We start from the raw sequence: 57,671 nt of genomic DNA, 5'->3' as shown, positions 1-57,671 counted from the left end.
AACTCCTGGCCAAATTCTTCAGCCGTATCGTCTTCTTCATGATGTTTCCAGTTTACGGTAACACTGTTAAATTCAGTAATCTCTTCAAGAAGAGCAAAAAGGTTAAAAAAAACTTTGGTGCTGGCGCTGTTGAAATAGGTCAAAAAGAAATCAAACTGAATATCGGCATCTTGCAGATTTTTCAAATGGGTTTTCAGAGGAGCTATAATGGGATCAAAAAACGCATTAACATCTTCGGGATAGGACTCCCCTTCGAAACTGAAGAGATTATTTTGGGTGTCCAAAACGATTTTTGGTGTGGTTACTGTTGCTGGGATGGTTGTCATCGGTTTTTCCTTTATATATTAAATTACGACTTTGAGTGTAAAATTGTCGTATGTCTCATCGTCTTCAAGAAAATCAAATTCGATAGGTTCGCTTGATTTTCGTGCCATTTCTATAAATCCTACACTTGCCCCTTTGCTCCCCTCTTCAGCCTCTGATCGCATTTTCTCTTTGTACAGAGCTTTCAGTTCGTCGGGACTCATGGAGGAAATCAGATCAAGCTTTTCTTTAAGTGCGGCAACTTTGGTTTTTTCGATTCGGTTGGAACACATGATGTAAAATTTATCATCTTCTGTTCCGATAGCAACCGATCCGTAACTCATACTGGCTTGGTCCGGATTTTGTATTTGATCGGGAGAATAGCGGGTAATGTTTTGGGCCTGTTCAACAAACATGTACAAAACTTTTTGGCTTATCCCCATTTTTGTTTCGTCGGAACTCAATTTTCCTTTAATCATCGAGCTGACCGCAACAATGATCTCTTGTGATAAATATCCGTTATAACAAAAAATAACGTTTTTGGCTTCAATCATATCTTTCAATGCTCGAAAGTCGTTCAAAGTCATCTCTTTTTCCTTGTAATTTAAATTTAAATTTGAAAAGCAATCATCGTATTGTCATCGCGCTGTGATTCGTCTCCCTTGTAATGGTTGTATTTTTCTAAAATGATGGCTTGTTGTTCGTGCATCGGTTTTTGATGGTTGTCAAAGATGATTTCCATGAGCCGTTTTTTACCGAACGCAATTCGTTTACTGCCGCCGATTTGGTCAATGATTCCATCGGTTGTGAGATAAAAACGCATCCCCTCTTTGAGTTTTAACGTCTGATTGGTAAAGGTCAGATCCAGATTACTGTGAACATAGCCGATACTGTGTTTATCGGGTTTGACATGATGCATGTGATTGTCTTCAACATACAGGAGCGGGGTATTGGCTCCGGCGAATGTCAATTGTTTATTTTCAAGATCGACGTAACAAAATGCTCCGTCCATCCCATCATTGGATTCGCTTGTTTCATCGTATTGTCCCAAGGTCTCTTTCACCAGACGGTTCATTTGGCTCAAAAGTGCGGCAGGATCATCCAGATGTCGTTGTTGAGACAGTAAACGGTCCAGAATCGAAATCACGACAAAGGTCATTAAGGCACCCGGAACACCGTGCCCCGTACAATCGATGATGGCAACAAAGAACCCTTTGTCGGTTTTATCGATCCAATAGCAGTCTCCGCCGATAACGTCTTTCGGTTTCCAAATAACAAAAGCGTCATCGGTAAAACGATCGAGCATATCCGGCTCCGGCAAAAAGGAACGCTGAATACGGCTGGCGTAATTAATGCTGCTGCGGACCAATGTATTGATCTGCTCTAATTCTTTATTATTATCTTGGATCAGTTGAAAGGAGTGATGGAGTGCCTGACGGGAGAGTTCAAAACTTTTCCCGACTTGTCCTATCTCATCGGTACGTTTCCACACAAACGGTTCGTCAAATTTTTGGTTTGCCAACGCTTTGGATTGGGACAAGAGTTCGCCAAAAGGGTGTGTAATGTCGGAAACCACCCTTTTAACCATCTTTGCCACATAAATGGCACCGGCAATACTGATAAGAATGACGAGTGCCAAAATGGCAAAAAACTGGATTTGAGTGGTGGAATAAATGTTTTGAGCGTTGAGAATCTGTACTTGCATAAGCTTGTTGAGCAATGGTGTCAACTCGATAATGGTGTAGGGGGCATCATCCGTCGTCCAGGCGATGACATCCATTAACTTTTTCTCTTTAACAAGAAGAATCAAATTATCCAGACTTCGGAGAGATAAATTAAAATATTTTTCGGTATCGGGTAATAATGCCGTTTCCGCTTCGGTTAAATGGCCGTTTTTATAGGCGTTCCACTCGGTCACGATTTTCGCTTTTTCACTATTGAGCGTGGTGTACGCCTGTGCGTAATCCGTGACTTCACCGTGGGCAATATTCTGGGCCGTAACCAGTACTTTTTGTTCGTATGATTCTTTGATTAATCTCAGGTGCCCCAGAGGTTCAAGCGCGTTTTCATTCAGCGCCCGAATGGAAAAATTGGAGATAAGCATCCCGATGATGCCGGCAATAATAGCGCTTATAGCAAGCAGTTGCGTCAGCTTGACTAAATAGTTTACCTTATCGTTTACGCTTGTATTTTCGAGTACATCAGGCATAAATTTTGTCATTAATCCCATTGTTTTCCTTTTTGAAATCGGTATGAAAGGTGCGATTTTGCAGAAGTATATAGACGTTTTATTACGAATACGAAACGAAATAACGGCTATTTTTATGCACAACAAAAGGTTCACCATTCTCTCAAATGAAGCGATTTACCTTCCCCTAAACCACTTTTTGTTACAATCCTGACAATAATTTATGGGTATGTAACCCACTCAAAGGAACTGCATGAAGCGTGCATTGCTAAGCGTCAGCGACAAAAGCAACATCGTTGAATTCGCCAAATCTCTGATCGGTTTGGATTATGAGATCGTCTCGACGGGCGGAACATATAAAATGCTCAAAGAGGCAGGCGTATCTGCGATTGAGATCGATGAGGTAACCAAATTTCCCGAATGTTTTGAAGGGCGTGTTAAAACCCTCAATCCGTATATCCACGGCGGGATTTTGCACCGACGTGACAAACAATCGCACCTCGACCAAGCGGCAGAGCTCGGTGTCGAAGCGATCGATTTGGTGTGTGTCAACCTCTATCCGTTCAAAGCGACGATAGAGAAAACCGACGATTTCGAAGAGATTATCGAAAACATCGACATCGGCGGACCGGCGATGGTACGTTCTGCAGCGAAAAATTTCGACAGCGTTATCATCCTCACCGATCCGTCCGATTATTCGTTGGTTCTCAATGCAATCGCAAACGGTGAAAACACGGTGGAGTTTCGCCGCGATTTGATGATCAAAGCATACGAACACACGGCGGCGTATGATTCGATGATCGCCAACTACATGAACAAACGCTTCAATAACGGTATGGGCTCAAAACAGTTCATCGTCGGAAACAAAGTAATGGATACTCGTTACGGCGAAAACCCGCACCAAAAGGGCGGTTTGTACGAGTTCGATACGTTCTTCAGCCAAAACTTCAAAACTCTCAAAGGGGAAGCGAGCTTCAATAACCTTACCGACATTAGCGGTGCGGTGAAAATCGCGGCGGCATTCGGAGATGAAAATGCGATCTGTATCGTCAAGCACGGTAACCCGTGCGGTTTTGCAATCCGTGAAAATCTCCTTGATGCGTACACCGAAGCGCTCAAATGTGACCCGATTTCCGCGTTCGGCGGTGTCGTTGCGGTCAACGGTGTTGTGACGAAAGAGCTGGCAGAGAAGATGAACGAGATGTTCCTCGAAGTGATTATCGCAGGGTCTATCGATGAGGAGGCGCGCGCGGTGTTCGAGCCGAAAAAACGTCTCAAGCTTTTCGAATACGGAAGCGAACGTATCGCTCTGAGCAACGACGCAATCGATTTCAAACACATCGACGGCGGATTTGTATTCCAAGATGCTGACCGCGTAACCGCGGATGAAGTTAAAAATGCAAAATTGGTAACAAAACATGTGGCCGATGAAGCGGCGATGAAAGATGCGGAGATCGCGTATAAAGTCGCATCACTGACCAAATCAAACTGCGTTGTTTATGTCAAAGACGCGGCGATGGTCGCCGTCGGTATGGGGATGACCTCTCGTGTCGATGCGGCGCGTTGTGCATTGCGCAAAGCCGAAGAGATGGGTCTCGATGTGAGCGGTTCGGCGTTAGCCTCTGAAGCGTTCTTCCCGTTCCGTGATTCGATCGATGCTGCGGCGGGTGCGGGTGTTAAAACCGTTATCCAGCCTGGCGGCTCTGTGCGGGATGAGGAGGTCATCGCGGCGGCGGATGAACACGGTATGGCTTTGTATTTTACCGGTATCCGCCACTTCCTTCACTAAGCATAGTTGCGTCCTATTGGCGCAATTATAAAAACCCTCTTCTTCCCTATATAGCGAGCTTCTCTTTTTAACCTTGATTGACTTTGACTCAACTGTAATGCTATAATATCTACTATAATAATTAATAGAGTCAAAATAGGATTTAAAAATGTCTAAAAGTTTATACACTACCCTCGAAGTTGCTCCCGGTGCAAGCGAAGCCGAGATTAAAAAAGCGTACCGCAAACTCGCCCGCCAGTATCACCCTGACGTGAATAAAGATCCCAAAGCCGAAGAGAAATTCAAAGAGATTAATGCGGCTTATGAGGTTCTTAGTGACAAAGAGAAGCGTGCCAAATACGATCAGTTCGGCGATTCGATGTTCGGCGGACAAAATTTCCATGACTTTGCCCGAGGGCAGGGGGGAAATGTAGATTTAGACGACATTCTCCGTAATATCTTCGGCCAGGGTGGCGGTGGATTCAGCGGAGGCGGTTTCGGTGGATTTGGCGGACATGCGGGATTCGGAGGCGGCTTCGGCGGAGGGGTGAACCTCGATATCGATGCCAATGTCACGGTTCCCTTTGCCGTTGCGGTACTCGGCGGTAAGCACTCCATCAGCCTCTCGGGAGAGAGCTTCGATATTAAAATCCCTGCAGGGATCAAAAGCGGTGAAAAACTCCGTGTCCGCGGTAAAGGTAAAAAAGCGGGAGCTCAAGCAGGTGATCTCTATCTACGGATCGATGTTGCCGCCAATCCTGAGTATGAGCGGGAAGGGGATAATCTCGTAAAAACCTTCAATGTTCCCCTCTATGCAGCCCTTTTCGGCGGCAAAGTGAGTATTCAGACGCTGGAAAAAGAGGTGACACTCAAGGTTCCCGAAAACACGAAAAACGGCCAGCGGTTCCGTCTCAAAGAGATGGGGGTGATGAACCGAGGGACAAACGTACGCGGCGATTTGTATTTAAAAGCGAACATCGTGTTACCGGCCGTTGACAAGATCGATCCTTCTTTGGTCGAGCAGATGAAAAAATCTCTGCCGCAAGGAGACTAGAAGATGCACCATTTTGACGAACCGGTATACATGATCAGTATCGTAGCGAAGATTTTGGATATCCATCCTCAAACGCTTCGTCAGTATGAGCGGGAAAATCTGATTGCTCCCTCGCGCTCCGATGGGCGCATCCGCCTCTACTCTCAACGGGATATCGAAAAGATTAAAACGATTCTCCGTCTGACCCGTGAACTGGGGGTCAACCTCGCGGGGGTGGATGTGGTGATGCGACTGAAAGATAAAATGGAGATGATGGAAAATGAACTTGCCGAACTTCGTGTAGAGGTAGCACGTATCCGTAACAGCTCCAATGTTCCCCCTGAAAAATCGCTGGTAACGAAACGGAGCATTTATGAGATGGTTATTTTCGAAGACGATATTCTAAAGTAATGGGGCTGCATCCGATACTCCATGAGAGCTGGAAAGAGGCATTGTATACCGAATTTTCCCATCCCTATATGGAAGAACTCAAAGCCTTTTTAGTCGAAGAGAAAAAAAAGTATACGATTTTCCCGCAGGGAAGCCATATTTTCAATGCGTTTAACTCCACCCCCTTTGATGCCGTCAAAGTGGTAATTTTGGGGCAAGACCCGTATCACGGAACAGGGCAGGCCCATGGACTCTCCTTTTCGGTTCAGCACGGTGTCGCTCTTCCCCCCTCCTTACAAAATATTTTTAAAGAACTGGTGAGCGATATGGGATGCCCTTATCCCAAAAGCGGGGATCTGAGCCATTGGGCGAGCGAGGGGGTATTGCTTCTCAATACCCTCCTAACCGTTCGTGCAGGAGAGCCGTTTTCACACAAAGATCGGGGATGGGAACGTTTCACCGATCAGGTGATCCGAGCGTTGAGTGAACAGCGCGAGCACATTGTCTTTATTCTGTGGGGTGCTCCGGCAGGGAAAAAAGCTTCGCTGATCGACGCGCATAAACATCTGATTCTGAGGGCGCCGCACCCCTCACCCCTCTCCTCATACCGGGGATTTTTCGGTTCCCAACCGTTTAGCCGAACCAATAGGTATCTTACGTCGATGGGGATAGAACCTGTTGCGTGGTGTCTTTGAGCCGTTGAAGGGCTTTTTTTCGTTTTCGTAGAATCTCTTTTACTTCAGACGAGGGAAATTCGCGAGAGAGTTTTTTTAGCCATTTGACTTGATTGGCCGCATCTTGAACCGCCCCCAATTGATTTTGCCGTTGTTTGCAGAGTAAGATGAGTTCTCGGCATGGATGTAGGTTGGAAATCTCCAAAAATTCAAAACCGTATCGCGCATCTTTGTAGTCGATTCGCAGACGATGAAGTGCTTTGGATTTCGTACCGGGTTGCAGTGTGTGATAGGTATCCAAGCAGTGCTGATACTGGGTTAAAACCCTTTGTATCATTATTTCCGGTATGAAATGGGGATCGCTCTGATGAAGGAGCGTCGCATACTCCTCTAAGAGTAAAAAGGTCTGCGCGATAAATTGGGGGGTGAAGAGAGTTTTCAAGCTCTCTTGACGCAGTTTCGTGAGCTGTTTGAAAAGTTTAGGAGAGTGTGATGGGGAGAGGGAATCCAAAAGTACGTCAAGCTCGCGGATCGGATTGGTCACTTTCATCACCCCTTTTAACGGTTCCGGAAACGGTACTGTATCCTTCGTAAAAAGTTTCACCAAAGAACGGATATGCCGCAGTGCTATCCGAAAGTCGTGAATCTGTTCCCCTTTTCCCTCGTCTTGAAGGGAGTGGAGAATGACACGGGCATGATAGAGCTGATAAAGGAGGTATTGGGTTAATGTACTTGCTTCCATCGGGCTATTATAGCCAATGAATATTACATCCGAAAGAGAGCATAAATAGGGAGGTGGTCGGAATACCCCTCCCCCAGATGGTGCTTTGGATGTTTGCGGCTTTGCTGCCAGCGATATACTTTTCCTTTGTAAAACAGATACTCGGGATCGTATCGCTTAAAACTTCCCCGTACATACTCTATCCCTTGTCCATCGGCGAGGGCTGGGGAGATGATGATATTGTCCAACCCCTCGCCGCGCCCTTTGTATTGGTGACTCCACCGTTTCTCTTCGCTGATCTCATACCAGAGGTTGTACAGATAGCCGCCATTGTTTTTGAGGGATGCATAGGTGATGGGATTTCCGTCATTGTCGATAGTCCGCAGAATATGATTGATTCCTGTGATCCCTTCGGTATCGTTGTGACGGCGGCTTTTTAGAAAGGTTCGGTACTCTTCATAATGGGAGTTAAAATCGCCAACCAATACGAACGGTTCATCGGAAGTGAGTTCATTGAGACGGAGCAAGAGACGCTTTGCCGATAGAATCCGCATACTTTCCGGTCCGCTTTTGGATTTCCAGTGGTTGACGAATACATGCAAAGGTTTGCCGTCAATGTTGATTTTGGCTTCTAAAATATCGCGGTATTCGCGGCTATAGCTGACCGGGTGTTTGTAGGCGCTTTGGATAGGATAACGGCTCAGCAGTGCGGTGTTGACGCTGGAGTTTTTCCCGCGTGCAAATACGTAATAACGGTAGTAAAGTCCTTGCCGTTTGAGCTGAGCTTTGAGCGCCTTTAGGGCCGTTTCGGATTCAATCTCCTGCAATCCGATGATGTCCGCACCGATACCTTGTATGACGGTTGCGGTATTGCGCAGTTTCGTCCGGTATATCTCATCCGTCCACCCCCAGCTGCCGTTAGGGATGTACTCTTCATACTCGTTGCCGTCATGATTCATATCGAACAGATTCTCGACGTTATAGCTCGCTATTTTCACCTCGACCCCTTCCAGAAATGACATCAGCAGTGCCAACAGCCATAGTAAACGCATTTATTCGATTCCGCTGAGGCGAAGGAGGTTTTTAGACTCGCACTCGCGCCCCATCATCTCGAAAAACAGCTCCTGCATACTCTGAGATCCCCCTTTAGCGAGGACAATCTCTTTGTATTTTCGGGCGAGTTCAGAACCGAAAACCCCCTCATCCACAATGGCATAGTAGGCATCGGCGCTCAGTACTTCTGCCCATTTATAGCTGTAATACCCGGCACTGTAGCCGCCGCTGAAGATATGGCTGAACCCGTTTTGGAATTTGTTATAGGCCGGGGGTTTTATCAAAGCTGTACGTTCTCGTATGGAGTCTAAAAGAGCTTGAATCTCCTCTCCTTGGTAGAGTTTGGAGTGCAGCTCGAAATCAAACAAGGAAAATTCGATTTGACGAAGCATGAACATCCCGCTCTGGAAATTTTTGGCACGAATCAATTTCGCGATCATCGCATCGCTCAGGACCTCTCCGCTCTCATGATGTTTTGCAAAGAGTTTCAGCACTTTGGGTTCATAAGCGAAGTTTTCCAAAAACTGGGAGGGGAACTCCACTGCATCCCATTCGACTCCATTGACTCCGCTCACTCCGTGTTCTTTGACTTTACTCAAAAGATGGTGGATTGTATGTCCCATTTCATGAAAGAGGGTGACAACATCATCATGTCGAAGCAATGACGGAGATGTGTCGGAGGATGGAGGAAAATTACAGACAACAAAAGCGCTGGAGAGATGAGTGCATCCCGCCGTATCTTCACAATGGGTTTGAAAATTATGCATCCATGCACCGCCCCGTTTGTCTTGACGCGCTTCGAGATCGAAATAAACCCGTGCGGTAAGTTTTTCCCCCTCATAGATATCGTAAACGCTCGCTTTCTCATCCCACAATTCGATCTCTTGAGGGACAAAACGGAGCCCGAAAAGTTCATCTAAAAAACTAAACATACCCTCCATGACGCTGTTCTGTTCAAAGTAGGGACGGTACTCCTCTTCGTCGATGTCGTATTGGGCTTTTTTGAGGATTTCGCCGTAGTAGGCGGTGTCGTAGCTTTGCAGATCGACTCCCGGAGCGATAGCACGGAGCTCTTCGAGTTCGCGCATCCCCTGCTTACGGGAGGCCTCTATGAGTTCACCCAAAAATTTCAGAACACTTGCTGTACTGGGGGCCATTTTGGAAGCGAGAGAGTACTCAGCGTAATTTTCAAACCCCAACAGCTTGGCACTCTCTTGGCGCAGAGCCATCAGCTCATCGATAATGGCCCCGTTTTGAGGGGCACGGGTCGTATAGGCACGGTAAAGCTCTTCCCGAACAGCGCGATTGGGACCATAGGTCATGTAGGCGATGTAAGAGGGCATTTGAAGGGTAAAACGGTATTGGATGACACCGTCTTTTTCAAAACGAGCATTTTCCAAATCACTCTCGGGTATCCCTATCACATCCGCTTCGTCGGAGATGATTTTCTCAAAAGCGTTGGTCGCATCCAAAACATTTTGGGAAAAATCATTGGTGAGGGTACTTTTGCGCAGGTTGATTTCAGAGAGGCGCTGTTTGGAAGTTTCATCCAAATGGGCACCGGCGAGTTCGAAATGGAGGATATTGAGATCGAGTATGCGTCGCTGCTCCGTATTGAGTTTGTCGTATTCACTGGCTTTGATAGCTTTGAATGCTTCGTAAATAGCGAGATTCTGTCCGACAAAGGTAGAATAATCGGTCAGAATCGGGAGGGCATCCGCATAGACTTTTTGGGTCGCTTCGGAATTTTTAACGGCATTGATATGCGAAAGAGGGGTAAATAAAAGTTCCAAGTCCTCTTCCATCAAATCAAACGGGCGGACAAAATTGGCGTAAGTTTTATCAGTAATCGCCAATAAATCGGCAATGGTTTTATGGTTGATTTCGATTAGAGCATTCAAATCGGGTATAAACGTCTCTAAATCGAGTTTAAATTCGGCAAAAGGGTGCATGATCTCTCCTGTAGTGATGATATTGTAGTAAAGTGTTTCAAAAAGTATTCTATAATTCGACAATTTGTCATATTAAAAAGGTTTACTCACATGAGTGCAAAAATCAAACTATTACTTCGTTATATCTTTGTCGGGGCATTATCCCTTTTTCCTTTGATTTTGGTGATTGTGGTGGTCAATTATCTCAAAAACTTGGGAGTCAGCGCCTATCTTTCACTGCATGATTACACCAATTCATTTGGGGTGACATTGGCTCTGATGGCGGGGGTTGTCGCTGTTTTTGCCCTTTTGGGATTTTCGATTGAGAAATACGGACGCTCTATTTTCATCTCTATGATAGATACGACGTTTGAGAAAATTCCGGCTATCCGTTCGGTTTATTCGGTCTCGAAAAAACTCGCCGCAATGCTCTCCGGCGGTGAAGACGGGACAAAGAAAGAGGTGGTGCTGGTTGAATATCCCAAAGAGGGGCTATGGGTTCCGGCCTATCTGCTCAATCGCCATGAAAACATCTGCGTAGTGTTTATCCCGACTTCCCCCAACCCCACCAGCGGTTATACGGTGATCGTCGATGAAGCGCTGATTAAAAAAACGACTCTTACCCTCCAAGAAGCCTCTTCATTCATTATCAGTATGGGAGCCGATTTTCCGAGAAAAGAGGAAGTGTCCATGCTGATTCAGAACGCTAATGGAATAAAATCCCATTAGCTACGCTAGCCGCTATGGCGCATGTAGCGAAGCGAAAAGCCTAACGAAGTGAAGGCAAACGCTTGGCCTCGTTCGAGGCAGAATTAATTTATTCAAACTCATCAAATTTCGGCTCCAGTGCTTTAAACCGTTCGAGGAGGAGCTGTTGATAACGGGGCGCATTGTCGAAGAGTTTGCGCAGTGCTGAAGTCCCGTACGCCTCGCTCAGGGAAGAATCGACAACGATATACGAGAGATAGACGGTGTTTTCGTTGATCGAAAACTGCAGCCGTTCCAACGAACTGTTCTCGCGGAGCAAAAAGTCGTACATGGTTTCGATATTTTCCTGCGGAATACGGCAGAGTGCTGAATCAGCGATAATGATACCGTTATCGTAATAGTTGATATCGATGCGGGTGCTCCCCTTCTCAAATCGCCAGCTGCGCTGACTTCGGCGCGAAAGGGTGACGTTGATCTTCAGTGTTTCCAAAATCTTTTCGACCAATGCCACGACTCCCGAGGGCTTGTACCCCTCACGTCTGCGTTTGGCGACTTCTAGCTTTGTTCCGCATTTGGGACAATAATCGTTTTGAATGGTGGGTTCGTGGATTAGATTTTTACACGAAACACAACGGATAACATCTTCTTTGTTCAAGGCGTTGAACTGATCAAGGGCCTCTTTTAGCGTGTAGGAGGGGAGAGCAAACCCAAGATTATTGGAGTTTTGGATGATAAACGTATTCACTCCGATCACTTCTGCAGAGTCGTTGAGCAACGGCCCTCCGCTGTTTCCCGGATTGATAGCGGCATCGAATTGAATATACTCGACTTCTCCCTGCAAACGTGAAGCTTTCGAGACAATCCCTTCCGTTGTGGAATAGTTGAGGCCGTAAGGGTGCCCGATCGCGATAACTCCATCCCCATCCGATACCGGCTTAGCAGAGAGGATCAAAGGATTTTTACGTTCAATCGGAAGGGGAGAACGGATAAAGGCCAGGTCAAAGGCCGGATCGTCATAGATAACGGTTCCAATGGTTTTGGGAAGTGTTTTGGTACTGATGAGCACCTCTTTGAGACCGCTTACGACATGAGAATTGGTGACAATCACCCCATCAATGAGAAATCCGCTTCCGCTTCCGTAAGGATTGGTGATTTGAACAATGCTTTCGATTGTTTGCTCGACCATTTTTTGGGTGGCTGTATTCACGCTTAGACTTCCGTATAATCAAGATTTTTGATTTGAAGATAAAAACTTTGGCTGAAATGATCCAAATCACTGTAATTCAGGTGTTCGGTAAAATTTTGTAACCCTTTGTAACGGCTCATATAGGGTTCTATTGACTCCCGAATACGCTGAGAAATTAGCTTTTCTTTGAACGTACGGGTGAGCGGATCATACAGAGGTGTCTCACCGGCAGCTTTGAAAAAATCGGAGGTATAGACTTCGACGTGGAGATGGAGCAATGCGCGGAGTGAGGGGTGCAGGCCGTAATTATAGAGAATATAGAGGGAAATATAGCGGTAAATGACACTGATGACGTAGTTGGAACGGTTGTTTTTGTACCAGCGCACTTTGTTTAACGACTCATCGATAAATGCGGCAATCTCATCGTGCATTGCCTGCTCGAAGGGAGAAAAGGTGTAGGCGGAATCGTAAAACTGCGTTGAAAATGTCTCGATATCCATGGTCTCGAGTTCTGCCAGATATTGTTCCAAATCGGCATTTTTATCTTCGGTCAGTTTTTCATCTTCCAAAAAATAACCGTTGATCTTTTCGCTGATGTTTTTTGCCATTTTTTTATGGGGAAGGAGAAGATAATCGATTTGGAGCAAAAGGGCAAGATAGCTGAAAGAGACCATTCCGGTGTTGTCATTGGATAAAAGGCCGATGAGACTCTGTTTGGTTTCTTGTATCCATTGGTGCATAAACGCATAATGCGATTCGATTTTTACAGGGTTGATGAGGGTAAGATGCCCTGTGTCGAGCAGTACCGATTCATCAAATTCACCGGCAATAAACTCTTTTTCAAAATCGGCGTTGAGGGCAATTTCGCGGAGGGGAAAAAAGATCTTTTGGGGGGTAATGGTCGCATTATCGAGTCGAATGGAGAGTTTAATGACCCCTATTTCTTCACTGAAACGGCAATAGGTAAGTTGAAAATCACGTTCTAAAAAACGGCGTTTGATCGCAACATGGAGTTTTTCGCTCAGGGCAATATCGGCATACGCTTCCAGTGACGTCGGGGTAACAGAACCTTTAATCAGAGCGTATCCTTGATAGAGGCTGAACCGGAGTGTTTCCTCGGAACGTTCGATAGAAAGATGGGGGAGGGAAAATGTACTTTCTTGATGCATCAGCGAAGATAAGAAATATTCATATCCGCTGAGGATATCTCCTCGAATAAACGCTTCTGAAGCACGTTCAAACAGCTCTCTCTCTTCCGGGTTTGGGAGGGCATGAATCCCTCTCCCGTAAAGCGGGGGACGATGCATCGGTGTCGGATTCAACCACGTTCTAATAGTATCGAACAACTTCACCCCTGCTTTTCCTTTGCCGTTATGAAGCTTAGTGTAATCAAAGCAACCTTAAAGCGACAATAAAGTATAATGCTTCTAATTTAAAGAGCACATCAAAGATGCTTTATTGGGAGTTCTATGGGCTATAAACGTGTTTTGGTAAAATTCTCCGGTGAGGCATTGGCGGGTGAAAACGGTCACGGGATCGATACGAAAATCCTTAAGTTTATTGCGGGTGAGATCAAAACGCTCGTGGACGCAGGGATTGAAGTAGGTATTGTTATCGGAGGCGGCAACATTATTCGCGGGGTTACGGCTGCAGCCGATGGAATCATCCGTCGGACTTCAGGTGATTACATGGGGATGCTGGCAACGGTAATCAATGCGATCGCCATGCAAGAAGCATGTGAACATGAAGGGATGCTGGTCCGCGTTCAAAGTGCGATCAAAATGGAACAAATTGCCGAAGCCTTTATCGTTCGTCGTGCAACCCGTCATTTAGAGCGCGGCCGTGTCGTGATTTTTGCGGCAGGGACAGGAAATCCGTTCTTTACGACCGATACGGCTGCGACACTTCGTGCCATCGAAATCGGGGCAGAAGTCATTATTAAAGCGACCAAGGTAGACGGTGTTTACGATAAAGATCCTAAAAAATACTTTGATGCAATCAAGCTTCCGAGTCTCGGTTACGAGCAAGCGTTGCAAGATCATATCAAAGTAATGGATGATACTTCCATCGCACTGGCAAAAGAGAATAAATTGCCGATTATTGTGTGTGACATGTTCACTCCGGGTAATCTTCTCGAAATTATTCAGGGTAACTTATCGCGTTGCTCTATCGTACAATAAAAATCCAAAACCAAGGAAAAAAAATGAGACTTGAACAACTCACTGCAAAAGCACTTGAAACCGCAAATATCGATCGTTACCAATTGGCGATCGCTGTAGCAAAACGCTCAGAAGAGCTTTTAAACGGAGCAGCTACAAAATTAAATGTTGATGTGAAAAAAGCCAAAACGGCAGATATCGCTTTGATGGAGATTGCCGAGGGGCATATCACTATCAAAGGTTTCGTAGACCGAGACTAATTTCTTCTAAAGCTGCATCATTGAATACCATCGACATCGAAAAAGTAACCGGAATCAATGATGTTGAGGGTGCGATCGCACACCTCTACAAACATATTCATCCCTCTGATGCGATTAAACACGCCCTTACCTTTTCACAGCAAGCACATCAAAACCAGTTTCGTAAAAGCGGCGAACCCTACATTGTCCATCCGGTATTAGTCGCATCGATTGTTGCTAATATCACAGGGGATGAAGCGATGGTCATCGCTGCGCTGCTCCATGATGTGATCGAAGATACCCATATCACCATTGATGAGGTTGCACGTGATTACGGTGACGATGTTGCCCATTTGGTAGAGGGATTGACAAAAATCGATACGATTCGCGATGCTCAGCTTATCCCTTCGAATTCAGATGAAAGACTGGTCGTTTCCGCGTTATCGTTTCGTAAAATGCTCATTGCTTCGATCGAAGATGTACGGGTATTGGTCGTCAAATTATGTGATCGTCTCCATAATATGCTTACCTTGGGTGCTTTGGCTCCCGCAAAACAGCACCGCATCGCCGAAGAGACCCTTGTCGTTTATGCTCCTATCGCCCATCGTCTGGGGATCTCTTTTCTCAAAAATCTATTGGAAGACCTGAGTTTTCAATATCTCTTTACCGAAGAGAAACTGGCAATCGATTTGTATATGGAGGAAAACTTCCGCTCCATCAATGCCCGTTTGAGTGATTTTTGTGAAAAATTGACCAAAATGATGCTTGAAAACGGCTTTTGTCAGGAAGATTTCGAAATTCTCAGCCGCGTCAAGCATCACTACTCCATTTATCTCAAAATGCAGCGAAAGGGAATCAGTATCGATGAGATTCTCGATCTTTTGGCGGTACGGATATTGGTCAAAAAACCGATCGATTGTTACCGTGTTTTCGGGATGGTCCATCTAAACTTTCAACCGCTCAGTTCACGTTTCAAAGATTATATTGCGATCCCCAAAGAGAATGGTTATCAGACCCTTCATACGTCGGTTTTTGATTCAACGGCGATTTTTGAAGTGCAGATTCGTACCTATGAGATGCATGCCACGGCAGAGCTTGGTGTTGCGGCACACTGGAAATACAAAAGCGGCGGAAATAACCCGATCAGTCTCGATTGGCTCCATAACCTTCAATATCAGAATGAATCGGTCGAAGCGTTTTATGAGCTTATCAAAAATGACCTTTTCAGTGAAGATATCAGTGTCTTTTCCCCGAAAGGAAAACCTTTTACCCTTCCTCGGGGTGCGGTAGCGCTGGACTTTGCGTACGCGGTTCATACCGAAATCGGTGACAGTGCCGAGGGGTGTTTGATCAACAAAGAGAAAGCCTCACTTCTCAGTGAACTGCATAACGGCGATATTGTAAAAATTACGACGGCATCCAAAAAAATCAATCGATGCAGCTGGATCGATGCGGTGAAAACATCCCGTGCCAAAGCGAGTATGCGTGCTAACTGCAATCAGCGTATCCGTGCTATTGATACGGAGACAGGAGTCAACATATTGACCACTGTTTTCAATATGGATCCTGTTCGAATCGAAGAGTTGTTTACCCAGACCCATCTTGAAGAGCAACGCCATCGGATCCCGAGCGAACTTGATCTGCTCAAAGAGACAGTGAACCGTTTTACGCAGGAATTGGGTGAAAACAACCGCTTTAGTGCCTTTTTGGCCCGTAATCGGTTCAAAGTGAAACCGTATGTTTTCGCGTCGTTGGAAATATTTTCGAACAGCAGCGTAAGCGATGCGGTATTTGATTATTGCTGTCATCCGAAAACGGGGGATGAAATCGTCGCCTTTTTGCAAGAGGGGAAAGCCCATATTCATCATAAAATGTGCAAGAATGCGGCAGGGATGATCGATCGCCGTGAACCGATGGTATTTGTGCGGTGGAAAGCGCAGCACTATTTCCGTTACCATCTCATCATCAGTATGCAAAGTGCGCAAGGTTCGCTTGCCGATTTGCTCACCTATATGGCAAAAATGGGTGCTGATATTAACAGCATCGAATTGGGCAAAGAGAAATCGGAACACACCCAATACTGCGAAATGGAGTTTCAGACTCTCGAAGCCGATATTAACCGCCTTCGCTCCAAATTGGAGAAAAAAGGGAAAATCATACAATTTTTTCGGACGGATGACGCGTACCGAAGCCAAGGATAAATCATGATTCAAACAGCATTACGAGAAATCAGACGCGGCACTGCCGAAATTATTGACGAAGCGCGACTTGAAACCCTTCTTAAAAACTTTTTTGAAAAAGGGGAGACTTATACGGTAAAAGCAGGGTTCGACCCCACGGCTCCCGATTTACATTTAGGGCATACGGTGTTGCTTCAAAAGCTCGCAGCCTTTCAAAAATTCGGGGGGCATATTCAGTTTCTGATCGGCGATTTTACGGCACAGATCGGAGATCCTACAGGGAAAAGCGAAACCCGTAAAAAACTCCTTCCGGCACAGATTCAGCAAAATGCCCAAAGTTATAAGGATCAGGTCTTTAAAATCCTCGATCCGGAAAAAACGACGGTTGTATTTAATGCCGATTGGATCAATCCCCTCGGTGCGGCGGGAATGCTGGAACTGACGACGACCTATAATGTGGCTCGAATGCTGGAACGGGACGATTTCGATAAACGGCATAAAGCGGGAATCTCGATCTCTATTAGCGAATTTTTGTACCCGCTGCTTCAAGGGTACGACAGTGTTCATCTGAAAAGCGACGTCGAGATCGGCGGAACGGACCAGAAATTTAACCTCTTGATGGGGCGTCATTTGCAACGGGTTTACGAGATCGGCAAAGAGCAATCGGTTTTGATGATGCCGATTCTCGAAGGGTTGGACGGAGTACAAAAAATGTCCAAATCGTTGGGCAACTATATTGCCGTCGCCGATGCTCCGGGAGAGATGTTCGGTAAAATCCTGAGTATCAGCGATACGCTCATGTGGCGTTATTATGAACTTTTGAGTACCCTATCTCTGGATGAAATCGAAGCACTGAAAATGGGGGTAGAAAACGGCACACTCCACCCGAAAAAAGTGAAAGAGGCGTTAGCCCTGGAAATTACAGAGCGATTCCATTCCCATGAAGAAGCCCTCAATGCTCAAGCCGAATTTGAACGGGTTCATGCGCAGAGTGAAATTCCAACCGAAATGGATGAATTCACCCTTGAAGGGCCGATTTGGATTGCAAAAGCACTTGTAGATTGTGCTCTGAGCCCCTCTACTTCACAGGCCCGTAGGGAGATTAAGCAAGGCTCTGTTAAAATCGACCAAAATAAACTAAGCGATGAGCAATACCAACTTGAACTGGGTGAGTACATCCTTCAAGTCGGAAAACGAAAATTTGCGCGATTAAAGGTAACCCAATGAGCTTCAAACCACTTAAAATTGGCAAATACACCCTAAAAATCCCTGTTGTACAAGGGGGAATGGGTGTCGGTATCAGCTGGGATAAACTTGCGGGAACCGTGTCGGCAGAAGGCGGGCTCGGAGTTATCAGCGCGGTAGGTACCGGATATTATGAAAATAAAGCGCATGTCGATAAATTGGTTGCTAACCGACCTTTGGATGCAGAGAATTTTTATTCTAAAAAAGGGCTTGCCGCAATCGTCCACAATGCCCGTAAAATATGCGGTGATGCTCCTTTGGCGTGTAATGTTTTGTATGCCATTAATGATTACGGCCGGGTTGTGCAAGATGCCTGCGAAGCGGGAGTTGATATAATCATTACTGGGGCGGGCTTACCGACCAATATGCCCGAATTTACGACCGATTATCCGGAGGTTGCTCTGGTTCCTATCGTATCCTCTGCCAAAGCACTCTCTATTATCTGCAAGCGATGGCAAAAACGGTACAACCGTCTTCCCGATGCTGTGGTACTTGAGGGACCGAAAAGCGGCGGGCATCAAGGTTTTACCTATGAGCAGTGCGAGATGGAAGAGTTTCAACTCGAAAATCTTGTTCGCCCTGTTGTTGAAGAAGCAGCTTTATGGGGCAATATTCCGGTCATTGCGGCTGGAGGTATTTGGGATAAGAATGATATCGATGCGATGATGGAACTGGGGGCCGTAGGGGTACAAATGGGGACCCGATTTATCGGAACCTTTGAATGCGATGCGCATGAAAATTTTAAAAAAGTGTTATTGGAGGCCAAAGAAGAGGACATTACCCTGATGAAATCTCCGGTCGGTTATCCGGCACGCGGCGTTCGTACGAACTTGCGTAATCTGATCGATACACGTACGGGTCCTGCCATCAAATGTATCTCCAACTGTGTCGCTCCGTGTCATCGCGGTGTGGAAGCCAAAGAGGTGGGATTTTGTATCGCCGATCGGCTTAGTGATGCGTATGCGGGTGACTTGGAATTAGGTCTTTATTTTTCCGGCAGTAACGGGTATCGAATCGATAAAATTATCTCCGTCAAAGAATTGATGGAAAAATTAACCCAAGGGGAGTGAGCTTCAGCGTGCTGATCCGTATTCTCTTTCTCTCTTTTTTACTTTTCACCTCGGTAATGGGTGGCAATGATAACACCCGTTTGGAATCGGCAAAAAAAGCGCTTCTAAGCAGTGATGAAATCGAGCAATTTCGCGGATACAATGAGTTCAAGACCATTTATCTTCGGGCTACCCTGGACAAAAACACTACTTTGGCCAACGAAGCCCTAGAGGGGATTGTTACAGCCGGGGAGAAACTGGGGGTTGATGTCAGCAAATACCAAGCCGATTTGGCAAAGGTCAAAAAGAACGCTCCCAAAATGGAATCTGATCTCAAAAAGGAAAGTGATTCGGTAAAGCCTATATCTCCGGTACTTGCTCCCCCTAAATTTGCAACGCCTGAGCCTGAAAAACTGATCAAGCCTTTCACACTCAATCGAGCGGATGAAATTTCGATGACAATGCGCCATCGACTTTTGAACAGCCAATGGAAAGATAACGGGCTGGAATTGTTATTTGATACTCCCGTTTCCCCATCTGAAATTCGGATGTCAAAAATCATTGAAACCGACAAACAGCGGTTCCGTTATATCGTTGATATCGATTCTTCAACCCTGTCCAAGAGCCAGACGTTGGAGCACCAAAGCATCAATCGGATTAAAATGGCACAATTTGATGCGAAAACGCTTCGTCTTGTGATTGAACACAATCATCCAATTTCCATCAAGCCGCTACCAAGAGGCTCAGCCGTTTATATCGACCTTTCGTTGGAACCCCCTAAAATCACGCCACCTTTGGCAACGGTTCCGGTGAAACCGGTTGTACAAGAGCCTCCCCTTGTCGCGGCACTTCCACCTTTGATTAGCGTTACCCCGCGCGACCGTAGCAAAAAAGTTATTGTTATTGATCCGGGGCACGGAGGGAAAGACAGCGGAGCCGTCGGTAACGGATACATGGAAAAAGAGATTGTTTTACAGGTGTCCCATCAACTGAGTGAAAAACTTCGTGCTCAGGGCTATACGGTTTATATGACACGCAGTAACGACACCTTTATTGAGCTCAAAGACCGTACGAAATTCGCGAATGATAAAGAGGCTGATTTATTTATATCGGTACATGCGAACTCCATCCCTAAAACGTCGGATCCCTTGAGGGCACAAGGATTGGAAACGTATTTTCTCTCTCCTGCGAGAAGTGAACGCTCCATGCGGGTTGCTGCACTGGAAAACTCCGAAGATATGGAAGAGATGGGGCAGTACGGAAAGCTGAGCTTTCTGAGTTTTTTGAACAAAGAGAAAATTATAGCTTCGAATAAACTGGCGATTGATCTGCAAAAAGGGATGTTTGAAAACTTACGTAAGCAATTCCCTCATGTACACGACAATGGGGTACGTGAAGCTCCTTTTTGGGTCCTTGTTGGGGCGCAAATGCCCGCTGTACTTCTCGAAATCGGGTACATCAGTCATCCGGATGAAGCGTCAAGAATCGCTGATGAAAAATACCAACGATGGATGGTAGAAGGGCTTCAAGAAGGGGTAAACCGTTATTTTAGCAATAACAGTTAATTTTACTTTTTTCATTGAAATCGATATTCTACTCGATTTATAGCTTGTCGCTTCGACAAATTCTTCAACACTTCCGCAGTCGAACCATTCCCCTTATAACACCAGCACCGTTCCACTCATTGCTTTTGGTGAGGTAATGCTCTTTACGCAGGGAAAAGATAGTTTCTTATCCTAGAAACTTTTTGATTCTTAATAGGATTTTATCGCTATTTTTGCGCGTAAACCTGCTTACACACAAGTAACATTCTATATGATATAATGTGTAATCTCAATAAAAGGTTGTACTATGAAAACTAGCGTTCATTTGGCTTTGATTGCAGGGGTACTCTGCACATCCCTGAGTGCATCAACTTTCGATATCGCCGTTTCGGGATCGGAGAGAGGGATTGATGGATTTGCGCTCTCCATCGGTAATTATTACCGTGTTCCTTCACGGGAGATTATGGTGATAGAGCGTTCCATTCCTCGAGATGAACTGACCGTCGTCTATTTATTGTCCAATCGTTCGCACCGAAGTGCCGCTTATATTACCGATCTGCGTCTTCGCGGACTGAGCTGGTGGGACATTACAATTCATCTCGGACTCGACCCGTATAATCTCTATGTTGTTGACAGTTACAGACATTCAGGCCCTCCTTACGGCAGAGCGTACGGCTATCATGATGGAGGAAAAAAACACCGTTTACGGGATGATGAGATTGTCGAACTCTCCAATGTCCGTTTTCTTTCTAAATACCATGGGGTCAGTCCGGACGACGTTATAGACCGTCGTCGGCAAGGAGAACACTATAACATTATCGATGATCATTACCGCACACAAAAAGTTACTCCCCAACACCGTGAGGAAAATAGACTCCAACAACGAGAGGAAAACAGAGCCCAACAACGAGTTGAGCAAATAAAATCCCAACAACGTGAGGAAAATAGAGTCCAACAACGAGAGGAAAATAGAGCCCAACAACGAGTTGAGCAAATAAAATCCCAACAGCGTGAGGAAAACAGACTCCAACAACGAGAGGAAAACAGAGCCCAACAACGAGTTGAGCAAATAAAATCCCAACAACGTGAGGAAAATAGAGTCCAACAACGAGAGGAAAATAGAGTCCAACAACGAGTTGAGCAAATAAAATCCCAACAGCGTGAGCAACGAAAAGAAGAAGAACGGCGTGATGAACGCGGTTCAAAAGGGGGCAAAGATGAGAGAGGAAATGCCAATAAAAACCAGGGCAATCCAAATGAGCGTTAATCTCTCTTAAAACTCTTCCATCAAATGAATAGAGGCGGGGTTTTCCCGCACATACATCACCGCTTCTTCATTAAGGGGGCGGTTGGTCGCATAAAACCGCACACATGATCTCCCCTGAAGCATCGGGTTCTTATCGATATAAGTCGTACAATCGGCAATAAATACTTGTAAATCAATTTTTTTGACCTCTCTCAGAGCGGTTTCACACCGTACCAGTAACAGCTCTTTTTCCTTGAATCCGATTAAGTCTATCCCTTCCGCCTTTACCGATTCTGTGATGGTATACCCTTGTGTATTCCAATGTCGAGTAACGTCGATGCGATAATATTCGTTGGTGGAGGGGTATGTTTTGTCAGAGATAGCGGGACTAGGGATTGCGGAAGTTTCACTCTTTAGGAGGGATTGAGACTCTTTTAAAAATTGTTCTCTCTGTCTGTGCTCCTTGTCGGCAAGTTCCCCCTGTTTACGAGAGATAATCACCCTGATCCAGTAGGCTATGGCGACAATGATCAGCAGGGAAATAAAAGTTACCATGATAAATCCTCAAAATTTTGTAAATTATACAGCAATAAATTATGATAGTGTTTTCGGAAAATATATTTTGATTATTAGTGTGCACAATAGTTTTAAATCTTCATTTAATTATAGATGTGTATAATTGTTTAATTATACGAATCAAAAAAAAATATAATTCTACTTATATTAATGGCAGTTACAAAATTATTGTTTAGCAAGGGAACATTAATAGAGTAATGATTTAGTTCTTGATTCTTTATGTATATAATCATCAGTTTGGATAAAAATGGCAATCAAAAAATGTAAAGAATGTAAAAAATTAGTCAGTGATAGCGTGGATGTATGTCCATACTGCGGAGCACAATTAAAATCAAAAACACTATTTCTGATTTTGTTTGGAACAGCATTAATCGTTGTATATGGAATGAGTGTGTATATGAATATTGGTCAATAATTACGCTGCTTTAAAAGTGGGATGTCATTATCTCAGCTTGCGTATTTGCAAAAATGGTTTAATCCGTCGTCGATATTTTGGTATCAATGCTATGGCACTATAGCGTCACTGATGATTTTTTAGGTCTTTGTAAAGTACGGGAAATATAGGGAATTATGGTGGCGGACGAGGAGAGATTCGAACTCTCGGTACCGTTGCCAGTACGTCTCCTTAGCAGGGAGGTGGATTCAGCCGCTTTCCTACTCGTCCATATGTGTTGAAGAGGGCGTAATTATACGTAGCAGTAGATAACAAGCACCTTAAATGGGCGCTTGTTTGTGCTAAATTGCCGCAGAGTTTTTGGGTGTAGCAATAATTTGATCCAAAAGAGTTTGCAATTGCAGTGCAAGGGTATCATTGGAAGCTTTTGCTTCGGCAATTTTTTCTTTTAGTTTAATGACCAATTCAATTTTATCCATAAATTTCATGCAGACTCCTTGAAACGATTTGGCGAAATCAAGCAAGGAGTATTCCAGAGTTATAAGGCAGCTAATATTTTTTCGACTACTTCGGCAGGATTGGACGCTTTGTAAATCGGACGGCCGACCACGATAAAGTCTACCTTTTCTTTATGTGCCGTTTCGATGGTAGCGACTCTCTCCTGATCCCCTGCATCTTCCCCGAAAGGGCGAATCCCAGGGGTAAGCGTTACAAAACGATCCGATGTGAGCAATTTAATCGAAGCACTTTCATACGCACTGCATACGACACCGTCAAGCCCCGATTCGTGAGCATCTTGGGCAAACCGGTCCGCTTTTTTCGCGATCCCCTCTCCGTATACATGGGTAAATTCATTCTCTTCAAATGAGGTGAGGGCCGTGACGGCGAGAACGAGAGGACGGTTTTCATACGGTTCCAGCCGTTTCATCACTTCACGCATCGCTTTACGCCCGGCAGAAGCATGGACATTGAACATATCGACCCCCAACCCCATAATGGACTCGGCGGCATCGGCCATGGTGTTGGGGATATCGTAGAGTTTGAGATCTAAAAAGATTTTGAATTCGGGGTTAATGGCTTTGATGGCATCAATAAAGGGTTTTCCGTCCCGAATGTAGGCACGCAAGCCTACTTTGATCCAGATGGGATAGTTTTTGATTTTTTCGATGAGTGCTAAATTTTCTTCCTGACTCGGAAGATCGAGAGCGACGCATAACTGCATACTGAACCTTTGAAAATTGATACCAAAAGTATAGCTTAAAAAGTAGGATCATTATCATTACATTAATAATTCATTGAGAAAAACAATCTACAATATCCACAGATTAACCCAAAAGGATAGACGATGAAAAAAAGTTTGATAGCAACCGTTTTAACCACGTTATTGCTAGGATCATCCGCAGTGTCTGCAGCTGTTTACAAAGTAGACGCATCGCATTCAAATGTCGGTTTTAAAGTGAAACACATGATGGTGAGTACAGTAACGGGAAAATTCGGTAATTTCTCCGGAATGTATGATTTGGAGAAAGGGCAGTTTAAATCACTGAGCGGAGCGGTCAATGCCGGTTCCATCGATACCGGTATCGCAAAACGGGATGATCATTTACGCAGTGCCGATTTTTTTGATACGGCAAAATTCGGCGATATTAACTTCGTCATGACCAGCGCATCGAAAAGTAAAATGACGGGGAACCTTACCATTCGAGGAGTTACGAAAAAAGTGACGCTTGATATTGATATGGGGGGTACGGTAACCGATCCGTGGGGTAATCAACGTTCCGGTTTCGTCCTTACCGGACAAATTAACCGCAAAGATTTTGGTCTAAACTGGAATAAAGCGATTGAAGCGGGCGGTGTTGTTGTCGGGGATGAGGTCAAACTGGTGATTGAGATCGAAGGGATTGAAGAGTAATTAGAACATTTTGATAAAACCGTCCCGTTTGGGGCGGAATCCTTCCAGATCCTTTAGAGTAATCCCCTGATGTTTTCCCCATACCAAGAGATGGTGACATTGGTGCATTTTGGCGTAATCGCCCAAGTAATCGACCATTTCACGACTCAGATGTTCATATCCTTCACGTGAGACAAAATCATCGACGATCATATGGCGTCCCAGCTCTAAATTCTCCCGTATACTCACCCCTGCATAAATACGCAGTTCTCCACGCTCATACGCACCGATAGAACGGTAATCCTTGGGATATTGGGATGCGATAAAGGTTTCAAACTGCTCCAGGGTGAGTTCGGAACGAAAGGTTGAAAGGAGGATGAACCCCTCCGTGAGTTCTGACGCGGAGAGTTCCCGAAATTGCACGTTAGTTGCCTAACGCACCGAGCTGAGCGTCGATTTTGGAAATTTTATCTTCGGCATCGGCAAGACCGTTACGGTTTTCAGCAATAACAGCTTCAGGCGCATTGGCGACAAAACGCTCGTTTGAAAGCATCCCGCGTAGTTTATCGGACTCTTTTTGGAGCTTTTCGCGTTGTTTGCTAAGGCGCTCGATGATCGGGGAGAGATCAATCGCATCGGTCGGGAGATAGACCTCGACAGCATCGCCGATGTCGCTGATCGCATTATCGATTTTGCTTTCGGTGAAGTGGAGAGTCTCTACTTTTGCCAAACGACTGATAAACGGAGCCATCATAGCTTGATCCCCTCCGCATTTGAGGTAGGCGAGATCGATTTTTTGGTTGCCGAGATCGACGAGAGTTTTGGCACGACGGATGGTGACGATGGCATCCATGATGATCGCGAATTCCGCTTCGATAGCCTCATCTGTTTGTGTATTTTCAGGGTACGCCATAATCATGATGGAGTTACCCTCTTCGAGGGTTGTCCCTGAAAGCTCATGATAGAGGTATTCGGTGATGAACGGCATAAACGGATGGAGGAGTTTCATCGACTCTTTGAAGATACTTCCCAACTCATCTACACTCTCTTTGGACGCTTTGCCAAGCTCGATACCCCAGTCGCAGAACTCGTTCCACAAGAAGCGATAGAGTACTGTTGCAGCATCGTTAAAGCGGTATTCGTCCAGGAACGCTCTCGTCTCCGCCGTTGCACGATGGAAACGAGAAAGCATATAACGACCCAACGGAGTGGTGATCTCTTGATCCGCCAAATCTTTGAATGTCGGAACATTCATTTGGAGGAATTTGGAAGCGTTGAAAAGTTTGTTGGTAAAGTTGCGGCTTTGCTCCAAACGGTCGTTACTAAGACGGATGTCACGACCCTGAACGGCAAGGACAGCCAAGGTGAAACGGAGTGCATCGGCACTGTATTTTTCAACCATATCGAGCGGATCGATAACATTTCCTTTGGATTTGGACATTTTTTGCCCGTGCTCATCGCGTACTAATGCGTGGAGGTAGATATGATTAAACGGCAATTCTCCCGTGAAACTCTCACCCATCATCATCATACGGGCTACCCAGAAGAACAGGATATCAAATCCCGTGATAAGGAGAGTATTAGGATAAAAGCGGGCCATATCTTCGCTTTGGAAGAGTTGATCTTGTGCGGTATCGCCATTCCCCCATCCGAGCGTTGAGAATGGCCAGAGCGCGGAGCTGAACCATGTATCGAGAACGTCAGGGTCTTGGGTGAAATTTTTACTGGCACAATGAGGGCATGAAGTTGGATGTTCTTCCAAACTTGCCCACTCATGGTTACAATCATCGCAATAAAAAACAGGGATACGGTGTCCCCACCAAAGCTGGCGAGAGATACACCAGTCACGCAGATCCCCCATCCACGCGTTGTAGCTGTTGATCCAGTGCGGCGGGAAGAATTGGGTGAGCCCCTCATTCGTTTTATCGATGGAACCACGTGCTACCTCTTTACGGACAAACCACTGTTTCGAGATGTACGGTTCTACGATATTTTTACAACGGTAACAATGCCCCACTTGGTGGGTGTGTTCTTCGATTTTTTCGATGAATCCCGCTTCTTCGAGACGTTTGACGATCACGGCGCGCGCTTCGAGACGCTCTAACCCTTCAAATTGGCCTGCGTGGTGATTTAACATCCCTTTTTCATCGAAAACGGTGATGAACTCTAAATCGTGACGTTTGCCCACTTCGTAGTCGTTTGTATCATGGGCCGGGGTGACTTTAACGACACCCGTTCCGAAGTCACGATCAACATGACTGTCGGCGATGATTTTGATATCGCGGTTGATAAGCGGCAAGGTGACACTTTTGCCGATGAGGTGGAGGTAACGCTCATCATCGGGATGTACCATAATCGCCGTATCACCGAAATAGGTTTCAGGTCGGGTCGTAGCGACGACGATATGACCGCTTCCGTCACTGAACGGGTAGCGCATATGGTAGAAATTCCCTTGATGCTCTTCGTGTTCCACTTCGATGTCGCTGAGTGCACCATCATGGGTACACCAGTTGACCATATAGTTGCCGCGGACGATGAGGTTTTGGTTGTAGAGGTGGACAAATGCCTCTTTGACGGAGGATTTTAGCCCCTCATCCATTGTAAAGCGCTCACGGCTCCACGCGGGAGAGACCCCGAGTTTGCGGAGCTGTCCTACCATGATTCCGCCGCTCTCTTCTTTCCATGCCCAAACCCGTTCCAAAAACGCTTCGCGACCGAGTTCTTCTTTGGTTTTCCCCTCGGCGAGAAGCTGTTTTTCCACGACGTTTTGGGTCGCGATCCCCGCATGGTCGGTTCCCGGCTGCCAGAGGGTCATATATCCGTCCATCCGTTTGTATCGGACGATGATATCTTGGAGGGTAAAGGTAAGCGAGTGCCCGATATGGAGACGTCCGGTGACGTTCGGCGGAGGCATCATAATGGCAAAATGTTTATCCGGCTTTGCGATCGTCTTATTTCCGTCGATTTCAAAATAGCCTCGATTTTCCCAAATGGGGTAATAGGTCTCTTCAATATTTTTGGGATCGTAGTGGGTAGTTGACATAACAAAGCCTTGGGTTCAAAAAATATCGCGAATTATACCAAAAATCGGGGGAACGCGATTTGCTTCTGTAAGAAAAGAGTCGTTTAAAGGAGTATCATTGCAGTATCAGGTGAAATCAACAATATTAGGGTTTGAGAATATTGAATGTGTAGAGTTGAAGGAAATCGATGAGTTGTTTTCAACCCTCAGAAGTTGTGACGGGAAGGTAAGTTTTACGGTGGTCAATCCATATCCTCTGCGTGAATATTCCTTTGACGTTCCGCTATCCGTGCGCGTTTTACTGGATATTAATGAAAATTCAAACGTCCTTGTATATAATGTCGTTGTTATTCAAAATCCGCTCGATGAATCGTGCATCAACTTCCTAGCCCCGCTTATTTTTAATCAAGACAACGCGACCATGGCACAAGCGGTATTGGATGTAAAAAATCATCCCGACTTCGGTTTGGCCGAACCGATCAAAAAATTTAAATCATAATTTAGCTCCTTTTCCTTGGGGCTTTAAGGAGCCTCTTGCCTCTCTCGCGTCTCAACGAACAGCAATATACCGCCGCAACCGCTCCCTATGGACATAACCTTATTATCGCTTCGGCCGGTACGGGAAAGACCTCGACGATTGTCGGACGTATTGCCTATCTTATCTCCCAAAATGTGAAACCCGAAGAGATTTTGCTTCTCACCTTTACCAATAAAGCGGCACAGGAGATGGTGGAGCGGGTAGCTGCTTTTTTCGGTCGTGAAATTGCTTCCAAAATCGATGCCGGAACCTTCCATGCGGTGAGCTATCGGTGGCTGAAGCGCAAAGAGGGGAAGGTCGTTCTCAAACAGCCGCGGGAACTCAAAACGCTCTTTCGCAGCGTTTATGAAAAGCGCACATTCAGCCACATCGATTGTGCGACATCGGCATACGGTGCCAACTATCTTTATGATGTCTATTCGTTTTATCAGAATACGGAGCTGAATGTCAATTTCGAAGAGTGGATTTTAACAAGGCAGGATGAACATGCGGTCTATGCCGCTATCTATGCCGATATCATTGATGAGTTCGAGGCGCTCAAAAAAGAGTACGGGTTTGTCAATTTCAACGATTTGCTTCTCCATATGCGCGATCTTGCCCGGGAAAGCGATTTGGGGTACAAAGAGGTGTTGATTGACGAATACCAGGATACCAATGCTCTTCAGGGGACACTGATCAATGCGATGCGCCCCCCCTCGCTCTTTTGCGTCGGGGATTATGACCAGAGCATTTATGCGTTCAACGGTGCCGATATCTCGATTATCGGCTCTTTCACGACCAATTTCCCCGATGCCGAGGTGTATACGCTCAATAAAAATTATCGTTCGACCGTCCCCATTCTCTCTTTGGCCAATACGGTTATCGCCTATAATGAGCGGATCTATCCCAAAGCGCTCGAGGTGACCCGAACGGCAGAGGCGCAAAGCCCTGCATTGCTGATTTATGAGGAACTTTTTGATCAGTATCACGGGATCGCCCAAAAAATAGGCGATTCTTCCACCCCGCGTGAAGAGATTGCAGTCATTTTTCGAAACAACGCATCGGCGGACGGGATTGAAGCGACATTGCGTGAAATGGGGATAGCGTGCCGCCGGCGCGGGGGGAGCAGTTTTTTTGATTCCAAAGAGATTAAAGCGCTTCTGGATATGTATACCCTGCTGGTCAATGAATCGGATATGATGGCCTTTATCCATTTGTTTGACTACGCCAAAGGGGTAGGGAGCGCTATCGCCAAAGAGCTTTTTGTCGCGTTGCAAAAACTGGGGCATGGATCGTTTATCCGAGGATTATATTCTCCCGATTCACAGATCTCCAATCCGTTTGAAAAGCGGCGGCTCAATCATCAGTTGGGATTGTTTGATGATTATGCCGAGATGGGAAGTGCAGGGCGGTTTGCCAAGCTCGGATTTGATCCCAATTTTATGGGGAACCCGATTTTAAAACATGCCAAACTGACGAAAGATTCGGCGACCTTTATGCACGATCTTTTTATCCTTTTTCGTCAATTGCGGGAGATTAAAGAGCCTAAAGCGGCGGTTCAAAAGATTGCCCTCTCAAGCTTATACGGACATGTGATTGAAATGCTCTCAACAAAACGGGCCACGACGGAGAACGGCTCGATTGATGAGAAAGCTAAGGCTGAATCACAAGAGAGGATCCGTCGAAAGTGCACCATTTTGTTTGAACTCTCCCGCCCCTATAAAGATCATGAACGGTTTTTAAATGCCATGGTTTTGGGATCACAGGATTTGACTCAGGGAGAAGGGGTCCACCTGCTCAGTATCCATGCCTCAAAAGGGTTGGAATATCAGGAAGTTTATGTGATTGATTTGATGGACGGACGCTTTCCCAACCGAAAACTGATGTCTCGAAGCGGCAGTATCGAAGAAGAGCGGCGCCTTTTTTATGTTTCGGTTACACGGGCAAAAGACCGCCTTTTTTTGAGTTATGCCAAGTATGACAAGATCAAAAAAACCAACTTTATCCCCTCTCAGTTTTTATTCGAAGCGGGGCTGATTCCCAAAGACGAAACCTATGCGGCTCTTGTGGCTAAAGGATCGACCGACGAGGCGTAGCCTCTTTTTTATCGGCGTCCTTGGACCGCATTCCCCATTTCCCACATAGGTAAGAAAATACCGAGGGCTAATAAAACAACCATACAAGCAATAATCAAGAGCATAATCGGCTCAATCGCTTCGGAGAGACCGTCAATAATGGCATCAAAGCGCATTTTGTAATATTCCATGACTTTTTGCATCATAGCATCGAGCTGACCGCTGGCCTCACCGGCAGAGATCATTTGAATAATCATGTTTTCAAAAAGTTTGGTTTCTGCCAAACCGTTGTGGAGAGTCCCCCCTTTTTCGACGGTTTGGCGTACCGTTAACAACTTCTCCTGAAGCGGGAGGGTGTCGATCATGGCAATCGAGGTCTCGAGTGCTTCCGCGATCGGAATACCTGCCCGGACAAGTTCCGAAAAAACCAAGGTAAATCGATTGAGCGTCGCAAACATGATGATGTTTTTAATCAGGTAAAGACGGAGCAAAAATTGATGCCATTTATAGCGAAACGGGCGGTTATGGTTCAACATATATCGGAAGGCAAAGACAAAGATGAAAATCGCTGCGAGAACATAAAGGCCGTAGGTATTAAAGAGATGCTCTAAAAAGAGGAGGATTTTAGTCGGCAGCGGAAGTTCGGCTTCAAGTTGTTCAAAAATGGCTTTAAATTGCGGAACGACGTAGGAGATCAGAACGGTAAAGGCGATGGCCATGGCGATCATAACGTTGCGCGGATAGGCCATTGCTTTTTTGAATTTGATGATATTTCGTCGTATCTCTTCGAGCATATCGGCAAGTTTATGGAGGGCTTCGGCCATATTACCGGTTTTTTCTCCCAATTCAATCATCGCCAAAGAGAGATTTCCGAGTTCATAGGCAAATTTAGCGGCTGAATGAGAGAGGCTGTGTCCGGCATTGATATCTTCTGCTATCGTCCCTAAAACGGTCTGCAATGTTTTATCGGTGGTTGCATCGGCAATCTCTTTGAGAGAGTCGTGAATGGAGATTCCGGCGTTCGTCATAACGGCAAGCTGCCGTATGGCGGCGATCAGGGCATCTTGCTTGAGTTTCCGTTTTCGCAGGTTCGAAAATAGGCTCTCTTTAAATTTACGAAGCTGATCCTCCAACGGGGGAGAAGATTCATTCACTTTTAAGATTAATCCGGAGTATTTGATTTTCGCGATATAGTGAGCTTCTTTTTTGTTTTCTGCGTAAAACCCCTGGTCAGTTTTTTTCCCTTTAGTAAGAACTGTTGCTATAAAATATTTCATCCTTTTGCCACCCTTAATATTTCATCTAACGTGGTCACTCCATGAACGGCTTTCGCCATTCCGTTTTCAAACATGCCGACAAATCCTTCTCTCTTAGCCTCTTTAAACAGATCATCTTTCGATGCTCCCCGGGCAATCATACTTGAGAGATTTTCCGTGATAGGGAGGACTTCACAAATCATTTCACGTCCCATATATCCTGTCCCGTTACACTCTTTGCACCCGGCCCCTGCATAGAAAATCGTATGAGGCGGGATGAGCGAACCGTATTCTTGGAGAATATTTTGGGGGATATCGACCTCTTTTTTACAATGGATACAAATTCTCCGTACCAGCCGTTGGGCTTGAACGGCGACGAGTGCACCGCTGATAAGATACGGTTCAACTCCCATATCGGCCATACGTGGAATGGCACTGATAGCATCATTCGTATGGAGGGTAGAGATGACCAAATGGCCGGTAAGGGCCGCTTTAATCGCGATTTCCAGTGTTTCATGGTCGCGAATCTCCCCGATCATGATTTTATCGGGGTCTTGACGGAGGATAGAGCGGAGCGCATCGGCAAAAGAGAGCCCCACTTTCGGATTGACTTGAACCTGCTGAATCAGATTCATCCGATATTCCACCGGATCTTCTACAGTAATGACTTTGTCTTCGACATTTCGGAGTTCATTCAATGCGCCGTAGAGAGTCGTCGTTTTACCGCTCCCGGTAGGTCCGGTCACCAAAATAATTCCAAAGGGAGATTGGAGCCCTTTAATCAGCTTTTGGTAGCTTTCCGAATCCATTCCGGATGCTTCGAGTTTGACCAAGGCTTTGGTTTTGTCCAAAATACGCATAACGATTGATTCGCCGTAGATAATGGGGAGGGTAGAGAGACGAAAATCGAATTCGGCGTCCATAACCATAGCCGAAAAACGGCCGTCTTGGGGTTTGCGCCGCTCGGCAATATCAAGGTTGGCGAGGAGTTTGATACGTGAAGCCAAAGGGGGATATATATCACGGTCAAAAATAAAGATTTCGGTGAGTTTGCCGTCTATCCGTCCTCGAACGACACAGTTGCGCTCTGTCGGTTCAATATGGATGTCACTTGCACGCCCTTTGATACACGCTTTGAGGATAACATCAATAAGCTGCAGGATAGAAGAAGCTTCTTGCTGCTCTTCGATCGTTCCGATATTGCGCAATTCGTTGCGAATATTCGTAACCAGCTCTTTAACACTGTCTTTGAGCTCCATTTTGAACAAATAGGCTTGAATTTGTTTTTCGGTAGCCACCGCGATTTTAAGGGATTTTCGGGGAAAGAGACGTTGAATGGACTCTTGGGCCTCGATATTTAAGGGATCGGCAAACACAACGGTAACGTACATGTCATCTTGTGAAATGGGGAGGGCATTGTAGCGTTTCAGCTGTGCCGTCGGGATTTTCTCAACCAGTCGATAATCCATATCGATGGAGTCAAGGTCGATAAAGGGGACTTCGATCACTTCAGCCAAGTGAGCCAATATCGATGTTTCGTCTAAAAAATGGTAATTTTTAATGATGGAAAATTCATATCGGCCGAGGCGGATTTGTTCAACGATAAAACGCTTGATAAAATTGATGGAGATGGCACCGACTTTTGTCAGTGTTTCTAAAACCGTGTCATCCTGAACCCCTCTCGAGGTTAAACGATCAATTTGTTGTTGGGAGATATGGCGTTTTTCAAGTAAATCATGGGTGATACGATCCATATCTTAATCCTTTTTAATACACGTGATGAAGGGTTAATATTTTATCATAATATTCATCTATAGCTATACTTTTTCGTCCATCAGAGTGTGTTGTGTAGAGTTTGTAACTTTGTCTTGGATTTGCCGGGTCTTGGTACTCTTTGATGGGATCGTTGTGTTTTGGATTTTTGACGTACAGATCAAAGATCTTTGAGAGGAGATGGCCACTCGTAGGAAATTGGAGCTTTTGAATGGGTTTATGATCAAATAAAGCCTGCATTAAGAGTTTTTTTTGCATAACGATGAGGGCGAAATATGCACTGTTGGCACGCGCATCCGGAGTTTGTGACAAAGCGGACATGACGGGAGAGAGCCGATCGATTTGATCGGCTTTTAAACATGAAAATCCGATGAGTGAGACAAACGGTTCATTATGCTCATTGCGAGCAAAAAAACGGTATCCGTAGTCACATCCCTGGGCATACATCCCTTTTTGGTACATGTCGAAAAGGTTTTGACCTGCATCCGCCCATAAAGTGTAGGAGAATAAGAGTAAAAAAAGGGGTGATCTCATTTGAAGTTTCCTTTTTCAATCGCATCCAATAAGCCTCGTGCCGCGTCTGAATTGGATTGTGAAATATAAAGCTGCAGTGTCTTTTTAGCCTGATCGGTTTTCCCGAGTTTTACCAATGATTTTGAGAAAAGGATCCAGCTCTCATCAATCCGGTTGTTCACATTGTTGGTTTTTAACGCATAATTGTAGGCTTCATTGTAATCTCCGTGGTCATAATAATACCGGGCGATAAAAAGTCCGAGGTTGGCATTGGATGTCTCTTTAAACCGGCGCTGCAAATCTTCAATATCGAGTTTGGATTCATTGCGATTGATGGAAAGGGACTTGTCATTCGTAACCGATCTTGATACGGCTGGAACTACCGGTGGAGGAGTATATTCGGGCATATGCAATGTTCTAGGCGGAGTCGGGATTGGAGGGGCCGGTTTATTTACGGCAGGGATGGGGAGTGCTGCCGAGGGCATTTTTGTTTCGGGTTCACTTGCTGCAGGTTGATTTTGAAAGGCCTGGACAAATTCCATTGAGGGTTCCAATACCGTTTTGTTATGATCACTCATCGGGGGAAGGGGTACTGCCGTAGGGGAAACAACGGTTTTTTGACTATCCGTACGGTTATGATCTTCGGAATCTTCAGCATTGAACCACAGTGAAGTCCCAATCAGCATGGAGAGGATCACGAAGAGAGCAATAAAATAGGGGAAAAAAGATTTGATCTTGTATTTAAGCCAGCGCCGCTCCAATCTTTTAATATCAAGCATGTATTAATCCTGTATGAATAGCGGCCATTTCAATCCATTTGGGTTTGATAGCATTGTATTGGATGCGTGCAGGGTGGTTCTCTTCATACCAACAATAGAGACTGAAAAGAGAAAAAAGGAGTTTGTTCGTTTCGCGATAGTTTCCCTTGGTGAGAGCAGCGACCAATTTCATGTTCTTATCATTGAACATATTGGCTACATCGAAACAGTTGGCTTTTAAAAGCTTTTTCTGGACATAAATTTTGAGTTCCTCGGCTGAGGCATTTTGCAGTTCGATGCTTTCCCATATCCGGGTCTGAAAATGTTCTTTTGCAATAATGTCTTCTTTGTCGGTCTTATGGAGGGTAATCACAAACTTAATGGCTCTTGCATCCGAAATAAGGCGAATCTTTTCCATTAAAGAGGGGCTGTAAAGCTGCGCTTCATCCAACAAAACAATAGGGGTGTCTCGAAGAGAGAGCGCGGATGAAATCTCTAAAAAACGGTTGAGCGTCATTACTTCTCGGGGAGAATGACCAAAAATATTTTGGGCAATTACCCGTAAAAAATCATCCTCATCCACAATAGGTGTCGATACCATGAGTACTTTTTGGTGTTTGGAGAGGTCATGATGCAGTTTGTGGAGCAGCATACTTTTTCCGGTTCCGGGTCTCCCATACAACAAAATCATTTTTAACGGTTTTTGAACCGAATTTTTGAGCGATTGATACATATGGGAGACACTGTCGATCTGAACATAATCTCTCGGATTGACAATATCTAAAAAAAGATCACGCGGTTTTGAGAAAAGGGAATGCTCCATCCGTTATTTGGTTTCCTCTTTGGATGGTATTGACATCGCTTTGTCTACCCGTGTATAGCCAAGATCGGACAGGCTTAGAGTATCATTTTCTTTTTTAACGATGTGCGGTTCAATAATAATAACGAGCTCTTCCACTTTTTCGCTCATCCCCTCTTGTTTAAAAAGGTAGCCGACAAGAGGGATATCTCCGAGGAACGGTACTTTCGTTGTGGTATTGGACGATTTGCGGTTAATCAAGCCGCCCAATACAATTCGATTACCGTCTTTGACCGTAACAACGGTAGAAATTTGGCGACGGCTCAAGTCCGGTGGCATTCTACGTGTTGCATTATCCGTTGAGACACTGCTCGCTGTTTCCGAAACAGAAGGGTTGATACGAAGGGTGATGGTCCCGTCATTGGCAATTTCAGGAGTAATGTCGAGCAATACGCCGGAGAATACAGAACTGATGATCTCGGTTTGCGATTGTTCTCCGGTCGTCCCCCCTGCGAGGGTTGAGGTATTGATGGTTTTATAAAAAAGTTCCGTTCCGGCTGTGATCAGAGCGGGCTGATTGTTAAGGGTTAAAATTTTTGGATTGGAAATCGCGTACACATCCCCTTGTGATTTGAGAAACATAAGAAGGTTGTTGATACTGATACTGTTACTCATCGTAAAGAGTCGTGATATCGCATCTACCGGAGCCCGCACACCGGCAATCGGTGCATATTCGATGGTCGGATCTGCCACCGTCCCTGAAAGACGTGAACCTTCTACCAAATCACCCTCATATGCCGTATCGAAGGTGCCACCTGATACGTTGGTACGATTGGCTTGGTTAAATCCGAGCTTAAAGTTTTGAAGATTATAGATTTGTGTCCAATCAATACCGGTTGTTGAGCCGTCAGTAAAGACAATACTGTACATTTTGACATCGATCAGTACCTGCGTTTCCATTTTCTTCTGCAAATCGTTGATATAACTGTCGAGTCGTTGAATTTGCTTTCCGGTTCCGGTCACCGTAACTAAACCGGCACTTTTATTGATGAAAATATTATGAAACTCATCCTCGTCTTTGACAGAAGGGGTTTGTGCATCGGTGAGATTTTCAGATTTTTTCTGTCTGTAATTGTCTTCCGGACGGCTTAGAATATTACGAACCTCTTTTTCCAACGTGTCCCAAAAATTCACTTCATCCATGGTGGTGATATTGGTTCCCGATTCGGACGATGCATTGTTGCTGCTTTGTTTGTTCGCTGTCGTTGAAGCAGTTGACGATGTGCTGCCGGCTACACCCGTTGAGCCTGTTGTCCCTGCAGCTGTACCGGAATTTGAACTTAGGCGGATATTGGTACTTCCGGTTCCGACACGTTTGGTCGTGATGTAATCGATGTTATAGGTTTTGGTGGTAATATAGGAAATTTTTAATACATTGTTTTGAAGCGTATATTGGAGGTTGTTTTCTTTAATAATTAAATCTAAAACCTCATTAATTGTCAGGTTTTTCAAAAACGTTTTGTTCATTGGTTTTTTAAGAATACCTTCGGCTTGTTCGTCCGTCACAATGACGCTCATACCGCACTCATCGCTGAGCTGATCGACAAACTCTCCTACACTCGTCCCTTTGACGGAAGAGATATTGAAAAGCTCATAGCTACAATCAGCTTGCAGAGCAGGCGATAGAAGGGCAGCCGTGGCAACGGATAACATAAACGCTCGTGCATGGTGTTTAATTACAGATGTCATGATACTTTCCTATTTCGTGATGATTTTAATATTATTATTTTGTTTGGTGAGAAACAAAATGAGTTTTTGATCTTTTTTTCCGGTTAACAATACGGAATTTTGTTTCACTTCGGCAACGGTATAATTGCGGACATGATCACCGACTTTATACCATTTTCCACTTATCAACACGCTCTTGTTCATAACGCCGAAAAGGCGTAAAGGCTCTTCCACAACTTTAGGTTGAGGTAAAAAAGCCATAGTGTTCCCCAACTTTGGAGGGGCAAGAAGCCTCATGCCAGATGAAATGGCACTTGTACTGGCAACACGAACAGGTTTATTCATTTTCATCGGATCACGCAATGAATTGATAAAACCATCCGGAACACCGACGCGTGAAGGTAAAATAGCCTGAATTTGTTCATCTACCCACACCAATTCTTTATCTCCCTGCGGTTGCACGGTGGTGAAACTGTCTACAATAGGGGCAGAAGGGGTTACTGCGGCATGAAGCGAGATTAAGCCGATAAATCCTAAAAGAAGGTATTTTTTCATTGTCTTACAATCCCCCATACTGAGATATTAAGATCCCCTCTAAATTTATCTTCAGCGCTCATATTAAAATCATGAAGATCGACTACCAAGTAACTTTGTTCAAGGGCATTAATAAATTTAAGGGTGTTTTTGTAAGGCCCTTCGGAAGAAATGGTGATATCCAAAACATGTCCAAAAGAGCTGTTATCCGTTTGGAGAGTATTTCCAAATTGAGCTAATTTGACATTGTAGGCTCGGGCATAATGCGATATTGAGTCGAGATATGATCCCCATACTTTTTCATCATAATAAAGAGAAGAAATTTGTTCAAGCTGCTCTTTAATGTAATTGTTATATTGAACGTAAAGTACATGCTGTTTCTCTATCTCAACCGTTTCTTGTTCAATTTGAACAATCCGCTCAGGAGGATTTGCACTTAAATACTGTTTGTCTATATTGAGATCATTTTCAACCTTCAGCGCTTTTTCGTGAGAAACATTGAAGCTTTGTTCGGAACTCTCCCAAAAGAATAAATAAGAAAATACAAACAAAGAGGCAAAAATCATGACGTAGAGCATCATTTTGTCACGATCGCTCTTTTGTGAAAGGGATTGATCGAGGGAATAAAGGTAGTCTTCGATTTGTAATTTCATTTGATTACCGCCTTTAATTCACTGAGATAAGAAGAGCTATTGGTATCGTATGCGATCATCTCTAGATTGAAGTCATACTGATCACGTTTAAGATCCGTGAGATGCTTAAGGAGTGCCGTAATGTCTTGTGTTTTTGAGGATGTTAACCCAAATGCAAAGGTTTTTGTATTGTTCAGATCTTCACTGTAGGTGATCGTTTTAAGCTGTACACGATACTGATTGAAACTGCGGGTAAAATCAGCCATGATTTTTGCTTTCATCGGGTAATCCACTTTTTTCTCGTGTACTTTTACTAAGGTGTCTTTTTTTTGTTTGTAAGCGCTTTGTTGTTCATCCAAGAGGGTTTGGGCCGCATTTTTATTGGCCAATTTGAGATTAACGGTCGCTTCTCGGGTCATTTTTTCAATATGGACTTGTTCGTACTCTTTTGTCAAGACGGCATGGTGGAACTCTTCAATATACGATAAACCCCAATACACTCCAGGATAGAGAAGAGCTCCGGCTAGGGAGGCGGCGGCAATTAAAATGAGTTTTCCGCTTTCCCGTTTTGCGAAGGGTGGAGGACGATGGAAGACCGTAAAATTGCAATCATACCGTTCTTCGGCCTCAAGACGCCCGTACAAATGCATCAATTGATGAATTTGATCGACGCGGAACCCTTCCGTATTAAAGCCGTAATCAAAATCAAACGGGATTGTTTTTAATCCCAGATAAGTTTGTGCGTATTCGTCTAATCCAAGGACACTGCCTAAACTTGTGCCGATGAAAATTTCGTCAAACCGGTTGATCTCATAAGCTCTTTTCGCATAGGCCATGATGTCACTGATATGAAGGAAAATTTCACCAAACAGTTTGATCAGATTTCTTTGATAGTCGGAATTTGAAGTGTTTAATCCCTCTTTTGCAAGCATCGTTCCAAACGTATTAAAATCAATTTGTTCACCTAAAAGTTCACAAAACCGTTCATGCATTTGCAAGAGAGAAAATTTCAGTGATTTGGCGTAAATAAACTCTTGTTCATTGTAAATACAGAAAAAAGCATCATTCTCTTGGAAATAGATAAAACAATGGACATCCGAAGAATCGATGATCTCTTTGACGTATAATGATTTCAATAATAAAGGGATCGGTACAATTTGATCAATGTATTTAATCTCATCAATGACTTTGGTGTAGTCTTGTTCTAACGTTAGTGGATCAACGACAAATACATGAAAAAAGCGATCTCCCTCTGTTCCCCTGTGTATGGCTTCAACGTAACGAATCTGGTATTCAATCGCCATATCCAATGCAAGTTCTTCATAAACTTTGTTTTCAAGAGCATCATAAACATCATCATCAGGGATATTTTTACTGATCCCTATGAGGGTTGATATAAATCCTTTGGTGTTTAAAAAAGAGACAGAATATTGTTCTTTTGAAAAAGAAGGAGAAGTGCTGAGCGATAGTGTGTTGAATGTCCCAACGTAATAATCCCCTTTGTAGGGGTTGGCAGATACGATGGCTGAATAGGTTTGTTGTTGGCTTTTACTCATCCTCTTTCCTATTTAAAATGTACAAGAACCATTCCGTAGAAGCAGTTTTGCCGGTAAACTCTTTTTGATCATTGTATTGCACCATCTCTTTCAACTATTTGAAATCCAAATACTGAAACATGATACACATTTTACGTTCTAATTTTGACATCTTTATTTCATAAAACCAATTATAGAGTCTCAATCTATGAAAATCACGATTATAACCTTAAAATCGGCACTTACAAAAAAATCTGTAGCTTACTTACTCATTTCAGTCACACTGTTGCCTGCAAAGGGGATAAATTGTGAGTAATTATTGTTCTACTGATCACTTGATTTTTGAACACTGCCCAAAAAGCTTGGAAAACTTGAAATTGTTCTGTATCGATTGTAGCGGAATGAAACTTAAACTGTTTTTTAAACCTTTTAAAGATAAAGGGAATGTATCGTTCCCTGGCAACTTTGGAGGGGGATTGAGGCGTATTTTTGTTGTTTGAGGGGGGAACTCGAAAGGAGATCCGAGCTCAAAGAATATTGTAAATGTGCAAGAAATTTGGAGGAACTTTTTCCACCCCTTTTTACCATTCGTATCCGAGATCACTTAAGAACTTTTTATCGGTAGTCCACCCTTTTTTGACGGAGACGAACAGCTCAAGATAGACAGGTTTCGAAGCCAAACGTTCAATTTTTTCACGGGCACTTTTCCCGATCCGTTTGATAGCTGAACCCCCCTTGCCGATAATGATCCCTTTTTGGGACTCTTTTTCGACGATAATGGTGGCACGAATGTGTTCTACGGGGGCATCTTCATCGATTTTATCGATGATGACATCCGACTCATAGGGGATCTCATCGCTGATGTTGTCGAAAATCGCCTCGCGGATAAACTCTTTATAGATGTCGCGCACCATTTCCGTTGTGATATTTTCCGGGTCGTAAAGGTAGGGAGATTCGTTGAGATGCTTGACGATGGTGTCGAGCAGGTCGTTTTTACCGACGTTTTTGGTAACGGACATCGGAATAAGGGCAAGAAAGTGCTCACTGAAACGGTTATATTCTCCGATTTTCTTGAGCAATTCGGCTTGGGAAATTTGGTCGATTTTGCTGAGTACAATAATGTGTTTGCGCTTATCGCCATTGAGTTCCAAAAATTTTTCATAATGGACCGTTTTATCAGATGCCGGTGCGAGATAGACAACGATATCGCAATCTCCGATCGCTTTGAGCGCTTCTTCAAGCATGTACTGATTTAGGAGTTTTTCGGCCTGGTGGAGCCCGGGAGTATCGACGAAAATAATTTGATCATCGTGATGCATCACAATGGCATTCGAGCGCTTACGCGTTGCGTTGGCTTTTTGACTGACAAGGGCTATTTTTTCACCTAAAATCCAGTTCATCAAAGTGCTTTTCCCCGCATTGGGGCGCCCTACGAGAGCGACGAAGCCGGCTTTACTCACCTTTAATCTCGACATGCAGTGTTGCGTGGATTCCGTGGCCGAGTTTAAGATCGAGCTCATGCAAACCGGTTGTTTTGATCCCGTGTTTCGCATCAAGTTCTTTTTTATCGATTTCGATACCGTGCTGTGCTAGCAGAGCATCGGCAATCTCTTCTTTGGTAACGGAACCAAAAAGATGTCCTGTATTCCCCAGCTTTTTGGTAATTACCACTTTAATATCGGCAAGCTGCGTTTTGATCCCATTGAGACGTTCAATTTCGGCTGCATCCTGTGCGGCCTTTTTCTTTTGGTCAGACTCATACTTTTTTAAAACTTCATGAGTAGCGGCGAGGGCTAACCCTTTACCGATCAAAAAGTTTTTGCCGTATCCGTCGGCAACCTCTTTGATCTCGCCGGATTTTCCGACCCCTTTGACATCTTTCGTCAATAATACTTTCATTGATAATCCTTGATTAACCGCGAACGATTTGGCCGCCGTAAGAGACGATACCGTGTGCAAGATTGGAAACTTTGGTATATCCCATGTCGGACAAGATACGCTGGCAGTGAGCACTTCGGCTGCCGACGTGGCAATAAACGATAATGTTTTCGTTTTTATCCAATTTCGATTCTGTGAGCGTTTGGAAAAAACTGCTGGTCGGTACCAAAACATCGGCGCCGGCAATACGTCCCATCTTCCATTCCATCCATTCGCGAACATCGACCACTTTAAAATTAACCATTCCCAACTCGCGTGCTTCGAAAAGGGAAGTGAGTTCATCGCTGTCGATATCGCTTTTCGTTAACAACATTTGGCACTCTTCTTTGGTTAATCCGCGAGAATGTTGATGGGTAACTTCCTCGATCCCCATTTCCAGTCGTTTTGCAGCTGCGAATTCGGGCGTACAAAAAATTTGGCAGTGGCATACACCTTCTTCGGGTATCTCTTTTTCGATTGCAGTGGTACAAGGGCATAGCCGGTTATCGGTACTTTGATATTTTCCGTCTACTTCTTCAACCATGTAACACGGACAAAAACGTTTGTTATACATCATTTTGTTACGGGCAAGCCCGAGTTGAACCCCCTCGTTAATCTCTTCTTGAGGATTGTAAGCCCAATTGAATTGGTTTACCACTTTGTCGGTAAATTTGATTGTCTTTTCGAGTTCTGCTTGGAATTCATCGGAATTCATATCAATTTTAATGATGCTCATAATGCTTCCTTGGGTTATTTGTTTTTTCGAGCTTTACCGGCAATGATGAAACGCAACGCATTGAGTTTAATAAAGCCTCCGGCATCTTTTTGATCGTAGACAGAATCTTCTTCGAAGGTGCAATACTCAGGGTTAAAAAGGGAGAGGTCGGAACTGCGCCCCACAACCATCACATTCCCTTTGTAGAGTTTCAACCGAACAGTTCCGCGAACATTCTGCTGCGTTTTATCGATAGCCGCTTGGAGCATTTCGCGCTCCGGGGCAAACCAAAAACCGTTATAAATCAATTTTGCATAGCGCGGCATCAACTCATCTTTCAAGTGAGCCTCTTCACGGTCCAGTGTCAATGATTCGATGGCGCGATGCGCTTTAAGCATGATGGTTCCCCCCGGAGTTTCATAGCAACCGCGGCTTTTCATCCCGACAAATCGGTTCTCCACGATATCGGCACGTCCGATACCGTGACGTCCGGCGATAATGTTGAGCTGTTCGAGCATCACGGCAGGGGAGAGGGCTTTGCCGTTCAAGCTGACAGGGTCTCCTTTCTCATAGCCGATTTCAATGTATTCCGCTTCATCCGGTGCGTTTTGAGGGGATACGGTCCAGCGCCACATACTCTCTTCCGGTTCAGCAGCCGGATCTTCTAAGATTCCCCCCTCATACGAGATGTGAAGGAGATTAGCATCCATGGAATACGGGGATTTTTTACCGCTCATCTCAATCTTGATTCCGTGCTCCGCAGCGTATGCGAGGAGTTTTTCACGAGAGTTGAGATCCCATTCGCGCCATGGCGCGATGATGGTGAGAGCACTGTTTTGTCCGAGGTAGCCCATTTCAAAACGGACTTGATCATTTCCTTTGCCCGTTGCACCGTGACTGACGGCATCAGCACCCGTAATACGGGCGATTTCGGCTTGACGTTTTGCAATAAGCGGACGTGCGATGGAGGTTCCCAAGAGATACTCTCCTTCATATATTGCATTGGCACGGAACATCGGGAAAACATAGTCGCGTACGAACTCTTCGCGAAGGTCTTCGATATAAATATTTTCAGGTTTGATCCCGAGGCTGATGGCTTTTGCACGTGCGGGTTCGACTTCTTCGCCTTGACCGATATCGGCGGTAAAAGTAACCACTTCACAGTTGTATTCATCTTGAAGCCATTTTAAAATAACACTCGTATCCAATCCGCCAGAATAGGCGAGAACAACTTTTTTAACCTCTTTTTTCATCCTTGCATCCTTATCATTGATACCCCTACTCCATCATTGAATCATGGAGCGAATAGCGCGATTTTATCAAAAAAAGGGTGAGAAAAGGGTTAAAATTTTAGATTTAACGAAGAAGGGGGCTGGGTTTGGGTAGATTTGAGAAAATCGAGGGTGTTTTTGATCTCTTTGAGTCTTTGCGCGTTCTGGGATTGGTGCTGTTCCAGGAGAATTTTACACTGCGCGAGAAGGTAAGCAGCCTCCTCCATTTGTGCGAGGGTATCAAAGAGGGGTATCTCGTCGATCAATGAATCGATACGCTCAACCTCTTCGAGCACCAAAGCGGTTTTAATTTTGGTGAGCCACATGGGTGCTCTCTTTCCATGCTTCTAAAAGCCCTTTCATGACCTGGGATACTTCATCAATTTTGGTACTATCGTTGTAGATGTTCGCTTCTACAAGGAGACGGAGCTGATAACTGTAGAGGCCTGAGAGATAATGGGCGATCTCTCCTTGAGTGTAATCAAGGGTATTGAGCAGTTCGGTTATGACGGCACTGGATCGGTTGATCCAGTAGGTTCGTCTTTCGATATTATCCTCATTCACGGAACGTTTTGCCTGCATATTGAACCGTAATACCCCTTCATACATCATCTGTATCAGCTTTTCCGGTGATTCCACACCGATATTGTTTTGAGTGTACGCATTGTAGGCAAGATTGGTGTGCATAAAATTCCTTTAGTTAATTCGAATAAAATTATAGGTAAAAATGTCTTAGGACTTCGATGTTATCCCTTTTCATCAAATAAGATTCCATGGAGTTCTTGCATTTTCGGCAAAAGCAGCTGCGCTTGTTCAACCGGAAAACGTCTGAGCATCCGATTGCTCTTGGTCTCAATCACCGATACATAAAAATCTTCCGATGAGTTGTCGAAACCGAACTTCAAAGTGGTATTAAACGGATCGAGTGAACGGTTGAGCTGTTCGACCAAGTGATCCATTTTCTCTTGAGAATCAATTTTTGACGTTTTTTCATCACTGCTGATTTGGGCAGCTTTGTCCTGCTGAATCTGCCCCCTCTGCATTTGCTGGGTACTCTGCGCTTCGGCCGCCGCCCTTGGGGTTGATGTTTGACTTTGCTGCATTTTGGCAGTTGTCTGCAAGATTTCCATTGTAATGCTCCTTCTCAAAGTGTAAGACAATTTCTACCCCTAAATCGTCCATGAAAATAAAAACTTTAATCACTCCCATGATACTCTTGCACGCATGAAACGTTATCTCACTCTTTTGCGTAATGAACCGCTGCTTCGCCGTCTCTCTTTGATTCAACTCCTCGCTTATTTTGGAGCGTGGTTTAGCAACGTCGCCATTTATACCCTTTTGATTCAGATGGGGGCCGATGCGACGACGATTGCCCTGGTCGCGGCGCTCCATTTCTTACCCGGCGTATTTCAAGCCCCCCTAAGCGGTGTCATACTCGATCGGATCCATCCCAAACGGTTGATGATTCTTCTCACCCTCATTGAGATCGGATGTACCCTCTCTTTGATCACTATCGACAATGTCGGAATGCTGTGGCTTTTGTATGGGCTGGTCGTAATCCGGATGGGAGCTTCGAGTTTCCATTTTACCGTTGAGATGTCACTTCTGCCGAGAATTTTGGAAGGGAAATCGCTTCAAGCGGCGAATGAAATCCATTCGATTATTTGGTCCTTATCGTATACCCTCGGGATGGCGTTGAGCGGTTTGGTAGTCTATTGGGTGGGGGTTACAACGGCTTTCTTGCTCGATGCGGGATTGTTTGTTATTGTCCTTTTTTTAGTCTCCACGATTACAATAGAGATCGAATGGTCTTCAAACGGCTCAAAACTGAGTGCGATGATGAAAGAGGCCTTCACCTACATACGAAACAACCCCGTTGTGTACCACTTGATGATTCTCCATGCCGTTATCGGTTTTACCGCCTTTGATGCGTTGGTTGCCTTGGCGGCAAAACACTATTATTCGCAAATCATTGCCGTCTCTTTGGGGATAGGGTTATTGAATGCCGCCCGGGCAGTGGGTTTGGTGATCGGTCCGATGGTGCTGGGGCACTGGATCAATAATGCGCGGTTGGGGTGGCTGTTTCTTGCCGAAGCGGGTGCTCTCGCTTTGTGGGCGGCGCTGATTGATGATTTTTACGGATCGCTGATCGCTTCGGTTGCGGTCGGTTTTGTCACAACGACGCTGTGGTCGTATACCTATACTCTGCTGCAGCACCACACGCACAGCGATTTTTACGGCCGGGTGATTGCTTACAACGATATGATTTTTTTAGGGGTAGGGGCATTTGTCTCCTTGTTGATCGGCTATCTGGCTGTATCGGGAGTCTCATTGGGGATGATTACGCTGATCCTGGGCGCTGTTTTTGCCGTTGCGGCCCTTTATTACGGGTGGATACGGCGGATGTACGAATTAAAGGAGATTGGATGAGGGATGAAATGATATTCGAAGCGGAAGGGAAGGAGATCGATTTGGCGAAAATCACCCGCCTCTATCCTGCGGCGTTGATCAGCGCCGGGGGGGAGAGTGCATCGGTCTCTTTGGAGTGGGCAGAGCTCAAAGCAGAGCAAATCACCCTCGAAGCGTATGTGCTGATTTGTGATTTCGATCCGGTAGGGGAGGTTCCGATCCATCGGATAGAGCTTCGCTATGCTACCAAAGAGGAGCTTTTTGCGGTAATGCAGGAGATTGCTCAGAAGCTTCAAAGCTGAATCGCAGAGTGATGAAACAGCGCGTCCTTCGACTGGCGATTCCCGCTGCGCTGAAACACCTTCTGGATATTGTCCAGATCCTCATCGATATGCTGATGGTGGGGGTTTTGGGGGTCGCGGCATTGGCGGCGGTGGGATTGTCAATGCAGTTCATGATGGTGATTCAGGCGCTGATGAGTGTTTTTGCGGTCGGTTCAAGCGCTCTGATTTCCCGCTATATCGGAAGCGGCAGGCGCCATCGTGCTTCGGCCGTGGTCTTTGTCGGGGTGTGGGTAGCGTTGGCGGGGTCACTGCTCGTCGGGGGGATCGGATGGGTATTTTCAGCCGATTTTTTTCACTGGATGGGATCCTCCGATGAGGTGACGCTTCTGGGGAGCGGATATTTCGGAATCCTCTCTTTGGGGATGGGGCTCATTTTTCTCGACACTCTCGCCTACAGCGCCCTTTCCGCGGCCGGGGATACCCGCAGCTCCCTTTTCATCAAAATCGCTTCGGCCTTCCTGAACGGCGGACTGAATTATCTTTTTATTTTCGGTCACGGAGGATTTGAGGCGATGGGGGTAGAGGGGGCAGCGGTTGCGACGGTGTGCGCCTATGGATTCAGCGTTCTCCTCTACGGAGGGCTGCTGCTCAAAAAGGGGGGCGTACTGGGGCTCTATCCGATCTTTAATCGCTCCGATTTGAAAAAAATGATCACCATCGGTACCCCTGCGGCCGTAGAGCGGGGTGTCGGCGTCGCGTCGTTTCTCCTCTTCGTCATGATGATCGCTTCACAGGGGACCGAAGCGCTGGCGGGGTATCAAATCGGGCTTCGGATCGAGGCGTTGGCCTTCATGCCCGGTTTTGGATTTTCGGTGGCGGCGATGGTACTGGCGGGGCAGTATATCGGCGCGAAACAGTATGAAGAGGCGTATGCCTCGGGGGTGCTCAGTGCCAAAATTGCGATGGTGTTTATGGGGAGTGTCGGGGTGATTCTGGTGGCGTTCCCGGAAGCTCTGATCCGATTTTTCACCGATGATGCTTCGACGCTCCAGCAAGCAGCCCTCTATTTGCGTCTGGTCGGGATTGCCCAGATCCCCCTGGCGTTGACCTTTGTTCTGAGCGGTGCGCTGCGGGGGGCGGGGGCGACGAAGCGGAGCATGCAGATTTCGATTGGTTCGCTGTGGCTTTTCCGGATTATCCCCGCCTACGTCGTCATGAATCTGGGAGGAGGGATTCTCGGGATATACATCGCGATGACCATCGAGACGTTCATCAAGGGGTGGTGGTTTTGGCGGGTTTATCGCCAAAAAGAGTGGTTGAAAATTTAACGCTCTTGCGCGAGCAACTCTTTGTATTGCTCTTCGATAATTTTGAGACGGGTCCGGTCGGGCATTTTACGGGAGGCAATGTAGCCGATAATTTCTCCCGCTTCATCGAGTTTGGGGACGATATGGACCACAACCCAGTAAAATTTACCGTCTTTACGAAGATTTTTGACATACCCTTCCCAAATTTTACCGCTTTGGATCACTTTCCACATCTGCTCGAATCCTGCTTTGGGCATATCGGGATGGCGCAGCAGGCTGTGGGGCTGTCCGACCGCTTCGACGGGGGTATATCCCGTCATCTCCGTAAATTTTCGGTTGACGTAGGTAATGATCCCTTTGGTATCGGTTTCGGAGATCAGACTCCGTCCGTCAAATAAAACTTCTTCATTGACCGGGGTAGGGCGTTTCATGAGCGTGTCCTAAACTTAGATTAGAATATTGTCCTGCGATTATAACTCGATTCTTACTGAAATAAAAGTTAAATTTTTTATTTTCACCACTTATAGATATAATCGTCGTATTACTTTAACACACGTGGTAAGATCATGATGACAGAGCCTCAAGCCGCCCTTTTTATTAGCCACAACGGCATCGGATATGCGATCGGACTGGCGATGTTTGAGCCCTATGGATTAAAAGGGTGGATGTGTGAGATTGACGCTGATCCTTCTCACCCCTACAGTGCCATCGACCGTGCCCTTCATCTCCTGTTTGTGACCAACAGCCGCCGCCTCATTGTCGGAGCCGCATCACGAACCCTGTTTGACGAGATAGCGGCTAATTTTGCGGCGTTTGAGTGCCGATACGATGAGCGTCAGTGGGATACCGCCGCACAAAATACCCTGTTTAGCGAATTTTTCGCGCTCCACTCGCTTCTGAGCCCTTTGGAACATTTGAATCTTGAGGCGCGGCCCCTTTGCGCGCAAGCCTTGGCTTTGCTGGCTGAGCCTTTGCACCGAAGCGGTACGTTATCCTATCCCCTCCCGGTTCTATTGGATACGGCCCTAATGCTGGAGCTGGGGAACAATGCTCTCGAACAGCTGGAGGTAACAACCGTCGATCCGAATGCCCCCGGCATTGCGAAACTCTTTTTGACGATGTCTACCCCGATGGGAAAACGGCTGGGACGGTTTCGATTGTTCCTCCCGATCCGAGACGGCCTTGAGCTCAACCGGCGGTATCAATGGATTGAGCTCCTCAATCCCCACGCTTTGTGGCTGGAGGGGCGTTTGCTCCGGATCGGCGATTGTGAACTGTTCTGGTGGCATCTGCAAAACCGCCGGACCGATGCGCTGGAGCGTTTTCTCGATGCTTTTGCCCTTATTTCTGAGATTCACTACTATCTTATCAAACACAAACTGACCCCGCTGCTTTGTGACGAACCCCTTTTTGAGGGGTGGGAGATCGAGCTGCGGAACCGTTATCATGAGCGCCAATGGCTCGAAGTGCAAACTCCCCGGGTCCGCATTCTCCTTGAGTGGATTTCCCAAATCGATGTGGCGGTCGCTTCGGCGATCAATGCCCAAAAATATGGTCTCGTACGTCCGAGCATTATCGAAACCTCCGATCAGAACTTTTTGCAGATGAGCGGTGTGCGCCATCTGCTGGTGGAAGCTCAGGGGGTGACGTATGTTCCGAACGATATTGTGATGGGGGACCGCGACTGCCTCGATTTACCCTATCCCGATACGGTGATGCTGAATCCGCAGGTGCATGACGGGGCCGACATCCGGGGGGTATTGCTGTACGGAATCAACTCCAGCGGAAAATCCTCTTTGATGAAAAGTATCGGGATTTCGGTCGCCCTTGCCCAAAGCGGCTTTTTTGTCCCGGCGAAAGGGATGAAATTCTCCCTTTTCGAGGGGCTCTATACCCGTATCCAGTCACGCGACAACGTCGCCAAATCGCTCTCCACCTTCGGGGTGGAGATGCTCGAACTTAACACGATTTTTAGCCGTGCTACGTCCCGTTCTCTGATCCTGGGGGATGAGATCAGCCACGGGACCGAGACCCTCTCCGCCGTCTCCATCGTGGCCAGTACCATCTTGGAGCTGGAACGCAAAGGGGCTCTCTTTGTGATGACGACCCATCTGCATCAACTCTCGATGGTACGTGAGCTGAGCGCTCTGCGCTCCGTAGTGAACCTTCATCTGAGTGTCCGCTACGATGAAACGGCCGACTGTCTGATCTACGATCGGATTCTCAAACCGGGACGGGGGAGCAGCGTGTACGGACTGGAATTTGCCGAGTCGCTGCACATGAACCCGAATTTTTTAGAGAATGCCCGAAGGCTGCGGGAAAATCTGGCCAAAGAGTACGATGTGCTGGAACTGGGGAACCAAAAAGAGTATATCAAACGGTACCGCGAAGTGGTCGCCTGCGAGTGTGTGATCTGCGGAGCCTTGATCCGAACCCCGCATCAAAATAGTGCGGCGAAAGAGCACCACCATCTTATACCATTATGTGAAACCCACACTCGTCACATTACGCAAGGCAAAATCAATCTCAGAGGTTTTATAATGACGCCTCAAGGTTTGCGTCTTGAATATGAGACGCAGTTATAAGGAATATTTTGGACGTTATTGAACTTTTTAAAAAACTTTTGGAATCCCCGAGTGTCACTCCGGAGGATGGGGGAATTTTTGAATTTTTATCGGACTATCTGAGTGATTTTGAGATGATCCGCCTGGATCGCGAAGGGGTAAAAAACCTCTTTGCCTACCGCCGATTCGGCCCCGGAAAACATCTCTGTTTCGCCGGACATGTCGATGTCGTCCCCGCAGGGGAGGGGTGGGAGAGCAATCCGTTTGAGGCCGTTGAAAAAGAGGGGTATATCTACGCCCGCGGGGCACAGGATATGAAAAGCGGCGTTGCCGCCTTTACCCAGGCACTCAAAGAGGCACGGGAATTTGCAGGTACCCTCTCGATTTTGCTCACCTCCGATGAGGAGGGGCCGGCCAAATTCGGAACCGTAGAGGTATTGGCATATCTGAAAGAACACGGGTTGCTCCCCGATGCCGTCGTCGTTGCCGAACCGACGTGCGAGACGCTCTTCGGCGACGCGATCAAAGTTGGACGCCGCGGATCGATCAACGGCATCCTCGAGGTGATCGGAAAACAAGGACACGCCGCTTATCCCGAAAAAGCGATCAACCCGGTTCATCAAATGGCTCCGGTTTTATCCCGGATCGCGGGAGCCTTTTTGGACGAGGGGGATGAATATTTTTCCCCCAGCCAGATGGTTATCACCGACATCCGTGCCGGGATCGAAATGACCAACGTCTCTCCGGGTAAACTCAAAATGATGTTCAATGTCCGCAACTCGACCCGCACCGATACCGATGCGATCCGTGCTTTTATCGCCTCCAAGATGGAGGGGATGGAGTACACCCTAAAACTCGACCAGTCCGCCCGCCCGTTTGTGACCGATGCCGATACGATGATTGTCCGGAGTCTTTCGGAAGCGATTCAGGAGATCTGCGGCATCACCCCGAAAAATTCCACGGCCGGGGGGACATCGGATGCCCGGTTTGTCGCCGCGTACGGGATCAATGTGATCGAGTTCGGAGTGATCAACGATACGATCCATGCCCCCAACGAACGGACTTCGATTTCTGAGGTCGAGCAGCTTTGCGCCGTTTTCAGCCGTTTGATTCAGCGGTTTGGATAAAATACGGTTTTTAAAAGGGAAAAAATGAAAAAAATACTCCTGTTCGCGCTCTTAAGCATCACACTTTTCGGTGCTGAGATCGTATGGAACGACACCTTTGCCGAGGCGCAGGCCAAAGCCAAAAAAGAGTCCAAACCGATGATGGTCCTGATCACGAGCGAGCAGTGCCGATGGTGCCGAAAGCTCGAAGCGACGACCCTCTCCGATGAGACGGTGATCTCCAAAATCAACACCAAATTCATCCCCGTCCACGTTACCCGCGACAAGAGCGCCTATCCCAAAACCCTCACTGCCAAAATGGTGCCGATGAGCTACTTTTTGGACGGAGAGGGGAAAGTGCTTTATTCGATTCCGGGATACTGGCCGGTCGAGGATTATCAGTCGGTTCTCGATGACGCGCTGCGAAGAGCAAAGAACAAAACCAAGAAATAAATTCTACAAGGAAAACAATGATGATAACACCCGTACAAACCCCCAACGCCCCCGCCGCGATCGGACCCTATTCCCAAGCGATGATCTGTAACGGCATGGTCTTCACCTCCGGTCAAATCGCCCTCACCCCCGCCGGCGAAATGGTAGAGGGAGATGTCAGTGCCCAATGCGTCCAAGTAGTAGCAAACCTCAAAGCAGTCCTCGAAGCTTCCGGCAGTTCCCTCTCCAGCGTCATCAAAACGACGATCTTCCTGGCCGATATGGAAGACTTCGCCGCAGTCAACACCATCTACGGTGCCGCGTTCGGTGAGCATAAGCCCGCCCGCTCTACGGTTGCGGTGAAAACCCTCCCGAAAAATGCCCTCGTGGAGATCGATGCGATCGCCGTGATCGGATAAATCCGCACGATTTAAAGTTTAACATCTATCCCCCGAGTATCCAAAAAGCCATGCGCTTAGCAGTAGTGCTAAAAGCTGCGTGAGCGGTTTGCGAGGGGGATGAGCTTCTTTTGCTTCTTTTCTTTGCGGTAAAGAAAAGATGAGAGGTTCTTTGGTTTCGTTTCTTTTTTAAAAAGAAAGGGAAAAGAGGTTTTCACTTCGTTTCTTATGAAAAAGAAAAGAAGATAAGGTTCCTCTATGTATAGTGCATGGGAAGTTTAGATTACAATTAAAATATCCTGTCCTCTCGGCACACATAGAGCCCGATTTCGTGCAGCAGTGCACAAGAATATCGGAGTGTTTTGCCGCGAGGACGCTTTTCTTTGGTTTCGTTTCTTTTTTAAAAAGAAAGGGAAAAGAGGTTTTCACTTCGTTTCTTATGAAAAAGAAAAGAAGATAAGGTTTCAATAAAATTGGAGGAAATAGATGAAAATTTTTGTCACCGGCGGTGCCGGATACATCGGAACCCACACCTGCGTCGAGCTACTCGAAGCGGGATACGAGATCGTTATCTATGACAACCTCTGCAACAGCAGCTCCGAAGCGCTCCGACGTGTCGAGACGATCACCGCACAAACGTTCACGTTCGTTCAAGGGGATATCCGCGACGAGGCGGCAATGACGCTGGCCATGGCCGGGTGCGACGCCGTGATCCATTTCGCCGGGCTTAAAGCGGTCGGCGAATCGGTCGAAAATCCGTTGGAATACTACGATAACAACGTCCAGGGGACCCTCTGCCTATTGCGCGCGATGCAAAAGAGCGGCATTAAAACCCTCGTTTTCAGCTCTTCGGCCACCGTCTACGGCGATCCGGAATACCTCCCTCTTAACGAATCGCATCCGCTGCGCACCACCAACCCCTACGGCCAGACAAAACTCGTCATCGAAGAGATCCTTCGCGACCTCTACCGTTCCGATCCGACATGGAAAATCTTTATTTTGCGCTACTTCAATCCGGTCGGAGCCCATCAGAGCGGTCTCATCGGCGAAGACCCCCAGGGGATCCCGAACAACCTGATGCCGTTCGTCGCACAGGTCGCCATCGGCCGGCGCGAAGCGCTCAACATTTGGGGGGGAGATTACCCCACCCATGATGGGACCGGAGTACGCGATTACATCCACGTCGTCGATTTGGCCCAGGGACATCTCAAAGCGCTCCAAGCCCTTACCACTCCCCAATGCACCCCGATCAACCTTGGCACCGGTACCGGCTACAGCGTGCTGGACGTCGTCCACGCCTTTGGCAAAGCCTCCGAAAAAGAGATCCCGTACATTATCGCCCCTCGCCGGGAAGGGGACATCGCCTCGTGCTATGCCGACCCTTCCTTCGCCCTGAAAACCATCGGCTGGAGTACATCGAGGGATTTGGAGACGATGTGCCGTGATGCCTGGAACTTCCAATCCAAAAATCCGAGAGGATACGAAGTTGAATAAAACTATGTCAAAATAATTCACCATTCAAATATCCAGTCATCCCAACATCCTAGTCAGCACGATCGTTGGCAGTCGTGCCAAAACGTATCGGTAGTGTTTTGTTGGGAGGACGATTTTTGCGGTACTTTTTCTAAAAAAGTAGCAAAGAAGTACTTTTCTTTTGAGAAAACAAAAGTACCAAAACAAGGGAACCGCTTTTGCATCGCAAAATGTTTCTATAAAAGAAAATTGTTCCTGCAATAAGATGCCATCCGCAGGCTTGACACGTCTGCCAGCCACGGAGCTCTATGTATATTGCAGGGGAAATATAGATTAAAATTAAAATATCCAGTCCGCCCGGCACACATAGAGCCCGATTTCGTGCAGCAGTGCACAGGAATATCGGAGCGTTTTGTTGGGAGGACGATTTTCTTTGGTTTCGTTTCTTTTTAAAAAGAAAGGAAAGAGAGGTTCTTTCGCTTCTTTTCTGGTTAAAAAGAAAAGAAGAAGTACCATTTATCATTATAAAACATACAAAAACCATCAATATTTTAAGGGTGCAAAAGCTATAATCCCCTTCATAATTGATTCAAATAAGCGACGCGTAATGATTAAAAAATGCCTTTTCCCTGCCGCCGGCTACGGTACACGATTTCTCCCCGCGACCAAAGCCATGCCAAAAGAGATGCTTCCCATCCTCACGAAACCTCTCATTCAGTACGGAGTCGAAGAAGCGATGGCTGCGGGTATGAGTACGATGGCGATTGTCACGGGACGAGGTAAGCGGGCTATCGAAGATCATTTTGATGTCAGTTATGAGCTGGAACACCAGATTCAGGGTACGGACAAAGAAAAGATGCTGGCCGATATCCGTGATATCATTGACAGCTGCACCTTCTCCTATACCCGTCAGACTGAGATGAGAGGGCTGGGTCATGCGATTCTCACCGGAGAACTCCTGATCGGAAATGAGCCGTTTGCGGTCATCCTCGCCGATGATTTGTGTGTCAATGACGGGGCGGGGGTATTGGAGCAGATGGTCAAACTCTATAATGAACACCAGTGCAGTATCGTTGCGATCGAAGAGATCGACCCGTCACAGACGAACAAATACGGAGTGATAGCCGGTTCTGAAATCGCCGAGGGAATCTATCGTGTCACTACCATGGTCGAGAAACCCTCACCCGCCGATGCCCCCTCGAATCTTGCCATCATCGGACGCTATATCCTCACCCCCGATATTTTTGATATCCTCCGTGAAACTGCACCGGGCAAAGGGGGAGAGATTCAGATCACCGACGCCTTGATGGAACAAGCGAAGATGGGCAAAGTAATCGCTTACAAATTTCGTGGAAAACGCTATGATTGCGGCAGTATTGATGGATACGTACAGGCAACGGTAGAGTTGTATGAAAAGAGTAAAGTAAAATAGTATTTAAAAATCCCCTGCCGCAACAACGCCCCAAGAGCCCATTTCATTTAAAATTCCTGTCCTCCCGGCACACATAGAGCCCGATTTCGTGCAGCAGTGCACTGGAATATCGGAGCGTTTTGCCGCGAGGACGATTTTCTTTCGCTTCGTTTCTTTTCTAAAAAGAAAGGAAAAAGAGGTTTTCACTTCGTTTCTTATGAAAAAGAAAGGAAGATAAGGTTCCTCTTTCTATAGTGCAGGGGGAAATTCAGATCAACATTCGGTATGCTATAATAGTAAAGATGACAATATGATTTTTACACAATGGTGGCAAAAGGAGTCCTAATGCATACGATTAAATTACAGGTACACGACAATATTTACAGCCACATCATGTTTTTATTAAGAAATCTCGACACAAAAAATTTGAAAATCGTCGAAGATCGGGTGGTTTTACCTTCCGAAACGACGGAAGAAAGCTCGGAATTACAGGCATTTTCCAACCACTCCGCCAACCTGATCGAGGAATGGAAAGACGCAGACGAGGATAACATATGGAAATAAAACAAGCAGACGTCGTCTTGTGTGCATTTTATTTCAGTGATACGAACCAATCCAAAAACAGACCTGTTCTTGTTTTTAAAGACAATCTTCCCTATGATGATTTTATCGCCGTTCCCATCAGCAGCAAAATTCATCATTTGTATCAAGACGAAATGATGATGAGCGATATCGATTTCATCGACGGAACAATACCGGTAGCCTCAAAATTGATGATGAGAAAGACTTTTGTCGTTTCCAAAAAAGCAATACTGAAAAAATACGGAACAATCTCTGCTGAATCGTATAAAAAATATCATCGATCATTTTGCCAATATTTCAATTGCGCAGGTTCCATCTAACTATTTTTTGTGTTCCTTTTTTGTCTCCCCGCTTTGCCAAAAACCCATTTACCATTCAAATATCCAGTCATCCCAACATCCTAGTAAGCCCGATCGTTGGCAGTCGTGCCAAAACGTATCGGTAGCGTTTTTTTGGGAGGACGATTTTCTTTTGCTTCTTTTCTGGTTAAAAAGAAAAGAAGATAAGGTTCTTTGGTTTCGTTTCTTTTCTAAAAAGAAAGGAAAGATGGTTTTTTATTTATTTTGCGGTAAAATTAGCGATAAATTTAGCTAGAAGGGGGAGATAAAATGCTCGCATATCATTTGGAAATCATCGATGAGAGCGTCCTCGACAAGCTGAAAGCATTTGTAAAAACATTGCCTACCAATTCTGTTTTACTGACTCCTGAAAAAGACCCATTCATCGAAACGTTGGAGAAACGCTTGAATCGGGAGATCGAAGCTCCCACTGTAGCAACTCATCAAGAAGTTGTAAATCGTCTCAAAAACAAGTTTGCCTTTTGACCACGATCGAATATACTCAAACTGCCATCGATGAATTTGATGATTTGATTCAAAATATTTACGATGATAAACCTACTGTTGCTCAATCATACTTTGAACGAATAGAAAAAGCTATTGATAATCTGGCTTACTCTCCTTTGCTGGGTGTTGAATGTACCAGAAAAAACATCAAAGCCGATTGCCGCATTTTGATTGTAGACAGTTGTCTCGTCTTTTATTTCTATAATCCGCAGTCAAATCATATAAAAATTCTACATATAGTTTATGGTAACGTCAATTATCAAAGGTTTTTTCTTCAGCAATAGAAAGGAAGAAAGGCTTTTGTATTTCGTTTCGCCCTCCCGCTTTGCAAGAGCCCGATTTCGTGCAGCAGTGCACATCATGCACCATTCAAATATTCAGTCCTCCCAACATCCTAGTAAGCCCGATCGTTGGCAGTCGTGCCAAAACGTATCGGTAGTGTTTTGTTGGGAGGACGATTTTCTTTTGCTTCTTTTCTGGTTAAAAAGAAAAGAAGATAAGGTTCTTTGGATTCGTTTCTTTTCTAAAAAGAAATGAAAGAAAGGTTCTTTTCACAGAAACATTTTGCTATGCAAAAGCGGTTCCCTTGTTTTGCTTCTTTTCTGGTTAAAAAGAAAAGAAGATAAGGTTTTGTGTAGCTCTTGACATAAAGGAGCGGGAACAGGCGCGGAGCGCTCTTGTCAAAGTATCAAAAGTTTTCAGACATTTTATTAATACGCTATAATTCTCTTAAGAGTAAATTAGATGAGTTAAAAGGTGAGGTTGATTGGTTGGGTCGATGGCTCAATGTTTCAGTCATTACCGATTTTGCATTAATCGGCTGGACAGCATTAAATTACGAAACTCAAAAAGATGTTCTCGTATATTCTGCTATAGCTGCAATCTTCGGACTATCCATTGCTATCTTAATGATTAACCGATCAGCAATGCAAAAAATTCGAGCAATGAAGGACTTAAAAAAATGAAAGAGATTCTTTTAGTATCCGCTTTTATCTTTACTATCGCTGTTATGATCTATAGTAGCTGGAAAGCTACACATATATCAGATAGTTAAAATCTTACATTTTCAAAGGATTTGTTACTTTCCACCGCCTATTAAAATTCACCAATCCCCTGCCGCAACAACACCCCAAGAGCCCATTTCTTTTAAAATTCCTGTCCTCCCGGCACACATAGAGCCCGATTTCGTGCAGCAGTGCACACTATTGATCATCAACATCTATCCCCCGAACATCCAAAAAGCCACGCGCTTGGCAATTATTTTTTATCATCTTGTCCTTCCAACATCCTAGTCAGCCCGATCGTTGGCAGTCGTGCCAAAACGTATCGGTAGCGTT

Annotated in this window: 60 protein-coding genes and 1 tRNA gene (1 of these 61 running past the window's edge); 30 read left to right on the top strand and 31 right to left on the bottom strand. The window is 45.7% G+C overall.

Translation table 11 applies throughout. The features are described 5' to 3' along the window. The 3 genes in view from WB308_RS06360 to WB308_RS06350 are tightly spaced (at most 23 nt apart) and all read right to left on the bottom strand, a layout consistent with a single transcriptional unit that may run on beyond the window. On the bottom strand, positions 1–326 hold the 5' portion of the coding sequence (locus WB308_RS06360) for a DUF1987 domain-containing protein (protein WP_424190099.1). The gene continues 46 nt to the left of window position 1, outside the view; the window shows 326 of its 372 coding nt (coding positions 1–326); it begins with the start codon at positions 324–326; its stop codon lies beyond the left edge, outside the window. Between the two features lie 18 nt (positions 327–344). Beyond that, entirely contained in the window at positions 345–890 is a 546-nt protein-coding gene (locus tag WB308_RS06355) for a SiaB family protein kinase (protein WP_424190097.1), read from the bottom strand. Between the two features lie 23 nt (positions 891–913). Then, positions 914–2,533: a SpoIIE family protein phosphatase gene (locus tag WB308_RS06350; RefSeq protein ID WP_424190095.1), complete on the bottom strand. Its 1,620-nt coding sequence runs from the start codon at positions 2,531–2,533 to the stop codon at positions 914–916. A gap of 211 nt (positions 2,534–2,744) precedes the next feature. On the opposite strand from WB308_RS06350, the gene purH reads away from it, so the two are divergent. The 4 genes from purH (at position 2,745) to ung (ending at position 6,377) form a co-directional block, all read left to right on the top strand. Further along, positions 2,745–4,280 (top strand): bifunctional phosphoribosylaminoimidazolecarboxamide formyltransferase/IMP cyclohydrolase, encoded by a 1,536-nt coding sequence (gene purH / locus WB308_RS06345; protein ID WP_424190093.1) that lies wholly within the window; start codon positions 2,745–2,747, stop codon positions 4,278–4,280. A gap of 148 nt (positions 4,281–4,428) precedes the next feature. After that, positions 4,429–5,313 carry a DnaJ C-terminal domain-containing protein gene (locus tag WB308_RS06340; protein WP_424190091.1) on the top strand — a complete coding sequence of 295 codons (885 nt, stop codon included), beginning with the start codon at positions 4,429–4,431 and terminating at the stop codon, positions 5,311–5,313. Between the two features lie 3 nt (positions 5,314–5,316). After that, positions 5,317–5,703, top strand: coding sequence for a heat shock protein transcriptional repressor HspR (locus tag WB308_RS06335; RefSeq protein ID WP_424190089.1), 387 nt, complete (start codon positions 5,317–5,319; stop codon positions 5,701–5,703). Further along, a complete protein-coding gene (gene ung, locus WB308_RS06330) occupies positions 5,703–6,377 on the top strand; it encodes a uracil-DNA glycosylase (RefSeq protein ID WP_424190087.1) in 675 nt (224 codons plus the stop codon). The genes WB308_RS06335 and ung overlap by 1 nt, the downstream gene beginning before the upstream one ends. Here ung and WB308_RS06325 read toward each other — a convergent pair. From WB308_RS06325 to WB308_RS06315, 3 genes are read right to left on the bottom strand one after another with little or no spacing between them, the layout of a single operon-like run. Next, positions 6,337–7,098, bottom strand: coding sequence for a CHAD domain-containing protein (locus tag WB308_RS06325; RefSeq protein WP_424190085.1), 762 nt, complete (start codon positions 7,096–7,098; stop codon positions 6,337–6,339). The genes ung and WB308_RS06325 overlap by 41 nt on opposite strands. A 23-nt stretch (positions 7,099–7,121) precedes the next feature. Continuing rightward, positions 7,122–8,129, bottom strand: coding sequence for an endonuclease/exonuclease/phosphatase family protein (locus WB308_RS06320; protein ID WP_424190083.1), 1,008 nt, complete (start codon positions 8,127–8,129; stop codon positions 7,122–7,124). Continuing rightward, positions 8,130–10,082, bottom strand: coding sequence for a M3 family metallopeptidase (locus WB308_RS06315; protein ID WP_424190081.1), 1,953 nt, complete (start codon positions 10,080–10,082; stop codon positions 8,130–8,132). It abuts the gene before it with no gap. A 90-nt stretch (positions 10,083–10,172) separates the two neighbouring features. Between WB308_RS06315 and WB308_RS06310 the strand changes: the two genes are divergently transcribed. Beyond that, on the top strand, positions 10,173–10,790 hold the full coding sequence (locus WB308_RS06310) for a DUF502 domain-containing protein (RefSeq protein ID WP_424190079.1): 618 nt from the start codon (positions 10,173–10,175) through the stop codon (positions 10,788–10,790). Between the two features lie 88 nt (positions 10,791–10,878). On the opposite strand, the gene WB308_RS06305 is transcribed toward WB308_RS06310, so the two are convergent. Both WB308_RS06305 and WB308_RS06300 read right to left on the bottom strand, forming a co-directional pair. Next, a complete protein-coding gene (locus WB308_RS06305) occupies positions 10,879–11,976 on the bottom strand; it encodes a trypsin-like peptidase domain-containing protein (RefSeq protein WP_424190077.1) in 1,098 nt (365 codons plus the stop codon). 2 nt (positions 11,977–11,978) lie between these two features. After that, positions 11,979–13,301 (bottom strand): hypothetical protein, encoded by a 1,323-nt coding sequence (locus WB308_RS06300; protein ID WP_424190075.1) that lies wholly within the window; start codon positions 13,299–13,301, stop codon positions 11,979–11,981. Between the two features lie 123 nt (positions 13,302–13,424). Between WB308_RS06300 and pyrH the strand changes: the two genes are divergently transcribed. From pyrH to WB308_RS06265, 7 genes are all read left to right on the top strand, one after another. Continuing rightward, positions 13,425–14,135, top strand: a complete 711-nt coding sequence (gene pyrH, locus WB308_RS06295) for a UMP kinase (RefSeq protein WP_424190073.1) — start codon at positions 13,425–13,427, stop codon at positions 14,133–14,135. A gap of 23 nt (positions 14,136–14,158) precedes the next feature. Continuing rightward, positions 14,159–14,374 (top strand): DNA-directed RNA polymerase subunit omega, encoded by a 216-nt coding sequence (locus WB308_RS06290; protein ID WP_424190071.1) that lies wholly within the window; start codon positions 14,159–14,161, stop codon positions 14,372–14,374. 20 nt (positions 14,375–14,394) lie between these two features. Further along, positions 14,395–16,554, top strand: a complete 2,160-nt coding sequence (locus WB308_RS06285; protein ID WP_424190069.1) for a RelA/SpoT family protein — start codon at positions 14,395–14,397, stop codon at positions 16,552–16,554. Positions 16,555–16,557: 3 nt separating this feature from the next. Continuing rightward, positions 16,558–17,760: a tyrosine--tRNA ligase gene (gene tyrS, locus WB308_RS06280; protein WP_424190067.1), complete on the top strand. Its 1,203-nt coding sequence runs from the start codon at positions 16,558–16,560 to the stop codon at positions 17,758–17,760. Then, positions 17,757–18,848: a nitronate monooxygenase gene (locus WB308_RS06275; protein ID WP_424190065.1), complete on the top strand. Its 1,092-nt coding sequence runs from the start codon at positions 17,757–17,759 to the stop codon at positions 18,846–18,848. Before tyrS ends, WB308_RS06275 begins: the two co-directional genes overlap by 4 nt. Beyond that, on the top strand, positions 18,845–20,392 hold the full coding sequence (locus tag WB308_RS06270; protein ID WP_424190063.1) for an N-acetylmuramoyl-L-alanine amidase family protein: 1,548 nt from the start codon (positions 18,845–18,847) through the stop codon (positions 20,390–20,392). Before WB308_RS06275 ends, WB308_RS06270 begins: the two co-directional genes overlap by 4 nt. 286 nt (positions 20,393–20,678) lie before the next feature. Further along, entirely contained in the window at positions 20,679–21,638 is a 960-nt protein-coding gene (locus tag WB308_RS06265; protein WP_424190061.1) for a hypothetical protein, read from the top strand. A gap of 6 nt (positions 21,639–21,644) precedes the next feature. On the opposite strand, the gene WB308_RS06260 is transcribed toward WB308_RS06265, so the two are convergent. After that, positions 21,645–22,172: a hypothetical protein gene (locus WB308_RS06260; protein ID WP_424190059.1), complete on the bottom strand. Its 528-nt coding sequence runs from the start codon at positions 22,170–22,172 to the stop codon at positions 21,645–21,647. Between the two features lie 268 nt (positions 22,173–22,440). Between WB308_RS06260 and WB308_RS06255 the strand changes: the two genes are divergently transcribed. Further along, positions 22,441–22,608 carry a zinc ribbon domain-containing protein gene (locus WB308_RS06255; RefSeq protein ID WP_424190057.1) on the top strand — a complete coding sequence of 56 codons (168 nt, stop codon included), beginning with the start codon at positions 22,441–22,443 and terminating at the stop codon, positions 22,606–22,608. A gap of 159 nt (positions 22,609–22,767) precedes the next feature. On the opposite strand, the gene WB308_RS06250 is transcribed toward WB308_RS06255, so the two are convergent. The 3 genes from WB308_RS06250 to pyrF form a co-directional block, all read right to left on the bottom strand. Continuing rightward, positions 22,768–22,857, bottom strand: a tRNA-Ser gene (locus tag WB308_RS06250). A gap of 71 nt (positions 22,858–22,928) precedes the next feature. Next, on the bottom strand, positions 22,929–23,075 hold the full coding sequence (locus tag WB308_RS06245) for a hypothetical protein (protein ID WP_424190055.1): 147 nt from the start codon (positions 23,073–23,075) through the stop codon (positions 22,929–22,931). A gap of 50 nt (positions 23,076–23,125) precedes the next feature. Beyond that, on the bottom strand, positions 23,126–23,809 hold the full coding sequence (gene pyrF, locus WB308_RS06240) for an orotidine-5'-phosphate decarboxylase (protein ID WP_424190053.1): 684 nt from the start codon (positions 23,807–23,809) through the stop codon (positions 23,126–23,128). Between the two features lie 123 nt (positions 23,810–23,932). Between pyrF and WB308_RS06235 the strand changes: the two genes are divergently transcribed. Beyond that, positions 23,933–24,499 carry a YceI family protein gene (locus WB308_RS06235; protein ID WP_424190051.1) on the top strand — a complete coding sequence of 189 codons (567 nt, stop codon included), beginning with the start codon at positions 23,933–23,935 and terminating at the stop codon, positions 24,497–24,499. Here the strand turns inward: WB308_RS06235 and WB308_RS06230 are convergent, their stop codons facing one another. Together WB308_RS06230 and WB308_RS06225 are read right to left on the bottom strand one after the other, a co-directional pair. Further along, the gene (locus WB308_RS06230) at positions 24,500–24,901 is read right to left on the bottom strand and encodes a hypothetical protein (protein ID WP_424190049.1); all 402 of its coding nucleotides are present in this window, start codon (positions 24,899–24,901) and stop codon (positions 24,500–24,502) included. Position 24,902: 1 nt separating this feature from the next. After that, on the bottom strand, positions 24,903–27,521 hold the full coding sequence (locus WB308_RS06225) for a valine--tRNA ligase (protein WP_424190047.1): 2,619 nt from the start codon (positions 27,519–27,521) through the stop codon (positions 24,903–24,905). A 97-nt stretch (positions 27,522–27,618) separates the two neighbouring features. On the opposite strand from WB308_RS06225, the gene fliW reads away from it, so the two are divergent. Together fliW and WB308_RS06215 are read left to right on the top strand one after the other, a co-directional pair. Beyond that, positions 27,619–27,999: a flagellar assembly protein FliW gene (fliW, locus tag WB308_RS06220; RefSeq protein WP_424190045.1), complete on the top strand. Its 381-nt coding sequence runs from the start codon at positions 27,619–27,621 to the stop codon at positions 27,997–27,999. Between the two features lie 35 nt (positions 28,000–28,034). After that, entirely contained in the window at positions 28,035–30,113 is a 2,079-nt protein-coding gene (locus WB308_RS06215; RefSeq protein ID WP_424190043.1) for an ATP-dependent helicase, read from the top strand. Between the two features lie 8 nt (positions 30,114–30,121). Here the strand turns inward: WB308_RS06215 and WB308_RS06210 are convergent, their stop codons facing one another. The 16 genes from WB308_RS06210 to WB308_RS06135 all read right to left on the bottom strand — a co-directional run bounded on the left by WB308_RS06210 (position 30,122) and on the right by WB308_RS06135 (position 44,653). Continuing rightward, positions 30,122–31,369: a type II secretion system F family protein gene (locus WB308_RS06210; RefSeq protein ID WP_424190041.1), complete on the bottom strand. Its 1,248-nt coding sequence runs from the start codon at positions 31,367–31,369 to the stop codon at positions 30,122–30,124. Further along, positions 31,366–33,102: a GspE/PulE family protein gene (locus WB308_RS06205; protein WP_424190039.1), complete on the bottom strand. Its 1,737-nt coding sequence runs from the start codon at positions 33,100–33,102 to the stop codon at positions 31,366–31,368. The genes WB308_RS06210 and WB308_RS06205 overlap by 4 nt, the downstream gene beginning before the upstream one ends. Before the next feature lie 13 nt (positions 33,103–33,115). Further along, positions 33,116–33,655 (bottom strand): hypothetical protein, encoded by a 540-nt coding sequence (locus WB308_RS06200; protein ID WP_424190037.1) that lies wholly within the window; start codon positions 33,653–33,655, stop codon positions 33,116–33,118. Then, positions 33,652–34,413 carry a tetratricopeptide repeat protein gene (locus tag WB308_RS06195; protein ID WP_424190035.1) on the bottom strand — a complete coding sequence of 254 codons (762 nt, stop codon included), beginning with the start codon at positions 34,411–34,413 and terminating at the stop codon, positions 33,652–33,654. Before WB308_RS06195 ends, WB308_RS06200 begins: the two co-directional genes overlap by 4 nt. Further along, complete coding sequence (locus WB308_RS06190) at positions 34,406–35,215, bottom strand: AAA family ATPase (protein ID WP_424190033.1); 810 nt, start codon at positions 35,213–35,215, stop codon at positions 34,406–34,408. The genes WB308_RS06195 and WB308_RS06190 overlap by 8 nt, the downstream gene beginning before the upstream one ends. A 3-nt stretch (positions 35,216–35,218) precedes the next feature. Continuing rightward, positions 35,219–36,940 carry a secretin N-terminal domain-containing protein gene (locus tag WB308_RS06185; protein ID WP_424190031.1) on the bottom strand — a complete coding sequence of 574 codons (1,722 nt, stop codon included), beginning with the start codon at positions 36,938–36,940 and terminating at the stop codon, positions 35,219–35,221. A 9-nt stretch (positions 36,941–36,949) separates the two neighbouring features. Next, complete coding sequence (locus tag WB308_RS06180) at positions 36,950–37,474, bottom strand: hypothetical protein (protein ID WP_424190029.1); 525 nt, start codon at positions 37,472–37,474, stop codon at positions 36,950–36,952. After that, entirely contained in the window at positions 37,471–38,106 is a 636-nt protein-coding gene (locus WB308_RS06175; RefSeq protein WP_424190027.1) for a hypothetical protein, read from the bottom strand. Before WB308_RS06175 ends, WB308_RS06180 begins: the two co-directional genes overlap by 4 nt. Next, on the bottom strand, positions 38,103–39,641 hold the full coding sequence (locus tag WB308_RS06170) for a hypothetical protein (protein WP_424190025.1): 1,539 nt from the start codon (positions 39,639–39,641) through the stop codon (positions 38,103–38,105). Before WB308_RS06170 ends, WB308_RS06175 begins: the two co-directional genes overlap by 4 nt. A gap of 560 nt (positions 39,642–40,201) precedes the next feature. After that, complete coding sequence (era, locus tag WB308_RS06165; protein ID WP_424190023.1) at positions 40,202–41,080, bottom strand: GTPase Era; 879 nt, start codon at positions 41,078–41,080, stop codon at positions 40,202–40,204. Next, positions 41,073–41,519, bottom strand: coding sequence for a 50S ribosomal protein L9 (gene rplI, locus WB308_RS06160; protein WP_424190021.1), 447 nt, complete (start codon positions 41,517–41,519; stop codon positions 41,073–41,075). The genes era and rplI overlap by 8 nt, the downstream gene beginning before the upstream one ends. Before the next feature lie 13 nt (positions 41,520–41,532). After that, positions 41,533–42,273 carry a ferredoxin-thioredoxin reductase catalytic domain-containing protein gene (locus WB308_RS06155; protein ID WP_424190019.1) on the bottom strand — a complete coding sequence of 247 codons (741 nt, stop codon included), beginning with the start codon at positions 42,271–42,273 and terminating at the stop codon, positions 41,533–41,535. A 14-nt stretch (positions 42,274–42,287) separates the two neighbouring features. Continuing rightward, on the bottom strand, positions 42,288–43,505 hold the full coding sequence (locus WB308_RS06150) for an argininosuccinate synthase (protein WP_424190017.1): 1,218 nt from the start codon (positions 43,503–43,505) through the stop codon (positions 42,288–42,290). 89 nt (positions 43,506–43,594) lie between these two features. Then, positions 43,595–43,849, bottom strand: a complete 255-nt coding sequence (locus WB308_RS06145; protein WP_424190015.1) for a hypothetical protein — start codon at positions 43,847–43,849, stop codon at positions 43,595–43,597. Then, the gene (fliS, locus tag WB308_RS06140; protein WP_424190013.1) at positions 43,830–44,210 is read right to left on the bottom strand and encodes a flagellar export chaperone FliS; all 381 of its coding nucleotides are present in this window, start codon (positions 44,208–44,210) and stop codon (positions 43,830–43,832) included. Before fliS ends, WB308_RS06145 begins: the two co-directional genes overlap by 20 nt. Positions 44,211–44,269: 59 nt before the next feature. Then, positions 44,270–44,653 (bottom strand): flagellar protein FlaG, encoded by a 384-nt coding sequence (locus WB308_RS06135; RefSeq protein WP_424190011.1) that lies wholly within the window; start codon positions 44,651–44,653, stop codon positions 44,270–44,272. A gap of 94 nt (positions 44,654–44,747) precedes the next feature. On the opposite strand from WB308_RS06135, the gene WB308_RS06130 reads away from it, so the two are divergent. From WB308_RS06130 to WB308_RS06120, 3 genes are read left to right on the top strand one after another with little or no spacing between them, the layout of a single operon-like run. Further along, entirely contained in the window at positions 44,748–45,953 is a 1,206-nt protein-coding gene (locus WB308_RS06130) for an MFS transporter (protein WP_424190009.1), read from the top strand. Next, a complete protein-coding gene (locus tag WB308_RS06125; protein ID WP_424190007.1) occupies positions 45,950–46,234 on the top strand; it encodes a hypothetical protein in 285 nt (94 codons plus the stop codon). The genes WB308_RS06130 and WB308_RS06125 overlap by 4 nt, the downstream gene beginning before the upstream one ends. A gap of 11 nt (positions 46,235–46,245) precedes the next feature. After that, positions 46,246–47,544 carry an MATE family efflux transporter gene (locus tag WB308_RS06120; RefSeq protein WP_424190005.1) on the top strand — a complete coding sequence of 433 codons (1,299 nt, stop codon included), beginning with the start codon at positions 46,246–46,248 and terminating at the stop codon, positions 47,542–47,544. Here WB308_RS06120 and WB308_RS06115 read toward each other — a convergent pair. Continuing rightward, positions 47,541–47,954 carry a PAS domain-containing protein gene (locus WB308_RS06115; protein ID WP_424190003.1) on the bottom strand — a complete coding sequence of 138 codons (414 nt, stop codon included), beginning with the start codon at positions 47,952–47,954 and terminating at the stop codon, positions 47,541–47,543. The genes WB308_RS06120 and WB308_RS06115 overlap by 4 nt on opposite strands. A 135-nt stretch (positions 47,955–48,089) precedes the next feature. Here WB308_RS06115 and WB308_RS06110 point away from each other — a divergent pair, with 135 nt between their 5' ends. The 11 genes from WB308_RS06110 (at position 48,090) to WB308_RS06060 (ending at position 57,299) form a co-directional block, all read left to right on the top strand. Then, positions 48,090–50,108, top strand: a complete 2,019-nt coding sequence (locus tag WB308_RS06110) for a MutS-related protein (protein WP_424190001.1) — start codon at positions 48,090–48,092, stop codon at positions 50,106–50,108. An 8-nt stretch (positions 50,109–50,116) separates the two neighbouring features. Beyond that, positions 50,117–51,214, top strand: coding sequence for a succinyl-diaminopimelate desuccinylase (gene dapE, locus WB308_RS06105; protein ID WP_424189999.1), 1,098 nt, complete (start codon positions 50,117–50,119; stop codon positions 51,212–51,214). Positions 51,215–51,238: 24 nt separating this feature from the next. After that, positions 51,239–51,646 (top strand): thioredoxin family protein, encoded by a 408-nt coding sequence (locus WB308_RS06100; RefSeq protein ID WP_424189997.1) that lies wholly within the window; start codon positions 51,239–51,241, stop codon positions 51,644–51,646. Positions 51,647–51,663: 17 nt separating this feature from the next. Then, positions 51,664–52,044, top strand: a complete 381-nt coding sequence (locus tag WB308_RS06095; protein ID WP_424189996.1) for a RidA family protein — start codon at positions 51,664–51,666, stop codon at positions 52,042–52,044. A gap of 465 nt (positions 52,045–52,509) precedes the next feature. Then, positions 52,510–53,517 (top strand): UDP-glucose 4-epimerase GalE, encoded by a 1,008-nt coding sequence (galE, locus tag WB308_RS06090; RefSeq protein ID WP_424189994.1) that lies wholly within the window; start codon positions 52,510–52,512, stop codon positions 53,515–53,517. A gap of 586 nt (positions 53,518–54,103) precedes the next feature. Next, complete coding sequence (gene galU / locus WB308_RS06085) at positions 54,104–54,928, top strand: UTP--glucose-1-phosphate uridylyltransferase GalU (protein WP_424189992.1); 825 nt, start codon at positions 54,104–54,106, stop codon at positions 54,926–54,928. A gap of 324 nt (positions 54,929–55,252) precedes the next feature. Then, positions 55,253–55,471 (top strand): hypothetical protein, encoded by a 219-nt coding sequence (locus WB308_RS06080; protein WP_424189990.1) that lies wholly within the window; start codon positions 55,253–55,255, stop codon positions 55,469–55,471. Then, positions 55,462–55,809, top strand: coding sequence for a type II toxin-antitoxin system PemK/MazF family toxin (locus WB308_RS06075; protein ID WP_424189988.1), 348 nt, complete (start codon positions 55,462–55,464; stop codon positions 55,807–55,809). The genes WB308_RS06080 and WB308_RS06075 overlap by 10 nt, the downstream gene beginning before the upstream one ends. A gap of 288 nt (positions 55,810–56,097) precedes the next feature. Further along, the gene (locus WB308_RS06070) at positions 56,098–56,313 is read left to right on the top strand and encodes a hypothetical protein (protein WP_424189986.1); all 216 of its coding nucleotides are present in this window, start codon (positions 56,098–56,100) and stop codon (positions 56,311–56,313) included. Continuing rightward, the gene (locus tag WB308_RS06065; RefSeq protein WP_424189984.1) at positions 56,310–56,618 is read left to right on the top strand and encodes a type II toxin-antitoxin system RelE/ParE family toxin; all 309 of its coding nucleotides are present in this window, start codon (positions 56,310–56,312) and stop codon (positions 56,616–56,618) included. The genes WB308_RS06070 and WB308_RS06065 overlap by 4 nt, the downstream gene beginning before the upstream one ends. A 393-nt stretch (positions 56,619–57,011) precedes the next feature. Beyond that, entirely contained in the window at positions 57,012–57,299 is a 288-nt protein-coding gene (locus tag WB308_RS06060) for a hypothetical protein (protein ID WP_424189982.1), read from the top strand. Positions 57,300–57,671: the final 372 nt, after the last annotated feature.

Source organism: Sulfuricurvum sp. (genome assembly GCF_049587615.1).
In the GTDB taxonomy this organism is placed as follows: domain Bacteria; phylum Campylobacterota; class Campylobacteria; order Campylobacterales; family Sulfurimonadaceae; genus Sulfuricurvum.
Note: the sequence above shows the minus strand (reverse complement) of the source record. Positions and strands in the feature narration are given on the sequence as shown.

Bases quoted from the DNA above. Each gene is read 5' to 3' on its own strand.
- WB308_RS06235 (WP_424190051.1), top strand. From the start codon at position 23,933: ATGAAAAAAAGTTTGATAGCAACCGTTTTAACCACGTTATTGCTAGGA.
- WB308_RS06125 (WP_424190007.1), top strand. From the start codon at position 45,950: ATGAGGGATGAAATGATATTCGAAGCGGAAGGGAAGGAGATCGATTTG.
- WB308_RS06110 (WP_424190001.1), top strand. From the start codon at position 48,090: ATGATGACAGAGCCTCAAGCCGCCCTTTTTATTAGCCACAACGGCATC.
- WB308_RS06275 (WP_424190065.1), top strand. From the start codon at position 17,757: ATGAGCTTCAAACCACTTAAAATTGGCAAATACACCCTAAAAATCCCT.
- WB308_RS06095 (WP_424189996.1), top strand. From the start codon at position 51,664: ATGATGATAACACCCGTACAAACCCCCAACGCCCCCGCCGCGATCGGA.
- WB308_RS06170 (WP_424190025.1), bottom strand. From the start codon at position 39,641: ATGAGTAAAAGCCAACAACAAACCTATTCAGCCATCGTATCTGCCAAC.
- WB308_RS06350 (WP_424190095.1), bottom strand. From the start codon at position 2,533: ATGGGATTAATGACAAAATTTATGCCTGATGTACTCGAAAATACAAGC.
- WB308_RS06205 (WP_424190039.1), bottom strand. From the start codon at position 33,102: ATGGATCGTATCACCCATGATTTACTTGAAAAACGCCATATCTCCCAA.
- galU (WP_424189992.1), top strand. From the start codon at position 54,104: ATGATTAAAAAATGCCTTTTCCCTGCCGCCGGCTACGGTACACGATTT.
- WB308_RS06100 (WP_424189997.1), top strand. From the start codon at position 51,239: ATGAAAAAAATACTCCTGTTCGCGCTCTTAAGCATCACACTTTTCGGT.
- pyrH (WP_424190073.1), top strand. From the start codon at position 13,425: ATGGGCTATAAACGTGTTTTGGTAAAATTCTCCGGTGAGGCATTGGCG.
- WB308_RS06190 (WP_424190033.1), bottom strand. From the start codon at position 35,215: ATGGAGCATTCCCTTTTCTCAAAACCGCGTGATCTTTTTTTAGATATT.
- WB308_RS06120 (WP_424190005.1), top strand. From the start codon at position 46,246: ATGAAACAGCGCGTCCTTCGACTGGCGATTCCCGCTGCGCTGAAACAC.
- ung (WP_424190087.1), top strand. From the start codon at position 5,703: ATGGGGCTGCATCCGATACTCCATGAGAGCTGGAAAGAGGCATTGTAT.
- purH (WP_424190093.1), top strand. From the start codon at position 2,745: ATGAAGCGTGCATTGCTAAGCGTCAGCGACAAAAGCAACATCGTTGAA.
- WB308_RS06155 (WP_424190019.1), bottom strand. From the start codon at position 42,273: ATGAGCATCATTAAAATTGATATGAATTCCGATGAATTCCAAGCAGAA.
- WB308_RS06150 (WP_424190017.1), bottom strand. From the start codon at position 43,505: ATGAAAAAAGAGGTTAAAAAAGTTGTTCTCGCCTATTCTGGCGGATTG.
- WB308_RS06075 (WP_424189988.1), top strand. From the start codon at position 55,462: ATGGAAATAAAACAAGCAGACGTCGTCTTGTGTGCATTTTATTTCAGT.
- WB308_RS06320 (WP_424190083.1), bottom strand. From the start codon at position 8,129: ATGCGTTTACTATGGCTGTTGGCACTGCTGATGTCATTTCTGGAAGGG.
- tyrS (WP_424190067.1), top strand. From the start codon at position 16,558: ATGATTCAAACAGCATTACGAGAAATCAGACGCGGCACTGCCGAAATT.
- WB308_RS06200 (WP_424190037.1), bottom strand. From the start codon at position 33,655: ATGAGATCACCCCTTTTTTTACTCTTATTCTCCTACACTTTATGGGCG.
- WB308_RS06325 (WP_424190085.1), bottom strand. From the start codon at position 7,098: ATGGAAGCAAGTACATTAACCCAATACCTCCTTTATCAGCTCTATCAT.
- galE (WP_424189994.1), top strand. From the start codon at position 52,510: ATGAAAATTTTTGTCACCGGCGGTGCCGGATACATCGGAACCCACACC.
- WB308_RS06355 (WP_424190097.1), bottom strand. From the start codon at position 890: ATGACTTTGAACGACTTTCGAGCATTGAAAGATATGATTGAAGCCAAA.
- WB308_RS06195 (WP_424190035.1), bottom strand. From the start codon at position 34,413: ATGCTTGATATTAAAAGATTGGAGCGGCGCTGGCTTAAATACAAGATC.
- WB308_RS06310 (WP_424190079.1), top strand. From the start codon at position 10,173: ATGAGTGCAAAAATCAAACTATTACTTCGTTATATCTTTGTCGGGGCA.
- WB308_RS06210 (WP_424190041.1), bottom strand. From the start codon at position 31,369: ATGAAATATTTTATAGCAACAGTTCTTACTAAAGGGAAAAAAACTGAC.
- WB308_RS06115 (WP_424190003.1), bottom strand. From the start codon at position 47,954: ATGAAACGCCCTACCCCGGTCAATGAAGAAGTTTTATTTGACGGACGG.
- WB308_RS06135 (WP_424190011.1), bottom strand. From the start codon at position 44,653: ATGGAAATCTTGCAGACAACTGCCAAAATGCAGCAAAGTCAAACATCA.
- WB308_RS06340 (WP_424190091.1), top strand. From the start codon at position 4,429: ATGTCTAAAAGTTTATACACTACCCTCGAAGTTGCTCCCGGTGCAAGC.
- WB308_RS06145 (WP_424190015.1), bottom strand. From the start codon at position 43,849: ATGTGGCTCACCAAAATTAAAACCGCTTTGGTGCTCGAAGAGGTTGAG.
- WB308_RS06335 (WP_424190089.1), top strand. From the start codon at position 5,317: ATGCACCATTTTGACGAACCGGTATACATGATCAGTATCGTAGCGAAG.
- WB308_RS06175 (WP_424190027.1), bottom strand. From the start codon at position 38,106: ATGAAATTACAAATCGAAGACTACCTTTATTCCCTCGATCAATCCCTT.
- WB308_RS06225 (WP_424190047.1), bottom strand. From the start codon at position 27,521: ATGTCAACTACCCACTACGATCCCAAAAATATTGAAGAGACCTATTAC.
- WB308_RS06245 (WP_424190055.1), bottom strand. From the start codon at position 23,075: ATGAAATTTATGGATAAAATTGAATTGGTCATTAAACTAAAAGAAAAA.
- WB308_RS06080 (WP_424189990.1), top strand. From the start codon at position 55,253: ATGCATACGATTAAATTACAGGTACACGACAATATTTACAGCCACATC.
- WB308_RS06290 (WP_424190071.1), top strand. From the start codon at position 14,159: ATGAGACTTGAACAACTCACTGCAAAAGCACTTGAAACCGCAAATATC.
- WB308_RS06260 (WP_424190059.1), bottom strand. From the start codon at position 22,172: ATGGTAACTTTTATTTCCCTGCTGATCATTGTCGCCATAGCCTACTGG.
- WB308_RS06070 (WP_424189986.1), top strand. From the start codon at position 56,098: ATGCTCGCATATCATTTGGAAATCATCGATGAGAGCGTCCTCGACAAG.
- rplI (WP_424190021.1), bottom strand. From the start codon at position 41,519: ATGAAAGTATTATTGACGAAAGATGTCAAAGGGGTCGGAAAATCCGGC.
- WB308_RS06185 (WP_424190031.1), bottom strand. From the start codon at position 36,940: ATGACATCTGTAATTAAACACCATGCACGAGCGTTTATGTTATCCGTT.
- fliS (WP_424190013.1), bottom strand. From the start codon at position 44,210: ATGCACACCAATCTTGCCTACAATGCGTACACTCAAAACAATATCGGT.
- WB308_RS06180 (WP_424190029.1), bottom strand. From the start codon at position 37,474: ATGAAAAAATACCTTCTTTTAGGATTTATCGGCTTAATCTCGCTTCAT.
- WB308_RS06315 (WP_424190081.1), bottom strand. From the start codon at position 10,082: ATGCACCCTTTTGCCGAATTTAAACTCGATTTAGAGACGTTTATACCC.
- pyrF (WP_424190053.1), bottom strand. From the start codon at position 23,809: ATGCAGTTATGCGTCGCTCTCGATCTTCCGAGTCAGGAAGAAAATTTA.
- WB308_RS06265 (WP_424190061.1), top strand. From the start codon at position 20,679: ATGAAAACTAGCGTTCATTTGGCTTTGATTGCAGGGGTACTCTGCACA.
- WB308_RS06255 (WP_424190057.1), top strand. From the start codon at position 22,441: ATGGCAATCAAAAAATGTAAAGAATGTAAAAAATTAGTCAGTGATAGC.
- WB308_RS06130 (WP_424190009.1), top strand. From the start codon at position 44,748: ATGAAACGTTATCTCACTCTTTTGCGTAATGAACCGCTGCTTCGCCGT.